Origin of the sequence: Micromonospora sp. NPDC004540 (assembly GCF_040610095.1) — a bacterium.
GTDB lineage: Bacteria > Actinomycetota > Actinomycetes > Mycobacteriales > Micromonosporaceae > Micromonospora.
Genome location: NZ_JBEXLR010000027.1, coordinates 1 through 56,799 on the forward strand (window position 1 = coordinate 1; position 56,799 = coordinate 56,799).

General features: G+C 72.9%; 49 protein-coding genes and 4 pseudogenes (1 of these 53 only partly in view). 32 read left to right on the plus strand and 21 right to left on the minus strand.

Features of this window, described 5'->3' with window-relative positions:
* Window positions 1-95, minus strand: a pseudogene (locus ABZV78_RS12125) (GNAT family N-acetyltransferase); the annotation flags it as partial.
* Between the two features lie 17 nt (window positions 96-112).
* Window positions 113-568, minus strand: a pseudogene (locus ABZV78_RS12130) (murein transglycosylase); the annotation flags it as partial.
* Window positions 569-606: 38 nt separating this feature from the next.
* Here ABZV78_RS12130 and ABZV78_RS12135 point away from each other — a divergent pair.
* Window positions 607-825, plus strand: coding sequence for a zinc ribbon domain-containing protein (locus ABZV78_RS12135; protein WP_355637892.1), 219 nt, complete (start codon window positions 607-609; stop codon window positions 823-825).
* Window positions 826-982: 157 nt separating this feature from the next.
* Complete coding sequence (locus tag ABZV78_RS12140) at window positions 983-3,781, plus strand: adenylate/guanylate cyclase domain-containing protein (protein ID WP_355637894.1); 2,799 nt, start codon at window positions 983-985, stop codon at window positions 3,779-3,781.
* A gap of 70 nt (window positions 3,782-3,851) precedes the next feature.
* Here ABZV78_RS12140 and ABZV78_RS12145 read toward each other — a convergent pair whose 3' ends face one another.
* Window positions 3,852-4,391: a phospholipase gene (locus ABZV78_RS12145; RefSeq protein WP_355637896.1), complete on the minus strand. Its 540-nt coding sequence runs from the start codon at window positions 4,389-4,391 to the stop codon at window positions 3,852-3,854.
* Window positions 4,392-4,565: 174 nt separating this feature from the next.
* Between ABZV78_RS12145 and ABZV78_RS12150 the strand changes: the two genes are divergently transcribed.
* Both ABZV78_RS12150 and ABZV78_RS12155 read left to right on the plus strand, forming a co-directional pair.
* On the plus strand, window positions 4,566-5,264 hold the full coding sequence (locus tag ABZV78_RS12150) for a PadR family transcriptional regulator (protein ID WP_355637898.1): 699 nt from the start codon (window positions 4,566-4,568) through the stop codon (window positions 5,262-5,264).
* Window positions 5,265-5,428: 164 nt separating this feature from the next.
* On the plus strand, window positions 5,429-6,115 hold the full coding sequence (locus tag ABZV78_RS12155) for a class I SAM-dependent methyltransferase (protein WP_355637900.1): 687 nt from the start codon (window positions 5,429-5,431) through the stop codon (window positions 6,113-6,115).
* A gap of 51 nt (window positions 6,116-6,166) precedes the next feature.
* Here ABZV78_RS12155 and ABZV78_RS12160 read toward each other — a convergent pair whose 3' ends face one another.
* Entirely contained in the window at window positions 6,167-7,825 is a 1,659-nt protein-coding gene (locus ABZV78_RS12160) for a family 10 glycosylhydrolase (RefSeq protein ID WP_355637902.1), read from the minus strand.
* A 298-nt stretch (window positions 7,826-8,123) separates the two neighbouring features.
* Between ABZV78_RS12160 and ABZV78_RS12165 the strand changes: the two genes are divergently transcribed.
* Window positions 8,124-9,617: an amino acid permease gene (locus tag ABZV78_RS12165; protein WP_355637904.1), complete on the plus strand. Its 1,494-nt coding sequence runs from the start codon at window positions 8,124-8,126 to the stop codon at window positions 9,615-9,617.
* Here the strand turns inward: ABZV78_RS12165 and ABZV78_RS12170 are convergent, their stop codons facing one another.
* The 5 genes from ABZV78_RS12170 to ABZV78_RS12190 all read right to left on the minus strand — a co-directional run bounded on the left by ABZV78_RS12170 (window position 9,618) and on the right by ABZV78_RS12190 (window position 15,312).
* Window positions 9,618-10,520 (minus strand): glycoside hydrolase family 43 protein, encoded by a 903-nt coding sequence (locus ABZV78_RS12170; RefSeq protein ID WP_355637905.1) that lies wholly within the window; start codon window positions 10,518-10,520, stop codon window positions 9,618-9,620.
* 107 nt (window positions 10,521-10,627) lie between these two features.
* Window positions 10,628-11,452 (minus strand): carbohydrate ABC transporter permease, encoded by an 825-nt coding sequence (locus tag ABZV78_RS12175; protein ID WP_355637907.1) that lies wholly within the window; start codon window positions 11,450-11,452, stop codon window positions 10,628-10,630.
* Between the two features lie 10 nt (window positions 11,453-11,462).
* Window positions 11,463-12,425 carry a sugar ABC transporter permease gene (locus tag ABZV78_RS12180; protein ID WP_355637909.1) on the minus strand — a complete coding sequence of 321 codons (963 nt, stop codon included), beginning with the start codon at window positions 12,423-12,425 and terminating at the stop codon, window positions 11,463-11,465.
* 6 nt (window positions 12,426-12,431) lie between these two features.
* Window positions 12,432-13,763: an ABC transporter substrate-binding protein gene (locus tag ABZV78_RS12185; RefSeq protein WP_355637911.1), complete on the minus strand. Its 1,332-nt coding sequence runs from the start codon at window positions 13,761-13,763 to the stop codon at window positions 12,432-12,434.
* Between the two features lie 37 nt (window positions 13,764-13,800).
* Window positions 13,801-15,312 carry an alpha-N-arabinofuranosidase gene (locus ABZV78_RS12190; protein WP_355637913.1) on the minus strand — a complete coding sequence of 504 codons (1,512 nt, stop codon included), beginning with the start codon at window positions 15,310-15,312 and terminating at the stop codon, window positions 13,801-13,803.
* A gap of 149 nt (window positions 15,313-15,461) precedes the next feature.
* Between ABZV78_RS12190 and ABZV78_RS12195 the strand changes: the two genes are divergently transcribed.
* Complete coding sequence (locus ABZV78_RS12195; RefSeq protein WP_355637915.1) at window positions 15,462-16,463, plus strand: LacI family DNA-binding transcriptional regulator; 1,002 nt, start codon at window positions 15,462-15,464, stop codon at window positions 16,461-16,463.
* A gap of 144 nt (window positions 16,464-16,607) precedes the next feature.
* Here ABZV78_RS12195 and ABZV78_RS12200 read toward each other — a convergent pair whose 3' ends face one another.
* From ABZV78_RS12200 to ABZV78_RS12210, 3 genes are all read right to left on the minus strand, one after another.
* Complete coding sequence (locus tag ABZV78_RS12200; protein WP_355637917.1) at window positions 16,608-17,333, minus strand: methyltransferase domain-containing protein; 726 nt, start codon at window positions 17,331-17,333, stop codon at window positions 16,608-16,610.
* Window positions 17,334-17,437: 104 nt separating this feature from the next.
* Window positions 17,438-17,755, minus strand: coding sequence for a hypothetical protein (locus tag ABZV78_RS12205; protein WP_355637919.1), 318 nt, complete (start codon window positions 17,753-17,755; stop codon window positions 17,438-17,440).
* 38 nt (window positions 17,756-17,793) lie between these two features.
* Window positions 17,794-19,431 carry an ABC-F family ATP-binding cassette domain-containing protein gene (locus ABZV78_RS12210; protein ID WP_355637921.1) on the minus strand — a complete coding sequence of 546 codons (1,638 nt, stop codon included), beginning with the start codon at window positions 19,429-19,431 and terminating at the stop codon, window positions 17,794-17,796.
* Window positions 19,432-19,520: 89 nt separating this feature from the next.
* Between ABZV78_RS12210 and ABZV78_RS12215 the strand changes: the two genes are divergently transcribed.
* From ABZV78_RS12215 to ABZV78_RS12225, 3 genes are all read left to right on the plus strand, one after another.
* Window positions 19,521-20,291 carry an ROK family protein gene (locus ABZV78_RS12215; RefSeq protein WP_355637923.1) on the plus strand — a complete coding sequence of 257 codons (771 nt, stop codon included), beginning with the start codon at window positions 19,521-19,523 and terminating at the stop codon, window positions 20,289-20,291.
* Window positions 20,292-20,381: 90 nt separating this feature from the next.
* Window positions 20,382-20,747 (plus strand): tetratricopeptide repeat protein, encoded by a 366-nt coding sequence (locus ABZV78_RS12220; protein WP_313724336.1) that lies wholly within the window; start codon window positions 20,382-20,384, stop codon window positions 20,745-20,747.
* A gap of 59 nt (window positions 20,748-20,806) precedes the next feature.
* Window positions 20,807-21,061, plus strand: a complete 255-nt coding sequence (locus ABZV78_RS12225; protein ID WP_212831464.1) for a Smr/MutS family protein — start codon at window positions 20,807-20,809, stop codon at window positions 21,059-21,061.
* 232 nt (window positions 21,062-21,293) lie between these two features.
* Here ABZV78_RS12225 and ABZV78_RS12230 read toward each other — a convergent pair whose 3' ends face one another.
* Entirely contained in the window at window positions 21,294-22,733 is a 1,440-nt protein-coding gene (locus ABZV78_RS12230; RefSeq protein WP_355637925.1) for a PKD domain-containing protein, read from the minus strand.
* Window positions 22,734-23,219: 486 nt separating this feature from the next.
* On the opposite strand from ABZV78_RS12230, the gene ABZV78_RS12235 reads away from it, so the two are divergent.
* Entirely contained in the window at window positions 23,220-24,014 is a 795-nt protein-coding gene (locus ABZV78_RS12235; protein WP_355637927.1) for an alpha/beta hydrolase, read from the plus strand.
* Between the two features lie 2 nt (window positions 24,015-24,016).
* On the opposite strand, the gene ABZV78_RS12240 is transcribed toward ABZV78_RS12235, so the two are convergent.
* On the minus strand, window positions 24,017-24,499 hold the full coding sequence (locus ABZV78_RS12240) for a hypothetical protein (protein ID WP_355637929.1): 483 nt from the start codon (window positions 24,497-24,499) through the stop codon (window positions 24,017-24,019).
* A 183-nt stretch (window positions 24,500-24,682) separates the two neighbouring features.
* On the opposite strand from ABZV78_RS12240, the gene ABZV78_RS12245 reads away from it, so the two are divergent.
* Window positions 24,683-25,858, plus strand: a complete 1,176-nt coding sequence (locus ABZV78_RS12245; RefSeq protein WP_355637931.1) for a low temperature requirement protein A — start codon at window positions 24,683-24,685, stop codon at window positions 25,856-25,858.
* A 297-nt stretch (window positions 25,859-26,155) separates the two neighbouring features.
* Window positions 26,156-26,566, plus strand: coding sequence for an FxLYD domain-containing protein (locus ABZV78_RS12250; RefSeq protein WP_355637933.1), 411 nt, complete (start codon window positions 26,156-26,158; stop codon window positions 26,564-26,566).
* A gap of 70 nt (window positions 26,567-26,636) precedes the next feature.
* Here ABZV78_RS12250 and ABZV78_RS12255 read toward each other — a convergent pair whose 3' ends face one another.
* Entirely contained in the window at window positions 26,637-29,057 is a 2,421-nt protein-coding gene (locus ABZV78_RS12255) for a M28 family peptidase (protein WP_355637935.1), read from the minus strand.
* A 314-nt stretch (window positions 29,058-29,371) separates the two neighbouring features.
* On the opposite strand from ABZV78_RS12255, the gene ABZV78_RS12260 reads away from it, so the two are divergent.
* The 7 genes and pseudogenes from ABZV78_RS12260 to ABZV78_RS12290 all read left to right on the plus strand — a co-directional run bounded on the left by ABZV78_RS12260 (window position 29,372) and on the right by ABZV78_RS12290 (window position 38,105).
* Window positions 29,372-30,565, plus strand: a complete 1,194-nt coding sequence (locus tag ABZV78_RS12260; RefSeq protein ID WP_355637976.1) for a fused response regulator/phosphatase — start codon at window positions 29,372-29,374, stop codon at window positions 30,563-30,565.
* Window positions 30,566-30,647: 82 nt separating this feature from the next.
* A pseudogene (locus tag ABZV78_RS12265) lies at window positions 30,648-32,360 on the plus strand (ATP-binding protein).
* On the plus strand, window positions 32,357-32,809 hold the full coding sequence (locus ABZV78_RS12270; RefSeq protein ID WP_148430840.1) for a response regulator: 453 nt from the start codon (window positions 32,357-32,359) through the stop codon (window positions 32,807-32,809). The pseudogene ABZV78_RS12265 and the gene ABZV78_RS12270 overlap by 4 nt, the downstream one beginning before the upstream one ends.
* Window positions 32,802-33,611: an inositol monophosphatase family protein gene (locus tag ABZV78_RS12275; protein ID WP_355637937.1), complete on the plus strand. Its 810-nt coding sequence runs from the start codon at window positions 32,802-32,804 to the stop codon at window positions 33,609-33,611. Before ABZV78_RS12270 ends, ABZV78_RS12275 begins: the two co-directional genes overlap by 8 nt.
* Window positions 33,612-33,880: 269 nt before the next feature.
* Window positions 33,881-34,846 (plus strand): hypothetical protein, encoded by a 966-nt coding sequence (locus tag ABZV78_RS12280; RefSeq protein ID WP_355637978.1) that lies wholly within the window; start codon window positions 33,881-33,883, stop codon window positions 34,844-34,846.
* Between the two features lie 35 nt (window positions 34,847-34,881).
* On the plus strand, window positions 34,882-36,435 hold the full coding sequence (locus ABZV78_RS12285) for a fused MFS/spermidine synthase (RefSeq protein WP_355637939.1): 1,554 nt from the start codon (window positions 34,882-34,884) through the stop codon (window positions 36,433-36,435).
* A gap of 71 nt (window positions 36,436-36,506) precedes the next feature.
* The gene (locus ABZV78_RS12290) at window positions 36,507-38,105 is read left to right on the plus strand and encodes a serine/threonine-protein kinase (RefSeq protein WP_355637941.1); all 1,599 of its coding nucleotides are present in this window, start codon (window positions 36,507-36,509) and stop codon (window positions 38,103-38,105) included.
* A gap of 50 nt (window positions 38,106-38,155) precedes the next feature.
* Here the strand turns inward: ABZV78_RS12290 and ABZV78_RS12295 are convergent, their stop codons facing one another.
* Window positions 38,156-38,824 carry a TrkA family potassium uptake protein gene (locus ABZV78_RS12295; RefSeq protein ID WP_355637943.1) on the minus strand — a complete coding sequence of 223 codons (669 nt, stop codon included), beginning with the start codon at window positions 38,822-38,824 and terminating at the stop codon, window positions 38,156-38,158.
* On the minus strand, window positions 38,814-40,148 hold the full coding sequence (locus ABZV78_RS12300) for a potassium transporter TrkG (RefSeq protein ID WP_355637945.1): 1,335 nt from the start codon (window positions 40,146-40,148) through the stop codon (window positions 38,814-38,816). Before ABZV78_RS12300 ends, ABZV78_RS12295 begins: the two co-directional genes overlap by 11 nt.
* Before the next feature lie 106 nt (window positions 40,149-40,254).
* Here ABZV78_RS12300 and ABZV78_RS12305 point away from each other — a divergent pair, with 106 nt between their 5' ends.
* The 8 genes and pseudogenes from ABZV78_RS12305 to ABZV78_RS12340 all read left to right on the plus strand — a co-directional run.
* Complete coding sequence (locus ABZV78_RS12305; protein ID WP_355637947.1) at window positions 40,255-41,370, plus strand: glycerophosphodiester phosphodiesterase; 1,116 nt, start codon at window positions 40,255-40,257, stop codon at window positions 41,368-41,370.
* A gap of 494 nt (window positions 41,371-41,864) precedes the next feature.
* Window positions 41,865-42,950, plus strand: coding sequence for an LPXTG cell wall anchor domain-containing protein (locus ABZV78_RS12310; RefSeq protein WP_355637949.1), 1,086 nt, complete (start codon window positions 41,865-41,867; stop codon window positions 42,948-42,950).
* 270 nt (window positions 42,951-43,220) lie between these two features.
* Window positions 43,221-44,423: a substrate-binding domain-containing protein gene (locus ABZV78_RS12315; protein ID WP_355637951.1), complete on the plus strand. Its 1,203-nt coding sequence runs from the start codon at window positions 43,221-43,223 to the stop codon at window positions 44,421-44,423.
* Window positions 44,424-44,427: 4 nt separating this feature from the next.
* Window positions 44,428-45,171 carry an ABC transporter ATP-binding protein gene (locus ABZV78_RS12320; protein ID WP_355637953.1) on the plus strand — a complete coding sequence of 248 codons (744 nt, stop codon included), beginning with the start codon at window positions 44,428-44,430 and terminating at the stop codon, window positions 45,169-45,171.
* The gene (locus ABZV78_RS12325) at window positions 45,168-45,953 is read left to right on the plus strand and encodes an ABC transporter ATP-binding protein (RefSeq protein ID WP_355637955.1); all 786 of its coding nucleotides are present in this window, start codon (window positions 45,168-45,170) and stop codon (window positions 45,951-45,953) included. Before ABZV78_RS12320 ends, ABZV78_RS12325 begins: the two co-directional genes overlap by 4 nt.
* On the plus strand, window positions 45,950-46,840 hold the full coding sequence (locus ABZV78_RS12330) for a branched-chain amino acid ABC transporter permease (RefSeq protein WP_355637957.1): 891 nt from the start codon (window positions 45,950-45,952) through the stop codon (window positions 46,838-46,840). Before ABZV78_RS12325 ends, ABZV78_RS12330 begins: the two co-directional genes overlap by 4 nt.
* Window positions 46,837-47,952 carry a branched-chain amino acid ABC transporter permease gene (locus tag ABZV78_RS12335; protein WP_355637958.1) on the plus strand — a complete coding sequence of 372 codons (1,116 nt, stop codon included), beginning with the start codon at window positions 46,837-46,839 and terminating at the stop codon, window positions 47,950-47,952. Before ABZV78_RS12330 ends, ABZV78_RS12335 begins: the two co-directional genes overlap by 4 nt.
* A 138-nt stretch (window positions 47,953-48,090) precedes the next feature.
* Window positions 48,091-48,174 (plus strand): annotated as a pseudogene (locus ABZV78_RS12340) (short-chain dehydrogenase); the annotation flags it as partial.
* A gap of 63 nt (window positions 48,175-48,237) precedes the next feature.
* On the opposite strand, the gene ABZV78_RS12345 reads toward ABZV78_RS12340, so the two are convergent.
* Entirely contained in the window at window positions 48,238-49,065 is an 828-nt protein-coding gene (locus ABZV78_RS12345) for a hypothetical protein (protein WP_355637960.1), read from the minus strand.
* Window positions 49,066-49,207: 142 nt separating this feature from the next.
* Between ABZV78_RS12345 and ABZV78_RS12350 the strand changes: the two genes are divergently transcribed.
* The 4 genes from ABZV78_RS12350 (at window position 49,208) to ABZV78_RS12365 (ending at window position 54,385) form a co-directional block, all read left to right on the plus strand.
* Entirely contained in the window at window positions 49,208-50,890 is a 1,683-nt protein-coding gene (locus tag ABZV78_RS12350) for a BTAD domain-containing putative transcriptional regulator (protein WP_355637962.1), read from the plus strand.
* 37 nt (window positions 50,891-50,927) lie between these two features.
* Window positions 50,928-53,048 (plus strand): RecQ family ATP-dependent DNA helicase, encoded by a 2,121-nt coding sequence (locus tag ABZV78_RS12355; protein ID WP_355637964.1) that lies wholly within the window; start codon window positions 50,928-50,930, stop codon window positions 53,046-53,048.
* A 109-nt stretch (window positions 53,049-53,157) separates the two neighbouring features.
* Window positions 53,158-53,388 (plus strand): heavy metal-associated domain-containing protein, encoded by a 231-nt coding sequence (locus ABZV78_RS12360; RefSeq protein ID WP_355637966.1) that lies wholly within the window; start codon window positions 53,158-53,160, stop codon window positions 53,386-53,388.
* Between the two features lie 43 nt (window positions 53,389-53,431).
* Window positions 53,432-54,385, plus strand: a complete 954-nt coding sequence (locus ABZV78_RS12365) for a hypothetical protein (RefSeq protein ID WP_355637980.1) — start codon at window positions 53,432-53,434, stop codon at window positions 54,383-54,385.
* 8 nt (window positions 54,386-54,393) lie between these two features.
* Here the strand turns inward: ABZV78_RS12365 and ABZV78_RS12370 are convergent, their stop codons facing one another.
* Entirely contained in the window at window positions 54,394-54,810 is a 417-nt protein-coding gene (locus ABZV78_RS12370; protein WP_355637967.1) for a helix-turn-helix domain-containing protein, read from the minus strand.
* 178 nt (window positions 54,811-54,988) lie between these two features.
* Here ABZV78_RS12370 and ABZV78_RS12375 point away from each other — a divergent pair, with 178 nt between their 5' ends.
* Window positions 54,989-55,435 (plus strand): hypothetical protein, encoded by a 447-nt coding sequence (locus tag ABZV78_RS12375; protein WP_355637969.1) that lies wholly within the window; start codon window positions 54,989-54,991, stop codon window positions 55,433-55,435.
* On the opposite strand, the gene ABZV78_RS12380 is transcribed toward ABZV78_RS12375, so the two are convergent.
* Both ABZV78_RS12380 and ABZV78_RS12385 read right to left on the minus strand, forming a co-directional pair.
* Window positions 55,432-56,580, minus strand: a complete 1,149-nt coding sequence (locus ABZV78_RS12380; protein WP_355637970.1) for an SAM-dependent methyltransferase — start codon at window positions 56,578-56,580, stop codon at window positions 55,432-55,434. The two genes, ABZV78_RS12375 and ABZV78_RS12380, sit on opposite strands and share 4 nt — an antisense overlap.
* 89 nt (window positions 56,581-56,669) lie before the next feature.
* Window positions 56,670-56,799 carry the 3' portion of a DEAD/DEAH box helicase gene (locus tag ABZV78_RS12385; protein WP_355637972.1) on the minus strand. Its footprint extends 1,538 nt past the window's final position, so only the last 130 of its 1,668 coding nucleotides appear in the window; its start codon lies off the right edge, out of view; it ends in the stop codon at window positions 56,670-56,672.

A 56,799-nucleotide genomic window follows, 5' to 3' on the forward strand; every position in this document is an offset into this window, starting at 1 on the left:
GGACGGTAGACGCCGAAGCCGATCGACCCGGCGAAGGCGCGCCCCACCGTGTCCCGGTCGCGCCCCAGCGCCCAGTACGCGTCGGTCGAGAGCCATCCACCGGCTGCGGCTTGCGGACCGCCGCGGGCACCAGCAGCGCGCCGGCCGCGGCGGTGGCCGCGACCAGGGCGAGCAGGAAGAGGCCGGGCAGCGTGGTGCGCCCGCTGGGACGGCGCGACCAGGCGCGGGTGGCCCGGGCCGCGCCGGCGGCCAGCCGCCGGGGCGGCATCCGGATCGCGTGCGCGAACGGCACCCGCCGCCGCCGGCCGGCTTCCGAGGCGGCCTCGGCCTTCGGGTCGGCCGGCACCGCCTCCGGGGCGCCCGGCTTCGGATCGGCCGGCTTTAGCTTCGAGTCAGCCGGCTCCGCCTTCGAGTCGGCCCGTTCGGTCTTCGGCCCGGTGGTCGGGTCGGGTGCGGCGTTGCGGCGGGGCCGGGGGACGGGGGCGCCGCCGTCGGGCGGCGCGGCCGGTCGCAGGGGTCGAACCGTCGATCGCTGCTCGCCGTCCACCACCCGTCGAGTATCACCCATGACTGCCGAGGCGTCAGGTCCGGCCGTACGCTGATGTCATGCCCCGCTACGACTTCCGCTGCCGCGCCTGCGGCGACACCTTCGAGGTCAACCGCCCGATGTCCGAGGCCGGCCAGCCGGCCTCCTGCCCGCAGGGACACGCCGACACGGTGAAGCTGCTCTCCACCGTCGCGGTCACCGGGCGGGGCGGGTCCGGCCCGGTCGGCGGGGCGTCCGCCCCGGCCGGCGGCTGCTGCGGCGGCGCCTGCGGCTGCTGAGCGGCCCGCCGGCCCTCGGCCCGCCGGTCGATCCGGCTTGCCGCCCGTGTGATCCTTCGGCACCTTGGGTCGGAATCTGCCCGGCCGTTCTCACGATGCGTGACCGCGTGACCATAGGGCAGCATGAAGCCGACGTCACGGGGCGGAGGTTCCACGCATGTCGCCACGGATCCACCTCCCAAGCGGATGGGTGACCTTCGTCTTCACCGACATCGAGGGCTCCACGCGACTGGCCCAGCTGCTCGGTCCGGGTTACCGCCCGGTGCTGCGGGAACACCGCCGGCTGCTGCGCCACACGCTGGCCGGCACCGACGGGGCCGAGCTGCTCACCGAGGGCGACTCGTTCTTCCTCGCCTTCCCGGACGCGGCCACGGCGGTGCACGCCTGCCTGACCGCGCAACGCGCGCTGGCCGGCCACGACTGGCCCGCCCCGGAGGCCGCGCCCCGGGTCCGGATGGGGCTGCACACCGGCTACGCCGAACCCCGCGACGGCGAGTACGCCAGCCCCGAGGTGCACCGGGCCGCCCGGGTGGCCGCCGCCGCCCACGGTGGACAGGTGCTCTGCTCGGCCGCGACCGCCCGGCACGCCGACCCGCTGCCCGACGGAGCGTCCCTGTTGGACCTCGGGCTGCACCGGCTGCGCGGCTTCGACGACCGGGAGCGGCTGTTCCAGCTCGTCGCGCCCGGGCTGGAGCGGAGCTTCCCGCGGCCGCGTACCGCCGACGCGGTGGCGCACAACCTGCCCACCCAGGTCACCTCGTTCGTCGGCCGGGAGGCCGAGCGGGCCGAGCTGCGGCGGCTGGTCGAGACGTACCGGCTGGTGACCGTGCTGGGCGCGGGCGGGGCCGGCAAGACCCGGCTGGCGGTGGAGCTGGCCTCCGGGGTGGTCGAGGCGTACCCGGACGGGGTGTGGTTCGTCGACGTCGCCGCGGTGACCGATCCGGGGCTGGTCGCGTTCGAGATCGCCGCCGTGCTCGGGCTCCGCCCGGAGCCGGGACGCCCCATGATGGACACCCTGGTCGAGTACGCGGCGGCCCGGCGGATGCTGGTCGTGCTGGACACCTGCGACGCCCAGCCGGCCGCCTCGGCCGAGGTGATCGCCCGGCTGCTGGCCGGTGGCCGGGGTGTGCGGGTGCTGGCCACCAGCCGCGAGTCGTTCGGGGTGCCCGGCGAGGTGGTGTGGCGGATCCCGCCGCTGTCGGTGGACCCGGGCCCGGACGGCGGGGCGAGCGACGCGGTGGCCCTGCTGCTGGACCGCACCATGGCGGCGCGGGGCGGCCGGGCGCCGGAGCCCGCCGAGCAGGCCGACCTGCGCCGGGTGGTCCGCCGGCTGGACGGGCTGCCGCTCGCCATCGAGCTGGCCGCCGCGCGGCTGCGGGTGCTCGCGGCCGGGCAGCTCGCCGAGCGCCTCGACGACATGCTGGGCACCCTGGACGCCGGGCGGGAGGAGCTGGAGCCGGTCGTGGTGGAGGCCGGCTGGACCGGCAACCAGCAGGACACCGTCGACCTCGTGGCCGCCGCGACCGGCGCCGCTCCGGCCACCCCGGCCAGCCGGGCGGGGCAGCGCTCGGCGAACGAGCGGCACCTGACCATGCAGGCCACGGTCACCTGGTCGTACCGGACGCTGGGGGCGCGTTCGGCGCGGCTGTTGCGCTGGCTGGCCGTCTTCGCCGGTCCGGTGGACCTGTCGACCGTGCAGTGGCTGCTCGACGACGACCCGCTCGACCCGCTGTCGGTGCTGGTGGACAAGTCGATGGTGCTGGCCGAGCCGCACGCCTCGGGCAGCACCTACCGGATGCTGGACCCGATCCGGGCGTACGCGGCCCGCCGGCTGCTCGAGGCCGGCGAGGAGCGGACCGCCCGGGACCGGCACGTCGCGTGGTCCCGGCACGCCCTGGAGCGCGCCCACCTGGGCCCGGACGGCCGCCCGGTCACCCTCTCCCTGTACGCGCTGGACCCGCTCGCCGGGGAGTTGCGGGCCGCGCTGCGCTGGTGCGCCACCGGCGGCAGCGCCCGCTCGGGTCTGCGGCTGGCCGGCGGGCTGGACCAGTGGTGGCGGGAGCGGGGGCTGGCCCGGGAGGGGCGGCTCTGGCTGTTCCGGCTCTACGGGCGGATCGCCGAGACCGGGGAGCCGATCCCGGAGGCGGAGCTGGCGGCGGCGTACCACATGCACTCGCTGCACGCCGGGGCGGACGGCGAGTTCGCCGAGGAGCTGCGCTACTCGCAGCGGGCCGAGGCGGCCGCCCGGCAGGCCGGCGACCTGGGGCTGCTCGCCCGGGTGCTGGCGGGCCGGGCTGCGCCGCTGGTCGACATGGGACAGTTCGTCGAGGCGGAGCGGGTCTGCCGGGAGGTGATCGACTGGGCGTACGACCAGGACGTGGTCTCCGACGCACTGCTCGCCGTCTACAACCTCGGCGAGCTGCTCTGGCGGCGGGGCGCGCTGGACGAGGCGGCCGAGGTGCTCGGCGCGGCCCGCCCGGTGGAGGCGGCCCGCCCGGTGGAGCGGGGCCGCCGCTCGGTGGACATGCTGCTCGGCCTGGTGGCGCTGGCCCGGGGTGACCTGGTCGCCGCGCACGAGCACCTGCTGGTGGCGCTCCGCTCCCGGATGAGCCACGGCTACCTGGGGCGGGCCTGCGACACGTTGAACGCGATCGCGGTGCGCTGTGCGCTGGGCGGGGAGCCGGTGACGGCGGCCCGGCTCTTCGGCGCGGCCCAGGCCACCCGGGCCAGCCTGCGCGCCACCCCGGGCATCTACGGCCCCTACTGGCTGGCCCGTCAGGCGGAGCTGCGGCGCTCCCTCGGCGACTCCGCGTTCGACGCCGCCTACGCCACCGGCGCCGTCCTCCGCCTGGAGGATGCCGCCGCCCTCGCCCTGAACCTGGATCACCCCGACCTGGCCACCCCCACCTCACCCCGCTTCACGGCTCCCGCCCCGCGCCGCTCCACGGCGAGTTGACCAAGAGGTTTGCGTCGCGATCCGGAGTTCCGGTGACGCAAACCTCTTGGTGGACGACGGTGGGCAGGGGTCAGCGGCGGGCGGCGGCGCGTTCGGCGTCGGCCTTCATACGGGCGGCGCGGTCCAGGTCGGCCTGCTGGACGGCGGCTACCGAGCCGAAGACGCTGACCGCCTGGTAGTAGGTCCAGGCCAGGCTGTAGCAGGCGGGCCGCACCACGACGTTGTAGGTGGCGCAGACCCGCTTCAGGTCCTCGTAGAAGGCGCTGTCCAGTCGGGACTTGTTGGCCGAGAACCGGCCCATCGCCTTGTAGTTGCGGTAGCCGAAGTCGTGCCGGTAGCAGGAGAGGCTGAAGTTGAACCCGAGCGGGTTGTCCGGGCTGGACGAGCAGTAGTCGGTCGACCAGTCGAAGGCGTACTCGGTCCAGGCGGACTTGTTCAGCCGGCCGGCGTTCCAGGCGTTGTAGCTGGTGGCGCTGGTCTGGGTCCAGCTGGAGAGCACGGCGAGCTTCTGTTCGGTGCTCACCGCGGCGGCGGCGGGGGTGGCCACGCCGACGGCGGTGAGCAGGGCGATCGTGCCGGCGGCGAGCAGGGTGGTGAGTCGTCGGGACATCGGTACCTCCCCGGGGGTGTGGGTCAGATGTCGATGATTTTCGATCAACGGGGGAACCGGAGGCGATGCTCCGGACGACGTGTTGGTGACATGCGTCGAAACAGACGAATGCCTTGCGCCCGCGCCCGCCGGCCATATACTCGTGTACGAGTAATCGGACACGAGGAGGCGGCGATGGCGAAGCGACGCCGGGTGGGCAACCTGCTCGCCCTCGCCGTCCTCGCGGCGCTGGTCGAGCGGCCCCGCCATCCCTACGAGATCGCCGCCGTGCTCCGCGAGCGCGGCAAGGACCAGGACATGCCGATCAAGTGGGGCTCGCTCTACACGGTGGTGGCGAACCTGGAGCGGCACGGCCTGCTGGCGGCGGTCGAGAGCGGCCGGCAGGGGCGGCGCCCGGAGCGCACCGTCTACCGGATCACCGAGGCCGGGCGCGCGGAGCTCGTCGACTGGACCCGGGAGCTGGTCGGCGTCCCGGAGCGGGAGCAGCCCCGGTTCGAGGCCGGCCTGTCGGTGCTCGGCGTCCTCGGGCCCGACGAGGCGATCGACCTGCTGCGACAGCGCCTCGACCGGCTGGATGACCAGCTTGCCGCGCAGCGGGCGGCGCTGGCCGGGCATGCCCGCGACGTGCCCCGCATCTTCCTCATCGAGGCCGAGTACGACCTGGCGGTCCGGGAGGCCGAGGCGACCTGGGTACGCGGCCTGCTCAACGAGATGACCACCGGCGCGCTGCCCGGGCTGGCCGAGTGGCGGGCCTGGCACGAGACCGGCGCGGTGCCGCCGGAGTGGGCGGACCTGGCGGACTTGGCGGACAGGGGGGCCGAGCCGCACGGAGACCCGGCGGACCTGGCGGAGAGGGGGGCCGAGCCGCACTGAGAGTGGACCCCGGCGGGGGTGCGGGAACACCACCACCGGGGCCCTGACCTGCGAACCGAGACCGCGGGAACGGCAACCCGGCCGCAAGGTGGCAACCGCAACGATAACCGGGCTCCCGTCCCCGGGTCGGTTCGTGCCCGCACGACCGGAGACCGGAGGAAGAGATGAGCACGAAGGACCTGCGCGCGCCCAAGCGCAAGCTGCTGCCCGAGATGGAGGGAAGAACCGCTCGCTGGTACGCCCGCAACCGCGGCTCCGCCGCCCAGCTGGCCGAGTACCGGCGGCAGGCCGCCCGGCTGGCCGAGGGGCTGCCCCCCGGGGCGGCGGTGCTGGAGGTGGCGCCCGGCCCGGGCTACCTGGCGATCGAGCTGGCCCGGCTGGGGGCGTACCGGATCACCGGGCTGGACGTCAGCCGGACGTTCGTGGAGCTGGCGGGGGAGGCGGCCCGGCGCGCCGGGGTCGAGGTGACCTTCCGCCAGGGCGACGTGCACGAGCTGCCCTTCCCGGCGGACTCGTTCGACCTGGCGGTCTGCCAGGCCGCGTTCAAGAACTTCGTCCGCCCGGTCCGGGCGCTGGACGAGCTGCACCGGGTGCTCCGGCCGGGCGGCCGGGCGGTGATCCACGACCTGCGGGCCGACGCCTCGCCGGCGGACATCGAGCGCGAGGTGGCCCGGATGGGGCTGGGCGGGCTGGACGCCTTCTGGACCCGCTCGGCGCTGCGGATGCTGCGCCGGCGGGCGGTCACCGCCGACGCGTTCGCCCGGCTCGCCGCGGAGAGCGCCTTCGGTGCGGCCGAGGTGGACCGGGACGGGCTGATCGGGCTGGAGGTGCGGCTGCGCAAGGCCGGCTGAGCACGGCGACGCCCGGGACCCGCGAGCGGGCCCCGGGCGTCACCGGTCGGATCAGCGCACGAAGCGCGGCGGGCTGACCGGGCCCTCGTTCCAGACCCGGTCCAGCGCGGTCACGTAGTAGGTGTGCGCGCCGTCCGTCGCCGTGGTGTCCACCCAGGACTGCACGGCGCCGTCCGTGCCGCGGACGGTGGCGATCAGGTGGGACGCGTCGGCGAAGTCGCAGCGGTCGGCCAGGCCGACGCCGTCGAACCGGTAGATCGCGTACGAGGTGGCCGCGCCGAACGGGCCCTGGCCGTCGGCCGGCTGCCGCCAGCTCAGGCGAACTCCGTCGTCCTGCCGCTCGGCGCGGGTGACCACCGGGGCGAGCAGCGGCTCGGCCGGCAGTTGCGACATGGTCGGCACCAGCGCCGGGCGGGAGTAGTGCTCGGTTGCGTAGATGTCGGTGGCGCCGAGCCGGTTCGCCCGCACCTGCACCGCGGAGAAGTGCACGTTGCCGAGCACCTCCGGGTACGACCGGTTGAGCGTCAGGTGGTTGGACAGCTCCTGCGGGTTCATCCAGAACGAGCCGTACACCGGGTCACCGCTCTTGTAGTCGGCCTGCCCGATGTAGAGCTGGACATTGGTGCCCCGCACGGTCTCCGCCCACCACGGCACGAGCCGGGCGTAGTCGGCGGCCGGGTACTGGCCGATGTACCAGTAGAGCTGCGGCACGATGTAGTCGATCCACTCCTCCTTGACCCACTTGCGGGTGTCGGCGGAGATGATGTCGTACGACTGCGAGCCGGTGGTGTCCGAGCCGTTCGGGTCGGCCGACTTGTTGCGCCAGATGCCGAACGGGCTGACGCCGAACTTCACCCAGGGCTTGACCGACTTGATCTTGGCGTTCATCTCCTGGATCAGCAGGTCGATGTTGTCCCGCCGCCAGTCGGCCTTGTTCGTGAAGCCCCGGTTGTACTGGGCGAAGGTGGCGTCGTCCGGGTACTGGTACGTGCCGCTCGGGTACGGGTAGAAGTAGTCGTCGAAGTGCACGCCGTCGACGTCGTACTTCTTGACCGCGTCCATCATCGCGGTCTGCACGAACTCGCGGACCTCGGGAATGCCGGGGTTGTAGTAGAGCCGGCTGCCGGCGACCCCGGCCGGCGGGTAGGCGAACACCCAGTCCGGGTGCTGGCGCACCGGGTGGTTCGGGGCGAGCTTCGCGATGTCGGCGCCCGCGCCGCCGGGGGCCGGCATGGAGACCCGGTACGGGTTCATCCAGGCGTGGAACTCCAGGTTCCGCTTGTGCGACTCCTCGACGAGGAAGGCCAGCGGGTCCCAGCCCGGGTCCTGGCCGCGGACGCCGGTCAGGTACTCCGACCAGGGCTCGACCTCCGAGGGCCAGAAGGCGTCCGCGGTCGGGCGGACCTGGACCACGACGGCGTTGTGGTTGAGCTTCTGGGCCAGGTCGAGCCAGGCCAGATATTCGGCCTTCTGCTTGGCGACCTGGTCGGGCGCCGTCCAGGACGCCTTGGTGGGCCAGTCGATGTTCGTCACCGAGGCGATCCACATGGCGCGGAACTGCCGCTTCGCGACGGCCGGGTCGGTGACGCAGGTGGTCGCGGTGGAATCGGTCGCCGTGTCGCTCTCCGCGGCGCTCGCGGGGGTGCCGGCGACGAGCGTGCCGAGCAGCGCCACGGCCAGCCCGGCGGCTCTGAGCCGAGTTGCCTTCATGCGGTGCGGTCCCTTCGTTGGGGCTCACGGGGGCGGTGGCGGCGGACGCGCGGCGCATCCGGCAAGATTCGCCGCACTGTAACTGTCGCCGGTAGAAAACTTTCATCAATCCGGACACGGCGCAAGACCTGCGGACGGATCGATGTGCAGGTGGGGCCGAACGTCCGAGGGTGAGTCGGACCACAGCCCGATTCGTGACCTGTCCGACACCTCCCGTATCGGATTAGCGGGTGAAGGCCCTGGGTAGCTTGGCCGGTCACCGACCGCCACCGTGGTGGTCGCACGGTGGGAGGTGATCATGTCCGTCCTGCGGACGAAACCGATCCGGGACGTGCTCGCCCAGGGTGAGGCGGACGGCGAGGACGGCCGGCCCGGGCTGCGTCGCCGCCTCGGCGCGATCGACCTGATGGGCTTCGGGATCGGCATCGTGATCGGCACGGGCATCTTCACGCTGACCGGCATCGAGGCGAAGAACCACGCCGGTCCCGGCGTGGTGGTCTCGTTCGCCGTCGCCGGCGTGGTCGCCCTGCTCGCCGCGCTCTGCTACGCCGAACTGGCGTCCAGCGTGCCGACCGCCGGCAGCGCCTACACCTACGCGTACGCGACGATGGGCGAGATCGTCGCCTGGATCATCGGCTGGGACCTGCTGCTGGAGTTCGCGCTGGGCTCGGCGGTGGTGGCCCGCGGCTGGTCCGGCTACCTCGCCGAACTCTTCGACCTGCCCAGCGCCTGGTTCGCCGAGGAGGGCAGCGTGGTCAACCTCGGCGCGATCGCCATCGTGCTGATCCTCGGCGTGGTCGGCATCGTCGGCATCCGCGAGTCCGCCCGGGTGACCAACCTGCTGGTCCTGGTCAAGGTCGCCATCTGCGTCTTCATCGTGGTCGCCGGGCTGTTCTTCGTGAAGGCCGCCAACCTCAGCCCGTTCATCCCGACCACCGAGCCGGCCGGGGGCGGCGAGGACGGCATCCGGCAGCCGGTCACCCAGGCCCTCTTCGGGCTGGAGCCGTCCGTCTTCGGCTTCGCCGGGGTGCTGACCGCCGCCGCGGTGGTGTTCTTCGCGTACACCGGCTTCGAGGCCGTGGCGAACCTCGGCGAGGAGACCCGCAAGCCCCGCCGCGACCTGCCGCTGGGCCTGCTCGGCACGCTGGGCATCTCGACGGTGCTGTACATCGGCGTCTCGCTGGTCCTGGTCGGCATGGTGCGCTACACCGACATCGACGAGGGCGCTCCCATCGCCTCGGCCTTCGAGGCGGTCGGCGCCGGCTGGGCCGCCGTCCTGGTCTCCATCGCCGCCGTCGCCGGCCTGACCAGCGTGATCCTGGTCGACCTGGTGGCCATGGGCCGGATCGGCTTCGCCATCGGCCGGGACGGGCTCATCCCGCCGTCGATCGCCAAGGTGCACCCGCGCTGGGGCACCCCGTACCGGATCTCGGCGATCATGACGGTCGGCGTGGCCCTGCTCGCCGGCTTCCTGCCGCTCTCCGCGCTGGCCGACCTGGTCAGCATCGGCGCGCTCTGCGCGTTCGTGCTGGTCTCGATCGCGGTGCCGATCCTGCGCCGGCGGCGCCCGGAGCTGGAGCGGCCGTTCAAGGTGCCGTTCTCGCCGGTGCTGCCGATCGTGTCCGCGCTGGCCTGCCTCTACCTGATGCTGAACCTGTCGGTGGAGACCTGGATCCGGTTCCTCGCCTGGATGCTGCTCGGCGTGCTCATCTACTTCGGCTACGGCCACCGGAAGAACCGCCTGGCCCGCCGCGACGAGGCGGCCGACGAGCCGTCGCCCGCCCTGCGCTGATCAGGGGCGCGGCTGGGGCTCCGCCGTCGGACCCTTGACCACGGGCCGGCCGTCGGTCCAGACCACCTCGTCGAGCCACACCTGGCGGCCCGGGTCCGTGCTGCCCTCCTGGCCGGGCGGCCAGGCGTGGTAGAGCAGCCAGGTGCGGCCGTCCCGCTCCACCATCGACGCGTGGCCGGGGCCGGAGGCGACCGCGTTCGACTTCAGGATCGGGTTCTCGGCGGCCTTCACGCACGGCCCGGTCGGGCTCTCGCAGACCGCGTAGCCCTCGGCGTAGCTGTCCTTGTCGTAGGCGTTGGCGGCGAAGAAGAGCAGCAGCTTCCCGTCGTGCCGGTGGAAGAACGGCCCCTCGACCAGCGCGCCCTCCCAGGGCTCGGTCTGCTTGAGCAGCTTCGCCGGCGTGCCGACCAGCCGCAGGCCGTCCGGCGAGAGGCGCTGCGACCAGAGCCAGGTGTCCACCCCGATCGCGTTGCCGTCGTTCTTCCAGAGCAGCCAGAGGCTCCCGTCCGCGTCCCGGTACGGGCTGGCGTCGATCGAGCCGCCCAGCTCCGCCTGGCAGACCAGCGGCCCGGCCGCGTCGTCCCGGTACGGCCCGAGCGGGGTGGCCGCCACCGCCCGGCCCACGCACTGCCGGCCGGAGGCCCGGTCGGCCACCGTGTAGTAGAGGACGAACCGGTCCGGGGCGAGTTGGATCGCCTCGGGCGCCCAGGTCTTCCCGGCGTCGGCCCAGGCCGGCAGGTCCGGCAGCGCGTCACCGGCCGGGGTCCAGTCGACCAGGTCGGGCGAGGTGAGCACCGGGACGTTCCGGCCGCCCGAGTTGGTGTGGAAGAGGTACCAGGTCTCGCCGACCCGGATCGCCTGCGGGTCGGGGGCGTCGCTGCGGACGACCGGGTTGGTGAACACGCGCGCGTCCTCCGGCGTACTCGATGGGGTTTCTCCGCTGCCGCAACCGGCGACGAGCAGCGCGGCGGTCAGGACCGCCGCGCCGCGTCGCCGGGTCCGCCGGTCGATCATCCCTTCAGGCCGCTGCGCGACACGCCCTGGATGATGTGCCGCTGGGCGAGCACGAAGAGGATCAGCACCGGCAGGCTGGCCAGCACCGCCCCCGCCATGATCACCGGATAGTCGGTGACGTAGGCGCCCTGGAGCAGACCCAGGCCGGCCGGCAGGGTCAGCCGTTCCGGGCTGAACAGCACGTAGACCGGCCACAGGAAGTCGTTCCAGTTGGCCAGGAACGACAGCACCGCCAGGGTGGCCAGCGCCGGCTTCGACAACGGCAGCAGCACGCGGGTGAAGACCTGCCAGTGGTTCGCCCCGTCGAGCACCGCCGCCTCCTCCAGTTCGGCCGGGATGGAGAGGAAGAACTGGCGCAGGAAGAAGACGCCGAACGCGCTCGCCGCGCCGGGCACGACCACCACCGTCAGGGTGTCGAGCCAGCTCAGCCGATCGGCGATGATGAAGTTCGGGATGATCAGCGAGGTGGGCGGCAGGAACAGCGTCCCCACGATCAGCGCGAAGCTCAGCTTCCGGCCGCGGAACCGCAGCCGGGCCAGCGCGTACCCGGCCATCGACGCGGTGACCAGCACCAGCAGCGTGTGCAGGCTCGCGGCGAGCATACTGTTGACGAACCAGCGCAGCACCGGGTTGGCGGTGTTGTTGACGATCTGGTCGTAGCCGTAGGTGGAGAACGGGTCCGGCAGCCAGCTCGGCGGGTCCTGCTGCGCGTCGTCGTACGTCTTCAGCGAGGTCAGGGTCATCCAGACCAGCGGGGTCACGAACACCGCGGTGATCAGGACCAGCGCGGCGTAGCGCACGGCCCGACGCACGTTCGTCATGGTCGTCCCCTCAGTCTTCCCGGTAGCGGAACAGCCGGAAGTTGACGATGCTGACCACCGCCAGCATCAGCGCGAAGAGCACGCTCATCGCGGACGCCTGACCGACGTCGTAGTTGCGCAGCCCCTCGTCGACGATCCGCCAGACCACCGTCCGGGTCTGCTCGCCCGGCGCACCCTGCGTGATCAGGAAGGACTGCCCGAAGACGTTCGCCGAGGCGAGGATCGTCGTGGTGAGCACGAAGAGCAGCACCGGGCGCAGCCCGGGGAGGGTGACGTGGCGGAACCGGTCCCACGCGCTCGCGCCGTCGACCCGCGCCGCCTCGTACAGCTCGGCCGGGATGTCCTGGAGGCCGGCCAGGTAGATCACCGCGTTGAAGCCGCAGGTCCACCAGACCGTGACGCCGACCAGGGAGACCCAGGCCCACGGCACGTCGGTCACCCAGGGGGTGTCCGCGGGCAGCCCGACCGCGCCGAGCAGGCGGTTCACCATGCCGAGGTTCGCGTCCAGCAGGAAGCGCCAGAGCAGGCCGATCACCGCGACGCCGAGCACGTACGGGGCGAAGAAGGCGGCCCGGAAGAACGTCCGGCCGGGGAACTTCTCGTTCAGCAGCAGGGCCAGGCCCAGCGGGACCACCACGAGCAGCGGCACCGACAGCACGGTGAAGATCGCCGTCGCCCGGACGCTGGACCACCAGTCCGCGTAGTCGGCCGAGTCGCTGGAGAACAGGTCCCGGTAGTTCTCCAGCCCGATGAACGGCCGGTTCGGCAGCTGGAGGTCCCACTGGTGCAGGCTGATCCAGACCCCGAACAGGATCGGCGCCAGCCCGAAGACCAGGAAGAGAACCAGGTACGGCGCGAGGAAGAGGTAGGGCGTCGCCCGGTGCCCCCGTTCCGTCACGCCCCGGCGGCGGGGGTGGCCCGCCGGGGGCGGCGCGTCATCACGCGCCGCCCCGACCTCGATCACGTCCGCCACGGCGGATCAGCTCCCGTACTTCTTGCGGTTGTCCTCGAGCTGCTTGTTGGCCTTGGTCACCCCGTCGTCGAGCGCCTGCTTCGGCGACTTCTTGCCCAGCGCCGCCTCGTTGAAGGAGTTGTAGAAGGTGGTCATCACCTCGCCGAGACCGGGCGCGGCCGGCGGGAAGGCGGCGTACTCCAGCTCCGGAGCGAGCGCGCTGATCTCCGGCAGGGCCTTGAACTCGGCGCCCTCGCGGACCGCCTTGCGGGCCGGGATCTGACCGCCCTTGGCCCAGTCCAGCGAGTGCTGGCTCAGCCAGTTGATGAAGACCTTCGACCCGGAGACCTTGTTCTCGTTCGCGGCGCGCTGCTTGACGATGGTGAAGTTGTGCGAGTTCGCCCAGGCCGCCTTCTGGCTGCCGATCTGCGGCAGCGGGGCGACGCCCCACTGCACCGAGGGGCTCTTCTTCAGGTCATTGATCTGCCAGATGCCGTTCCAGTTGAAGGCGTTCTTGCCGCTCTTGAGCGCCAGGTAGTCGGCGTCCTGGCCGACGTTGGCGGGGGAGAAGCCCTGCTTGATCATGTCGACCAGCCAGGTGCACGCCTCGACGGCCGGGTCCGAGTTGAAGGTCGCCTTCGCCACCTCGGCGTCGAAGAGCGTCCCGCCCCACTGGTGCAGCAGGCTGTAGAAGGTCATGCCGCCGGTGAACTGGAACGGGCTGACCCAGAAGCCCTGGATGCCCGACTTCTTCAGCTCGGTCAGCGCCGCGGTGTACTCGTCCTTCGTCGTCGGCGGCTTGTTCGGGTCCAGCCCGGCCTTCTGCATGACCCCCTTGTTGTAGTAGAGGCCGAGCGGGTGCATGTCCAGCGGGATGCCGTACCGCTTGTCGTGGTAGAGGCCGCCCTTCCACACCGTCGGCGCGAAGTCGCCCTCGCTCAGCTCCAGGGCTTTGGCCACGTCGTCCAGTTCGTTGATCACGCCGCGGGCGGCGAAGGTGGCGAGCTGGTCCATGTGCATGACCGCGATGTCCGGGCCGTTGCCGCTGGTTACCGCGCCGGGCAGCTTGCTGTAGTAGTCCTGCCACTCGTAGGTGATCACGCTGACCGCGATGTTCTGGTGCTCGCTGTTGAACTGCTCGACCAGCTTCTTGAAGATGTCGCCGTCGCCGCCGGTGAAGCCGTTCCACAGCTTCAGGTCGACCTTCGGGCCGGTGTAGTCCTTGCCGCCGTTGCCGGCCGCGGTGGACTTGTCGGAGCTGCTGCCACCGCCGCAGCCGGCCAGCGTCAGCGTGGCCGCCGCGCCGAGCCCGAGGCCGAGGCCCAGCAGCCGCCGCCGGCTCATCTCGTTCTGGATCATGCGTACTCCTTGGGGGACGGGATGCAGTATTGCCTGGTCACGGCTGAGGCGCGAAGCGCAGCAGGTTCCAGGAGCAGGCGGGCAGCGCCACGGAGCACCGGCCGCCGTCGGGGGTGGGGGTGGTGAGCTGCCGGGGCGTCACCCGGGTGGGCTCCGCCTCGGTGTTCGTGGCGGCCGGGTCGACCCCGGCCGCGAGGGTGGTGTGTTCGACGGCGCGCAGGCCCGGCAGCCCGCGCAGGTCCAGGTCGAGCGGGAGTTCGTTCGGGCCCCGGTTGACCGCGAACACGGCCAGCCCGCCGGTCTCCTCGTCGTGCACGGCGACGGTGTCCAGCACCGGCACCTCGCCGTACCGCTTCGTCTCGTACGTCGGGCCGACCGGCTCGGTGCGCAGCACGGTGCCGCGCGCGTGCCGGGCGGTCAGGGCGAACGGGTGGAAGATGCTCTGCCGCCAGGCCGGCCCGCCGGTCCGGGTCCGAATGGGGGCGATCACGTTGGCGAGCTGCGCCTGGCAGGCCACCCCGACCCGGTCGGCGTGCCGGAGCAGGGTGATCAGGAGGTCGCCGACCACCACCGCGTCGACGGCGTTGTAGTCGTCCTCGATCAGGGCCGGCGCCTCGACCCAGCCGCGCCGGTCCAGGTCGGCCTGGAGGCGGGACTGGTACCAGACGTTCCACTCGTCGAAGGAGATCTTCAGCCGGCGCTTCTGCCGCTGCTTGGCGGCCACGTGGTCGGCGGTGGCGACCACCTCGCGGATGAAGTTGTCCATGTCCACGGCCGAGGCCAGGATGCTGGCCCGGTCGCCGTCGGACGGGTCGTAGTAGGTGTGGGCCGAGATGTAGTCGACGTGCTCGTAGGTGTGCTCCAGCACGGTCGCCTCCCAGGAGGCGAAGGTCGGCATCCCCCGGTTGGAGCTGCCGCAGGCGACCAGGCTGATCGAGGGGTCGATCATCTTCATGGCGCGGGCCGTCTCGGCGGCGAGCCGGCCGTACTCGTCGGCGGTCTTGTGGCCGACCTGCCACGGCCCGTCCAGTTCGTTGCCGAGGCACCAGAGCCGCACCCCGTACGGGTCCTCGGCGCCGTGCTTGCGGCGCAGGTCGGACAGCTGGGTGCCGCCCGGGTGGTTGGCGTACTCCAGCAGGTCGCAGGCCTCCTGCACGCCGCGGGTGCCGAGGTTGACCGCCATCATCGGCTCGACGCCGGCCTCGGCCGCCCAGGTCATGAACTCGTCCAGCCCGAACGCGTTGGTCTCGATGGTCTTCCAGGCCAGGTCGAGCCGGCGCGGGCGGTCGCCGACCGGGCCGACGCCGTCCTCCCAGCGGTAGCCGGAGACGAAGTTGCCGCCCGGGTAGCGGACCACCGAGACGCCCAGCTCGCGGGTCAGCTCCAACACGTCGCGCCGGAAGCCGCGCGGGTCGGCGTCCGGGTGCCCGGGCTCGTAGACCCCGCCGTAGACGCAGCGCCCCATATGCTCGACGAAGGAGCCGAAGAGGCGACGGTCGGCCGCGCCGATGGTGAAGGTCGGGTCGATCGTCAGCTGCGCGTGAGGCACGGTGCCACCTTTCCTCGGTGCTGTACCGGGTGACCTCGGTCACTCCCGTCCTTGGTTTCTACAACGTTGTAAGCAACGATGTAAAGGGGTCGTTACGTCGTCGTGACGCGGTAGAGTGCGCCCAGCAGTCGCCCCCGGGAGGAAGCTCAGTGCGACACAGGCTCAAGGACGTCGCGGAACGGGCCGGCGTGTCGGTGAAGACCGTCTCCAACGTGGTCAACGGCTACCAGCACGTCCGCGCGGACACCCGGGCCCGCGTCGAGGCCGCCATCGCCGAGCTCAACTACCGGCCCAACCTCTCGGCCCGCAATCTGCGCAAGGGGCGCACCGGGGTGATCGCCCTGGCCGTGCCCGAGCTGGACATCCCCTACTTCGCCGAGCTGGCCCGGCACGTGGTCACCGCGGCCGCCGAGCACGGCTGGACGGTGCTCATCGACCAGACCGGCGGTGGCCCGGAGCAGGAACGCAAGGCCGCCAGCGGGATCGGCGACCACATGATCGACGGGCTGATCTTCAGCCCGCTCGCGCTCACCGCCGACGACCTCGCCGGCCTCGACGGCATGCCCATGGTGCTGCTCGGCGAGCGGGTCGACCACGGCCCCGCCGACCACGTGGTGGTCGACAACGTGGCCGCCGCCCGCGAGATCACCGCCCACCTGGTCGGGCTGGGCCGCCGCCGGATCGCCGCGATCGGCTCGCAGCGCACCCCCGAGGGGGCCAGCGCCCGGCTCCGCCTGGCCGGCTACACCGCCGCGCTGGCCGACGCCGGCATCGCCTACGACGAGCGGCTGGTGGCGCCCGCGCCGGCCTGGCACCGCGCCGACGGCGCGGCCGCCATGCGGCACCTGCTCTCCACCGGGGTACGCCCCGACGCCGTCTTCTGCTTCAACGACACCCTGGCCCTCGGTGCGCTGCGCGCCCTGCACGAGGCCGGCCTGCGGGTGCCCGACGACGTCGCGGTGGCCGGCTTCGACGACATCGAGGACGGCCGCTTCTCCATCCCCACCCTGAGCACGGTCGCCCCCGACAAGGAACGCATCGCCCGCCTGGCGGTCGAACTCCTGGCCAACCGCCTCACCGCCGACCCGGAAACCCCACCCCGGGAACTGGTGGCCCCCCACCGCCTGGCCCTCCGCGAATCGGCCCCCTGACCCACCCCCCCCCGGGCCTGCCCGCCGCCTCACCCCGCCCTCGCCTCGTTGATCATGGGGTTGACGGCGAAGTTGATCTCCTGAAGTGCCGCCAATCTCATGATCGACGGCAGGGCCGGTGCCGGACGGTGGGGCCGGGGCGGGTCAGTCGAAGAAGCGGGCCAGGTGGGACCTGGGTGGGGGTGGGGCGTCAGGCGGGAGGGGGGTGAGGTCGGCGAAGATGGAGGCGCCGTCGCAGCCCACGTGCAGCGGGTACCAGCGCGGGGAGCCGGGCGGGCGCTGGCCGCAGATGCCCTTGAAGGTCTGCACGTCCAGCAGGCGCACGTGGGTCGGGTCGGCCACCGCGTTCACGTGCCGCCACCAGGGGCTCATCACGTGCAGCACGCCCCCCGGGCGCAGCACCCGGTGGCACTCGTCCAGCAGCGGCAGGAAGTCGATCAGGTGCTCCAGGATGTGCACCGCGAAGAACACGTCCACCGAGTCGTCGGCCAGCGGCAGCGAGCCGGACAGGTCCGCCACCGCGTCGACCCCGGGCGCCGGGTAGATGTCCAGTCCCAGGTTGCCCGGCCACTGCTTGGTCGCTCCGCAGCCCAGGTCCACCACCACCGGTGCCCGGCCGGCGACGCCCACCCGGCACCAGACGCCGAGCACCCCGGCGAGCCGGCCCACCAGGTCCCGCACCAGCCGCAGCTCGGCCGGGTCGCCGACCGCGCCGTCGAGGTGGGCGACGCCCCGGTCGAAGCGCACCTCCACGGTCAGCCCGCGCAGCCGCTCGTCGTGCCGGGCCTGATCGGCCCACGCCTCGGCGAGGAAGCCGTCGACCTCCCGCAGCCGCTCGCCTGAGAGTGCGGATTGCCCGATCGCGACCATGCGCCCACCTCCGGGCGGCGCGATACCCGCATCCCCGCCCGATATGCCTCACCTGGCGAGTCCGAGCCCGTGTCCGAACCGGGCTCGGCGGGCCGGCGCCGGGGTCAGCCGGCGATGGTGCGGCGGGCGGCGCGGGAGCCGCGCATCCGCTGGCGGGGCTGCGGAGCGGCCGCCTTCGGCCGTTTGAGGTGATAGCGGTGCAGCTCGTTGTTGCCGGGCAGCGACGGGTCCTCGCTCATCGCGACCAGTTCCCAGCCCTGGTCACCGGCCCGGTTCAGGTGGGCCAGCGCGGTGTCGCCGTACGGCGTGATGTCGATCATGGAGCCGTCCGGGCCGTACCAGATGAAGACGACCTCCCACCCGATGTCGGTGGTGGCGGCCTGGCGGCGGCGGACCAGCAGCGCGTACTCCCACTTGAGCATGGGGTCATTCTCACCCCGCGCGACCGGGTCGGCACGGATCAATCCTCGGCGATCCGTCCGTCCGCCACCCGCAGCCGTCGGTTCACGCTCACCGCGTCCAGCATCCGCCGGTCGTGGGTCACCAGCAGCAGGGTCCCCGGGTAGCCGGCCAGGGCTGATTCGAGCTGCTCGATCGCCGGCAGGTCCAGGTGGTTGGTCGGCTCGTCGAGCACCAGCAGGTTCACGCCGCGCCCCTGGAGCAGGGCCAGCGCGGCCCGGGTGCGCTCGCCGGGGGAGAGCGTGGCCGCCGGCCGCAGCACGTGGTCGGCCCGGAGGCCGAACTTGGCCAGCAGCGTCCGCACGTCCGCCGGGTTCAGCCCGGGTACGGCGGCGCCGAACGCGTCCAGCAGGGGCTGGTCGCCGAGGAACAGTCCCCGGGCCTGGTCCACCTCGCCCACCACCACGCCCGGGCCGAGCGCGGCGTGCCCCTCGTCCAGCGGCAGTCGGCCGAGCAGCGCGGCCAGCAGGGTGCTCTTGCCGGAGCCGTTCGCCCCGGTGATGGCCACCCGGTCGGCCCAGTCGATCTGGAGGTCCACCGGGCCGAGGGTGAAGTCGCCCCGGCGTACGACGGCGCCCCGGAGCGCGGCCACGACGGCGCCGGCGCGGGGGGCGGCGGCGATCTCCATCCGCAGCTCCCACTCCTTGCGCGGCTCCTCGACCACCTCCAGCCGCTCGATCAACCGCTCGGTCTGCCGGGCCTTGGCGGCCTGCTTCTCGGAGGACTCGGAGCGGAACTTGCGGCCGATCTTGTCGTTGTCGGTGGCCTTCCGGCGGGCGTTCTTCACGCCCTTCTCCATCCAGGCCCGCTGCGTCCGGGCCCGCGCCTCCAGCTGGGCCCGGGCGCCGGCGTACTCCTCGTATTCCTCGCGGGCGTGCCGGCGGCCCACCTCGCGCTCCTCCAGGTAGGCCGCGTAGCCGCCGCCGAAGTGGTTGACCTGCCCCTGGTGCAGGTCCAGCTCCACCACCCGGGTGACCGTCCGGGTGAGGAACTCACGGTCGTGGCTGACCAGCACAGTGCCGGCGCGCAGCCCGGTGACGAAGCGTTCCAGCCGGTCCAGGCCGGCCAGGTCCAGATCGTTGGTGGGCTCGTCGAGCAGGAAGACGTCGTAGCGGCTGAGCAGCAGCGAGGCCAACCCGGCCCGGGCCGCCTGACCGCCGGAGAGGCCGGTCATCGGGTGGTCCAGGTCGACGCGGAGCCCCAGCTCGGCGGCGACCTGCTCGGCCCGCTCGTCCAGGTCCGCCCCGCCCAGGTCGAGCCAGCGCTCCAGCGCCGTGGCGTACGCGTCGTCCGCGCCCGGCGCCCCGGCGGTCAGCGCCTCGGTGGCGGCGTCCAGCGCGGCCTGCGCCGCGGTCACCCCGGTGCGCCGGGCCAGGAAGCCGCGGACCGTCTCGCCCGGCCGGCGCTCCGGCTCCTGTGGCAGGTAGCCGACGGTGGCGGTGGGCGGGTTCAACGCCACCGACCCCTGCTCCAGCGGCTGGAGCCCGGCGAGGGTGCGCAGCAGGGTGGACTTGCCGGCGCCGTTCACCCCGACCAGCCCGACCACGTCGCCCGGGGCGACCACGAGGTCGAGGTCGGCGAAGAGGAGGCGGTCGCCGTGCCCGGCGGTGAGGTCCTTGGCGATCAACGTGGCGCTCATGAGGAGATCGAGCCTACCGGCGCGGCCACCCGCGGCGAATCGGATGACCCGGGCCCGGGGCGTGATCGACGTGAGGGAGACTCACAGCCGTGGTGACCACTCTGGCGATCGACTGCGGGGGCGGCGGGATCAAGGCCTCCGTGCTGGACGCGGCGGGGACGATGCGGGCCCGACCGCTGCGGGTCCCCACGCCGTACCCGCTGCCGCCGACCCTGTTCGTCAAGACGCTGCTGGACCTCGGCGGCCGGCTGCCCGCGGCGGACCGGCTCACCGTCGGGATGCCCGGCATGATCCGGCACGGCGTCGTGGTGGCCACCCCCCACTACGTGACCCGCTCCGGCCCGCGCAGCCGGGTCGACCCCGACCTGGTCGCCGAGTGGTCCGGCTACGACGTACGCAGCGCCCTGGCCGAGGCGTTCGGCATCCCGGCGCTGGTGCTCAACGACGCCGAGGTGCACGGCGCGGGCGTCGTCGCCGGGACCGGCTGCGAGCTGGTGCTGACCCTCGGCACCGGGCTGGGCAGCGCGCTCTTCGACGGCGGGGTGCTGGCTCCGCACCTGGAGCTGTCGCACGCCCCGGTGCGCTGGAACACCACCTACGACACGTACGTCGGGGAGCCGGAACGGCGGCGGCTGGGCGACGCGTTCTGGTCCCGGCGGATCCGCCAGGTGGTGGACGGCCTGCGGCCGGTCTTCCGCTGGGACCGGCTCTACCTGGGCGGCGGCAACTCGCGGCTGATCCGGCCGGAACAACTGGCCCGCATGGGCGACGACGTCGTGGTCGTCCCGAACACGGCCGGAATCGTCGGCGGTGTCCGGGCCTGGGAGCTGGTCGGCGACCGGTACGACCCGACCTCCTGAGCCCGATCACCCCCGAAGGAACACTCGCGGTACGGCTGGTGTTGTGCCAGCGTCGGAGAAAGGGCTGGCGCGACACGAGGAGGTGGGTCAGTGGATCTTCTGGCGGAGTACCGGCGGGCGACCATGTTCTTCGAAGCGGGTGACCCGACCGGAGCGGCCCGGCTGCTCGAGCCGATCGTCGAGGCCGAGCCCGGCAACTCCTCGGTACGGCAGCTGCTGGCCCGGGCGTACTTCCAGTCGGCCCAGCTCAACCGGGCCGAGGAGCAGCTGCGCGAGCTGGTCGACCGGGACCCGAGCGACCACTACGCGCACCACGTGCTGGGCCGGACGCTGGAGCGGATGAACCGCCCCGTCGACGCGCTGCGGCACCTGCGCATCGCGGCGGCCATGTACTCGACGAACGCCGACTACACCGCGGCGCTGCGCCGCGTGGAGGGCAAGGTCGGCGGTCGCTGACGGTTGACGACGAAGGGCAGCCCTGCCGGGCTGCCCTTCTGCGTACCTACGATGGGCTGGTGAAGCTCAAGCTCGATCTCCACGACATCTACAACCGGGGCTACGAGATCGACCGCGCCCTGCGGGACATCATGAACGAGGCGGTTGCGAAGAAGGCCAGCATGGTGGAGATCATCCCCGGCAAGGGCTCCGGCCAGCTCAAGAAGAAGGTGCTGCGGTTCCTCGACCAGAAGGACGTCAAGCAGCTCTACCACCGGGTCGAGAAGGACTCGAAGAACTTCGGCCGCCTCTTCGTCCACTTCCGCTGGAAGTAGAACCGGCATGCCCCCTGAGTCTTGTCGGGGAACGACTGCGACTTCTCTTTGCCGTCCGGGGCGATGTAGCGGACGCGGTGCGGAGTTGGATCGGTTGCACGGATGACCCTGGTGCTTTGACTCAGGACCTGGCCCGTGGGTGCCTGTGCTCCCACCCACGAAGCCCCGAGCCGGCCCCGGGATGAGCCACTCGACGTCCCCCGGGCAGTCGGCCCGGGGGACGTCGAGTGGCTCAGCTGACCTTGACCGGGGTCGAGAGCAGCTCGTTGTCGGCCGGGAGCGCGTCCCGGTGTCCGACGATGTTGGCCTGCGCCCTGAAGGTGATCTTTCCGGTGGCCTGGTCCTCCGCCGTGACGGTGTAGTCGAAGGAGAAGCGGGTGGTTTGGCCGGTGGCCTTGACCGCGACCCGCTGGGTCAGCGATCCGACCGACAGGTAACCCGATGGACTGCTCTTTTCCAGGTTGACCAGGACGTCCTCCTCGTACCTGGTGTTCTGGACATTGACGTTGATGGTGATGCTCTGCCCGGCCTTCGCCGTCGCCGGCACGTTCAGCCGCACGATGGACACGTCGTGGGTACGTACGGTGACCACGTTGGTGACCGACCCGGTACGGCCGTCGTGCGTCCGGAGGGTCAGTCGGACGGTGTAGTCACCGTCGGCGGCGTACCGGTGCTTGGGGGACACGCTGGTCGACGTCGCACCGTCACCGAAGTCCCAGGTGTACGAGGCGATGCCTACCCCGCCCGGCTCGGTCACGTAGGGACTAAAGATCATGGTGTCGAAGGAGCTGGGGTCCTCCGGGTGGGAGTAGAACACGGCCGTCGGATTCTGCGCGACGTCCAACTGGAAGGTGGTCTGCTCGGCGCTGTCCGCCCCGAGCTGGAACAGGTAGGTGGTGCCGGCCTCGGCCCGGAACGTCAGCTGGGTGTTCTGGAAGAGGGAGCGGCAGGCCACCTGGGTCAGGTCACCTGGTGAGGAGCCGGTGTACACGGCGAGACCGAGGTAATCAAAGTGGCTGTTGGCCGTGACGGAACCGGTGACCGTCGGCGTGTACGAGTACCAGACCGTGCGGGCGGAACTGAAGCAGGAGGTCGGCTCGCCGGCCTCGCTGGTGGCCGAGCTGAGATCCTGGATGTTCGAGTAGGGCAGCGTGCCGACGGGGAGCGCGTCGGCGACGTCGTCGTTGACCGCCGGCTGGATCTCGGCGACGGAGAAGCGCAGCGAGCCGCCACCGGTGCGGCCGTTGCCGCAGCAGAGCGCGACCATGAAGTGGTAGGTCGTACCGGCGGTGGCCGTGAAGGTGACCTGCGACTGCAACCCGCGGGTGTCGTCGTTGCAGCCCAGCGAGGTGTACGAGCCCGGCCCACCCGACCAGGCCGAGAGCACCGTGTCGTAGTCGCTGCCGAACGTGTCGGCCTGAATCCGCATGCTCGTGGGCGGCGTGTAGCTGAACCAGACCGAGCCGTTGTTCGAGCAGGTGGTCGGGTCGGTCGGGCCCGTCGTGGCGCCGGTGGTGTCGACGGTGGTGGTGAAGGGAAGGGTCTCCACCGCGGTGGCGGCGGAGTAGTCGTCGTTCGTCGGCGCGGCGAAGGCGCCGGTCTGCCCCCCGGCGAGCAGGGCGATCACTCCTACGAGAGCGACGACGAGTCGTGCGGCATTGCGTCTGACCACTGGATGTCCTCCTAGGGCCCCGTACCCCACGTGGATATGACCGCCCGACGGTAAGGCGTCGGATCCAGCGGCTTCGCTAAAGGAACCTTTAGTTTCGGTTAAGGAGCCCGTCGGTGCCCCCGACAGAAGCGGGCCCGGCGGCCCGACCGGGTGGTCGGACCGCCGGGCCCTCGACAGAGGTACGCCAGATGGGGCGGTTCGGCTCTCTGACCGGGCCGCCCGGGTGGCGTGGTGCAGGTGTCCGGCACCACCTCGATCTGGTCGCCCGGTACTCCGGGTCGGTGGTGCCGGCGGTGCGGTCGACGCTGGTCTACGCCTCGGCCTTAGATCAATACCGCTGGAAGTAGGAGCGCCGGCTTCCCGGGCTGCTAGCGTCGCCCTGGAAGCTGCGCGGGGGGTCCGGCTGTGTTCGACGGGTTCGAGGAATTCGACATCCCCACGTCCGGTGCGACGATCCACGGACGGCGCGGCGGAAGTGGCCCTCCGGTGCTGCTCCTGCACGGCATTCCCGAGACGCACCTCATGTGGCATCGCGTGGCGCCGCGGCTCGCCGAGGACTACACGGTGGTCGCCACCGACCTGCGGGGCTGGGGCGACAGCGCCAAGCCGCCGAGCAGCGCCGACCACGAGCCGTACAGCATGCGAGCCATCGCCCGCGACCAGATCGAGGTCATGCGGAGTCTGGGCCATGAGCAGTTCCGGCTCGTCGGCCACGATCGCGGGGCCCGGTGCGCCTACCGTCTCGCCCTCGATGAACCGGACGTCGTCACTCGGCTGGCCGTCATGGACGTCGTGCCGATCGGCGACGTCTACCACCGTGCCGACCGGGCGTTCAGCCTTTCCTACTGGGTCTGGTCCTTCCTGGCGGCGCCGGCGCCGGTGCCGGAGCGGTTCATCGACGCGGCGCCCGCCGTGCTCGTCGACTTCATGCTCGACACCTGGCCCGAGGTGAAGGATGCGTTCCCGGCCGAGGTGCGCGCCGCGTACGTCAAGCAGTTCAGCGACCCCGCCACGGTCCACGCGATCTGCGAGGAGTTCCGCGCGGCCGCGACGGTGGACTACCAGCAGGACGAGGCGGACCGGGGAGAGCGGAGGATCAGGTGTCCCGTGCTGTTTCTGTGGAGTCAACGGGGTCAGGTCGCGAAGCTCTACGACGACCCGATCGCAATATGGCGGGAATGGGCGGATGACGTGCGGGGCGGGCCCGTCCCGGTCGGCCACTTCATCCCGGAAGAGGCCCCCGAGCAGACCACCGAGCAGCTCCTGGAGTTCCTGAGGTAGCGCTAGCTCGGCGAGCCCGGACGGGAGACCGGGCTCGGCGTCCTGGTTCGCAGGTGGGGCGCCAGGTAGCGGATCATCGGCCCGTCCGGATCCTGGTAGTCGAGGACGATGTCCGGCTCGGTCTCCGTCGCGGACCCGGTCAGGCGGTGCTCCTGGGCGGGGGCGGCCGCGGTGACCCGGACGCCCACGCGGAGGACGTCACGATCGGTCCCGGTGGCGAGCCCACCCGTGATCACCATGACGCCCGAATCGTGCTGTCCCCGGTCCGGAGCGCCGGCCTCTCCCGGGTTCGATCCGGCCGGCCGGCAGCGGCAGACGCGGCCCCGGGCATGCAGGGCCTGCGCCAGGTGGTCGGCCACGGCGAGGCGGGACGGGGGGCAGGCCACCTCGATCCGTAGGCCCTTGTCGACCGACGCCGCGACGATTCCGTCGGCGATCATCGCCAGCGCTGCCCGCTCGCGGGCGATCGCGGAAAGGTCAGGCACGGGAGTGCCGTTCGCCAAGGCTTGACTTCACCTTCCTACAGGCGCGAGCGACCCGGCTGCCCGTTACATCGTGGGCGGCACAGGAACGCCGATCCGGGGACGGGCCGCCCCGGCGCGGCCGATAATCCTCGGGGACGCAGCGTCGCCCGCGACCTGTCGTCGACGGGCGGCGGGAGGCCGGGCATGACGACCGGAGGCAGCGGCGAGCTGGTGCGCCGGCCGAACGGGTCGACCCGGGCCACCCTGCTTGAGCTGCTCTTCGACGTCGTCTTCGTGGCCGCGCTGGCGCTGGTCTCGATGCTGATCGCGGAACGGGGCTCGTGGAACGGCCTCGCGCCGGTCGTGATCATGCTGATGGCGGTGTGGTGGACCTGGTCGATCACCTCGACCACCACCGACTTCTACGACCCGGACCAGCGGCCGATCCAGGCCATCCTGATGGTGACCATGCTCGGTGCCGTGGTGACGGCGGCGGCGCTGGCCGTCGACTCGCACGCGCTGGTCTTCGCGATCGGCTACGTGATCCCGCACCTGGTGCGGGGGGTGGTGCTGGTGACGGTGCTGCACCAGCACCGGCACCTGGCCGAGCAGCGGGCCGCCCGCTTCCTCTTCTGGTTCCTCGTCTCCGGCGTCTTCTGGATCGGCGGGGCGCTGCTGCCGGACGGGTGGCCGTGGACGCTGTGGGTCGTCGCGGTGACGATCGACTACGTGTCGGCCGCGGCGCGCTACCCGACGCCCGGTCTCGGCCGGGTGCCGTTCGGGCAGTACGAGAAGACGACCGAGCACCTGGGCGAGCGCTACCAGCAGTTCGTCATCCTGGCGCTCGGCGACGTCATCCTGGTGCCGACCCTGGAGATCAGCACCGCCGAGTTCACCGTGGCCCGGTCGGCCGCCTTCCTGGCGGCCTTCGCCACCATGCTGCTGCTCTGGCAGGTCTACGTCCTGGGGGCCGGCGCCATCGTGCGGACCTCCGCCCCGCGGGTGCTGCGGCGGGCGACCCGGCTGGCGCCGTACACCCACCTCGTCATGCTGGCCGGCGTGGTCTGCACCGCCGCCGCGTTCGACCTGGTCGTCGAGCGGCCCACCGGCGACACGCCGAGGCGGTGGATCGCGCTGATCCTCGGCGGGCCCGCGCTCTTTCTGCTCGGGCGCACCCTGTTCACCTACCGGATCGTCGGCACGGTCCCGTGGCACCGGGTGTTCTGGCTGCTGGTCCTGGTGGTCGCGATGCCGTGGGTGGGCGGCTGGCCGCCGGTGCTGGTCACTGCCCTCGTCGTGCTGATGCTGGCGGGGGTGGTGACCGGGGACGCCATGGGTGGCCGGTTCACCCGCCCCCTGCTGCGGGGACGGCCCGGCTGATCTTGCTCAGCCGAGCGGCCGGTTCCATCCCCCAAATAGTTGCCCGGGATAACTGATTGTCTCGCGGCAAGCACCGGGCTGGTTGATCTTGTAAAGGCGTTCGCTGTGGCACTCTCTGCCCGGGTCGCTCCCGCCCGGGAGCCCAGCTATGACCTGCGGAAATCAGCACAGGTGTGCCTCCGGCCCCGGACGGGTGCCCGGAGGTTTCACGATCGTTCATGAAAGGCACAACGAATGTCGCAGCCGACCCCGACCCCTCAGCCGGGGTACGCCCCCGCGCCCCCGCCGAAGAAGGGGATGTCGACGGGCCTGAAGATCTTCCTCATCATCGCCGGTCTCGCCGTCCTGCTCTGCGGCGGCGGCCTCGTGGCGTGCACCACCCTGGTCGGCAAGGCGGCCGACGACATCAGCAAGGGTCAGGCGGCGAAGGCCGGGCACGTCGAGCTCAAGTCGTGCGAGGCCGAGTCGGCCGGTGACGAGTTCCTGGCGAACGTGAAGTTCGACGTCGAGGTGAACAACACCAGCAAGGACCAGAACACCTACTTCGTCGACGTGTTCGTGCTCGACGCCAAGGGCACCCGGGTGGGTAACTCCACCGCCATCGTCTCCGACGTGCGGCCCGGCCAGAAGGCCGTCGAGGAGGGCATGGTCGTGCTGAGCCAGAAGGTGACCGGCGAGGTCACCTGCAAGATCGACAAGGTCTCCTGACCCGCTGACCGTGGCCCCCGGGCGATCCCCCGGGGGCCACCAGCGACATGGTGGCTCCGGTCGTCGCCGGCTACAGGGGATAGGTCCGGGCCACCGCCAGCATCTCGGAGCTGTGCGAGCCGACGACGCCCACGTCCGCGGGCCGGGCCCGGAACCCGGGCAGCCCGCTCAGCCCGTCGCTGGCGTCCATGGCCCGCAGGTTCACCTGTCCCGCCTTCGGCGCCAGGGTCAGGGTGACCTCGACGCCCTCCGGCGGCGGGGCGTGGAAGACGACGCCGAAGCCCCACCGGCCGTCGCGGGCCTTGACCGGCACGTCCCGCCCGGCCACGGTCGCCGACTTCACCTCGGCGGTGGCCGTGTCCACGTGCAGGGTCAGCAGGCGGACCGTTCGCTGGGGCACCACCCGGACCCGCAGCACCCGCTGGTCGCCCGAGCGAGTGTCGGAGAGCGCCTCCAGCTTCGGGGCGGGGAGGTTCGCTGCCTGCGCCGGCCCGGCCCGCAGTTCCCCGTCACCCAGCCCCGGGAAGTCGTCGGAAACGTCGACCTGCCCGTCCACGTAGCCGTCGGTCCAGGGCTGCGGGTCGCCCTCGTGGCTGAGCCACCGGGCCTTGCCGGTGCCGGCGTCGAGGGCGTACATCAGGTGGGTCGGCACGGGGTGCGCGGCGTCGAAGCGGTCCACGGCCAGGCCGACCCCAGCGAGCACCACGGCGGCGAGCGCGGCGGCGCCGGCCGGCAGCGCGCCGAGCCGGCGGGCCCGCAGCGCACCCAGGCCACGCTGGCCGCCGGCCTGCGGGTGCAGCAGGTCCACCACGGGCAGCGCGGCCAGCCCGAGCAGCACGGCGAAGAGCGCCGCCACGCCACCCATGCCCATGCCGAGCGCCGGGAAGAGCAGCACCACGGTGGGCAGCAGGATCACCACGGCCACCGCGCCGGCCAGGGTCACCGCGACCACGGGCCAGGGGCCGTCCCGCCGGGTGGCCAGCGCCGCGACGCCGGCCACCGCGCCGGCCAGGGCGGGCAGGGTGGTCAGGTACGCGCCGCCGGGCACCAGCACGGCGAGCAGCACCCCGAACAGGGCCAGCCAGACCAGCCCGCCGAAGGCCAGGGCGGCCGGGCCGGCCCAGCGGCGGGTCAGCGCGTACCAGGTGAACAGGATCGCGGCGGCGAGCGCCACCACGGCGAGCCGGTACCAGACCGGGCGGTACGGGTCGAGCAGCTCGGCGTAGCCGGGGCGGATGGTGGTGATCGCGGTCCAGAGCAGCCACGCCCCCAGCGGGGCGGCGACGACCGGCACCAGGGCCAGCCCGGCGCCGGCCGCGAGCCGCCCGGCGGTGGCCCGGCCGCGCCGACGCAGCAGCCAGCCGAGCGCGCCGACCGCGAGCAGGGCGGCGAGCGCCAGCGGCAGGGTCAGCCAGCCGGGGTAGCGGACCAGCCCGCCGGGCACCGGGAAGTAGGTGTCGTCGTGGCCGGAGCGCAGGTCGCGCAGGTCGGTCCGGCCGAACTCGCGGGCCAGGCCGAGGGCGTTGTCGCCGTGCATCTGGAGGCTGCCCCGGTTCATGGCCGCCGGCACGTCGAGCGGGGTGTGGTAGACCGCGCCCCCGTCGATGTACGCCGAGTTCAGCCCGACGAACCGCTGGTCGAGGAAGGCCGTGAAGTCGGTGTCGTTGGGCAGCGCCCGGTAGATCTCCACCGCGAACGAGGTGCCCACCGGGTGCGGGGCGGCCCGGCCGAAGGCCTCCACCAGCTTCGCGTTGTTCCGGGACGTCTCGAACATGATCACCGGGCCGGTGGAGCCGCGCGCCTCCAGGTTGAGCACCACGCCGCCGTCGGCGGCCAGCGGGTGGTCGGCGGCGAAGCCGGCGGCTCCGCACAGGCACGCCTCCTCCGCGTCGGTGAGCACGAGGACCACGTCGTTGCGGGGGCGCGGGCCGGCGGCCAGCGCCCGGGCCACCTCCAGGATCGTGGACGTGCCGGCGGCGTCGTCGTTGCCGCCCGGCCCGGACTGCACCGAGTCGTAGTGGGCCACCAGGAAGACCCGCCCGGTCGGGTCGGTTCCGGGCAGCCGGGCCACCACGTTGCGCACCCGGGCCAGGGTCGCGCCGCCGGCCGCCCCGCTGAGCTGCCCGGCCTCCGGGGCCACGGCGTCCTGCACCTCGGTCTCCAGGCCCAGCCCGCGCAGCACGCCCACGACGTGCTCGCGGACCTGGTCGTTGGCGGCGCTGCCGGCCACGTGCGGCCGCGCCGCGATGACCTTGACGTTCTGGTACGCCCGCTCGGCGCTGAACGCGTCCGCGGGCGCGTCGGCGGGACGGGGTGCCGGGGTGGCCAGGTCGACCAGGACGCCGGCGCCCACGGCGAGCAGCGCGGCGAGCGCGGCGAGCGCGGCGGGCAGCCGCCGGCGCGGCCGGGCCAGCGCCCGGTCGGCCGGTCGGGCGGGAGGAACCGGCCGGGCCGGCGCGCGGTCGGCGGGGCGGGTGGGGGGTACGCCCACGGGTGACTCCTCGGGGTGCTTCGGGGGTGGCCATCATCCTGCACCCCCGCGGCCTGCGGCGGCACTCCCACCGGCCGGTGTGATCCCGGCCGGACACCGGTCGCGGCGTAACATCGGGCGTCGGCCGTGCCGCTGTCCGTTGGGCGGGTTTGCCCGCTCCGCCCGCGCCGACTTCGCTCGTGTTGTGTGCGACCGTCGTCTGATAAAGGATCAGCGGGCCACTCGGAAGGAGCCCCGACATCACCAGCGAACTCCCGCGACTCGCGGCGGTGACCCGGCCGCACCGGGGGACCGGCCTGCCCGGCGCCCCCGTCGTGCCGCAGGCCGGGCTCGGGCGACACGTCGGCGTGCCGCCCGGCGAGCGGCTGCGGGTCCTGCTGGTCGAGGACGACGAGGGTGACGCCTTCCTGGTCGGCGAGCTGCTCGCCGAGACCAACTCGATGATCGACCTGCTGGTCGCCACCAGTCTCAGCGAGGCCCGGCAGCGGGTGATGGGGGTCGACTGCGTCCTGCTCGACCTGGGCCTGCCCGACGCGCAGGGCCTGGACGGGCTGCGCCAGGTGCTGGAGATGGCCAGCGGGGCGGCGGTCTGCGTGCTCACCGGCCGCTCCGACGAGCACCTGGGCATCGTCGCGGTCGCCGAGGGCGCGCAGGACTACCTGGTCAAGGGGCAGGTCGACGGGGTCCTGCTGACGCGGGCGCTGCGCTACGCGGTGGAGCGCAAGCGGGCCGACGAGAACGCCCGCCGGCTGCGCGAGGTGGAGCTGCGCCAGGCCGAGTCGGCGCGCCTGGAGCGCGGCCTGCTGCCGCAGCCGCTGATGACCACCGACCAGGTGTCGGTGCACACCTTCTACCGCCCCGGCCGGCACGCCGCGCTGATCGGCGGCGACTTCTACGACGTGGTGCAGACCCGGCCGGACCGGATCGACCTGATCGTCGGCGACGTCTGTGGCCATGGCGTGGACGAGGCCGCCCTGGGCGTCGAGCTGCGGGTCGCCTGGCGGGCCCTGGTCCTGGCCGGGGTGCCGGACGACGAGGTGCTGCCCGCGCTGGAGCAGGTGCTGATGAGCGAGCGCCGGCTCCAGGAGATCTTCGCCACGGTGGCCACCGTCCGGCTCGACCTGGCGGCCAACCGGGCCACCGTGCGACTCGCCGGTCATCCGCCGCCGCTGCTGCTCAGCGGGGGTAAGGTCGCCCCGGTGCCGGCCCGGGGCGGTCTGCTGCTCGGCGTACGGCCCCGCCGGCCTGTTGCCTTCGACCTGGAGTTCGACACCGATGACTGGTCCCTGCTGATGTACACCGACGGCCTCATCGAGGGTCGGGTGGGCAGCGGAGACGACCGGCTGGACGTGCCGGGGCTGACCGACCTGCTCGCCGACCCCGCCAACCGCGCGGTGCCCCTGGCCGAGCTGCCCGCCTGGCTGGTCGGCCGGGCCGAGCAGCTCAACGGCGGCCCGCTCGCCGACGACGTGGCCATGCTGCTGCTCACCCGCGGGGGTGGCCGGTGAGCGCGAGGAGTGAGCCGATTTTGCGAGCACCGCAGTCGCGAACGGAGACTGTGCTGTGAGGGCGTACCAGCAGGGGTGGACTTTGCGGCGGCGGGTCGGCGCGCTGCTCGGCGTGGTGCTGGTGCTGCTGCTCGGGCTGGCCGCGGCCGAGGCGACCCTCGCCGCCAAGAACCAGCAGAACATCGACGCGGTGCTGCTCAAGACCGGCCCGCTGCGGGTCCAGGCGCAGGAGCTGATGAGCGCCCTGCTCGACCAGGAGACCGCCGTCCGCGGGTACGCGGTGAACGCCGACCGCAACGACCTGGAGCCCTACCAGGACGGCCAGCAACGCGAGCGGGACACCGTCGCCGAGATGAGGAAGCTCGCCGTCGACTACCCCGACGTGCTGCGCGAGGTGGGTGTCGTCGAGCAGCGGGCGGCGCAGTGGCGGGTCGACGTCGCCGAGCCGGTGATCACCACCACCGAGCGCAGCGGCCCGTCCGCCGGCCAGGCGCTGATCACCGACCAGACCCGGCAGCAGTTCGACGGCATCCGGTCCGCGGTGGACACCCTCCAGGGCGAGATCCTGGAGGTCCGGCAGAAGACCGCCGACAAGGTCAACGCGACCAGCAACGTGCTGGTGGTGCTCCTGATCATCGCGGCCCTGGTGGTGGCGGTGGCCGGCGCGGTCCTGCTGCTCTCGCTGGACCGGATGCTGATCCGGCCGCTGGCCGGCCTGGTCGGCCAGGTGCGCGAGGTCGCCTCGGGTGACTACCGGCACCACATCGAGGGGTCCGGCCCGCCGGAGTTCCGCCTGCTCGCCGACGACATTGACCTCATGCGGCAGAAGATCGCCCGAGAGCTGGACGAGGTACGCGAGGCGCGGGAGCGCATCGAGTGGGTCAACAGCCAACTCCAGAAGCAGGCCGAGGAGCTCACCCGCTCCAACCGTGACCTGGAGCAGTTCGCGTACGTCGCCTCGCACGACCTCCAGGAGCCGCTGCGCAAGGTGGCCAGCTTCTGTCAGCTCCTCCAGCGGCGCTACTCTGGCCAGCTCGACGAGCGGGCCGACCAGTACATCGCGTTCGCGGTGGACGGCGCGCAGCGGATGCAGCGGCTGATCAACGACCTGCTCGCGTTCTCCCGGATCGGCCGGCTCACCACGGGCTTCACCGAGGTCGACATGAACAAGGTGATGGGCGACGTGGCCGGGCAGACCGAGGCGGCCCGGCAGTACGCCGACGCCGAGCTGACCTGGGACCGGCTGCCGGTGATCCGCGGCGAGGAGCCGCTGCTGACCAACCTGCTGGCCAACCTGGTCAGCAATTCGATCAAGTTCCGCCGCCCCGACGTGCCGCCGAGGGTGCACGTCTCGGCCCGACTGGTCGACGACGAGTGGGAGATCAGCTGCCGGGACAACGGCATCGGGATCGAACCGGAGTTCGCCGACAAGATCTTCGTGATCTTCCAGCGGCTGCACTCCAAGGACGCCTACCCGGGCACCGGCATCGGGCTGGCCATCGTCAAGAAGATCGTGGAGTACCACGGCGGCCGGGTCTGGGTGGACACCGACACCCCGGAGGGCACCACGATCCGGTTCACCCTTCCCGCCCTGCCCGAGGACGTCGAGGCGGCGCGGGCGGCGGAGCCGGCCGGGGATGAGGAGTCGACCGGGGACGGGGCGGCGACCGGGGACGGCGCCGAGGACGCCGCGGTGAGCGCGGCCCGGCAGCCGGACGGCGCGGCACGGGAAGAGGCGCCCGAGGGGGCGGCCCGAGACGGTACAACGGGTGGCATGAAGGAGACGGTGGGATGACCGCGCCGGCGGACGGCAAGAGCCCGATCGAGGTCCTGCTCGTCGAGGACGACCCGGGCGACGTGCTGATGACCCAGGAGGCGTTCGAGGAGCACAAGCTCCGCAACCGCCTCACGGTCGTCTCGGACGGCGCCGAGGCGCTGGCCTACCTGCGCCGGGAGGGCCAGTACGCGGACGCGGTGACCCCCGACCTGGTCCTGCTCGACCTGAACCTGCCCCGGCGGGACGGCCGTGAGGTGCTGGCGGAGATCAAGAACGACGAGCAGCTCTGCCGGATCCCGGTCGTGGTGCTCACCACCTCCCAGGCCGACGAGGACATCCTGCGCAGCTACCAGCTGCACGCCAACGCCTACGTGACCAAGCCGGTGGACTTCGAGCGCTTCATCTCGGTGGTCCGCCAGATCGACGAGTTCTTCGTCAGCGTGGTCAAGCTGCCGCCGCGTGGCTGACCCGCTGCTGGACGAGGTCGGCGCGCTGCTGCGGGAGGCCGCGGCCGACGTCGTGGTGCCGCTGTTCCGCCGCCTCGACGACGCCGACATCTCCGAGAAGGCGCCCGGCGAGGTGGTCACCGTCGCGGACCGGAAGGCCGAGGCGCTGATCTCCGCCGGGCTGCGGCGGCTGCGCCCCGACTCCGTGGTGGTCGGCGAGGAGGCGGTCGCCGAGGACCCGTCCCTGCTGCGGCACCTGCGCGGCGAAGGGGACGTCTGGCTGGTCGACCCGGTGGACGGCACCTCCAACTTCGCCGCCGGCCGGCGCCCGTTCGCCCTGATGGTGGCGCTGCTGACCGACGGGGCGCCGGTCGCCTCGTGGGTCTACGACCCGCTGGACGGCACGATGGCCACCTGCCGGGTCGGCGACGGCACCCGGCTGGACGGCACGCCGGTGCGCACGGCCGGGCGCGACCCGGCGGTGGGCGCGCTGCGCGGCACCGCCATGACCCGCTTCCTGCCCCCGGACTTCCGGCGCAGCGTGGAGGCGGGCGGCGAGCGGCTCGGCGAGCTGCTGCCCGGCCAGCACTGCGCGGGCCGGGAATACCTGGACGTACTCACCGGCGCGCAGCAGTTCGTGCTCTTCTGGCGCACCCTGCCCTGGGACCATGCCCCCGGCACGCTGCTGGTCCGGGAGGCCGGCGGCGTGGCCCGCCGGTTCGACGGCACCGACTACCACCCGGCCGACGAGGGCCGGGGCCTGCTGGTCGCGGCCAGCGAGGAGATCTGGGACGAGGTCCGGGCCGCCCTGCTGGGCGGCTGAGCGTGCGGTCCGCGACGGCTCCGGCACGGTCCGTGGACGATCGGCGTCCGCCGAGGTCGGGGGCATGGCGCGGAGCGCGCGGTCCGGTATCGTGACCGGCGGTCTCCGCCAGCAGGCCGCCGCCCGGCGCCGGTGGAGCCGCCGCCGCGCAAGGTCGAATCGGGGGGGCCGGCGGTCGACGGAAGGACCTCTACGTGCCCAGGACCAGGCTCACCAGCCGGCCCGTCCGCCGGTCACTGCTCGCCCTGCTCGCCGCGACGGCCGTGCTGCTGGGCGCCGGTCTCGCCCCGGCCGGGGCGGCCGCCGCCGCGCCCACCCCGAGCGCCCCGAACGAGGGTGGCAGCAAGCAGCTCCGGGCGGCCCTGGAGGCGGCGGCGAAGGGCCACATCGAGGCCAAGAACCGGCTCGACAATTCCAAGCGCCGCCAGGCGGCGCTGACCGGCCAGCTCAAGCAGCTCGAGGTGCGCCTGGTCGAGCTGTCCGCGCAGGTCGGCGAGGTGGCCTCGCAGTCCTATCGGTTCGGCCGGCTGACCCCGACGTCGATGCTGCTGGCCAGCTCCGACCCGGACGCGTTCCTCCAGCGGGCGGCCGAGCTCGACATGATGGCCCAGCGGGACAGCAGGCGCCTGCACGATCTCACCGAGGCGAAGGCCCAGGCCGCCGAGGCCAAGGTGGCCATCGACACCGAGGTCCGGGAGCAGCAGAAGCAGCTCGCCGTGCTGGCCAAGAAGAAGCGGGACGCCGAGGTGGCGCTCGCCAAGGTCAGCTCCGGCTCCGGCTCCGGTTTCAGCGGCAGCTCGTCGTCGGCCAAGCCGGCGCCGCGCAACCCGGACGGCTCGTGGCCGTCGGAGTCCTGCTCGGTGAACGACCCGACGCCGGCCGACGGCTGCATCACCCCGCGCACCCTGCACATGCTCCAGCAGGCCCAGGCGGCCGGCTACAAGCGCTACGCCTCCTGCCACCGCAGCGGCGGGGACGGCGAGCACCCCAAGGGCCGGGCCTGCGACTTCGCCGCCGCCACCGGCGGCTTCGAGGACGTCTCCGCCACGGGCGGCGACAAGGCGTACGGGGACAGCCTGGCCAGCTGGGCCAAGAACAACGCGAGCCGGCTCGGCATCATGTACGTCATCTGGTACCGGCAGATCTGGATGCCGAACACCGGCTGGCGGTCGTACAGCGGGGGTGGCAGTCCCGCCGCGGACCACACAAACCATGTTCACATCTCGATGTATTGACGCGTCCGCCGGGAACGCTGCGTAGCATCGCCACGGTGAGCAGCACATCGTCCGACGTCGTCGCGGAGCCGGCGCCGAACGCGCCGGTCCCGCCTCGGGCTCTGCCGAACGGGCTCGCCGCGTTCCTGGTCTTCCTCTCCAGCGGGGCGGTGCTGGTGCTGGAGACGGTCTCGCTCCGCCTGGTCGGCCCGTACGTCGGGGTGACCCTCCAGGTGACCAGCTCGGTGATCGGCATGGCGCTGGGCGCCATCGCATACGGGGCGTGGATGGGCGGCTGGCTGGCGGACCGGCGGGATCCGCGTTCCCTGCTCGCCCCGGCCCTGGTGCTGGCCGGCATCGCCACCGCGGTCACCCTGCCCGTGGTCCGCTACGCCGGTGAGGCGCTGCGCGGCGGCGCGGCGAGCGCGGTGCTCCTGCTGACCGCGCTGGCGGTGCTGCTGCCGGCGGCGCTGCTTGCCGGGGTCACCCCGCTGGTGGTGAAGCTCCAGCTCGCCGACCTGCGCCGCACCGGGCAGGTGGTCGGCCGGCTCTCCGGTATCGGCACGCTGGGCGGCATCACGGCCACCCTGGCCACCGGCTTCGTGCTGGTGGCGGCGCTGCCCAGCACGGTGATCGTGCTGGCGCTGGCCGGCGTGCTGGGGGTGACCGGGCTGGTGCTCGGGGCGTACCTGCGCCGGGGGGCGGGGACGGCGCTGCCCGGTCCGACCCGGGCCAAGGCCGCCCTGGCGGTGCTCGGCCTGGCCGGGGCCGGTCTCTCCGCGGTCGCCCCGAACCCGTGCGACGTGGAGACCGCGTACCACTGCGCCCGGGTCGAGGTGGACGGGCAGTGGACCCAGGGCCGGACGCTCTATCTCAACTCGGCCGAGCACTCGTACGTGGACCTGGCCGACCCCACCCGCCTGAAGTACGCGTACACCCAGTGGATCGGCCTGGTCGCGGACCTGGCCCGGCCGGCGAAGCAGCGGATGGACGCGCTGCACCTGGGCGGCGGCGGCTTCACCATGCCGCGCTACCTGGCGGCGACCCGACCGGGCAGCGACAACCTGGTCTTCGAGATCGACGGCGGCCTGGTCGAGCTGGACCGGCGTGAGCTGGGCGTGCGCACCGGGCCGCAGCTGCGCGCCCGGGTGGGGGACGCCCGGGTGCTGCTCGGGGCCGAGCCCAGCGACAGCCGCGACTTCGTCGTCGGCGACGCCTTCGGTCACCTGGTGGTGCCCTGGCACCTGGCCACCCGGGAGATGGCCGCCGACATCCGCCGGGTGCTCCGCCCGGACGGCATCTACGTGCAGAACGTCATCGACTACCCGCCGGGCCGGTTCATCCGGGCCGAGCTGGCCACCGTGGCCGCCGAGTTCCGCCACGTCGCGCTGATCGCCCCGCCCGGTGCGATCGCCGGGCAGCACGGCGCGAACTTCCTCATCGTGGCCTCCGACGCGCCGCTGCCGCTGGCCGGGATTCCGGCGCAGCTGCGGCTGCTCCCGGAGCCGGCGCAGTTGCTCGACGGTGCGAAGGTGGCCGCGTTCGTCGGGGACGCGAAGGCGCTCACCGACGACTACGCGCCGGTGGACCAGCTCCTGGCGACCGCCTGAACGGGTGATTTCGTTGACCGATTTCGACCCACCAGGTGTACGGGGGCCAACCCCGGGCAACTGGACCGACCATGGGTGCAGCGGTCAGGAACGGCGCGCAGCTGCTCGGTGAGCGGTATCGGCTGGTCGAGCAGCTCGGCGCGGGGGGCATGTCGGTCGTCTGGCGCGGCTACGACGAGGTGCTCGGCCGGCAGGTGGCGATCAAGGTGCTCGCCTCGCGGCTGGCGAGCGACAAGGCGTTCCGGCATCGGATCCGGATCGAGGCGCAGGCCGCCGCGCGGCTCTGCCACCCCAACATCACCAATGTGTACGACTACGGCGAGTCCGAGCAGGTCGGGCTGACCGTCCCGTACGTGGTGATGGAGCTGGTCGACGGCGGGCCGCTGAGCAGCCGGCTCGGGCGGGGCGGGCAGCTGCCCTGGCGGGAGGCCGTGACGATCGGCGCCGAGGTGGCGTCGGCGCTGGCCACCGCGCACGCCCGGGGCGTGGTGCACCGGGACGTGACCCCCGGCAACGTCATGCTCACCCCGACCGGGGTGAAGGTCGTCGACTTCGGCATCTCGGCGCTGGTGGGGGAGAGCGAGAAGGGCCCGGACGGCGCGCTGCTCGGCACCCCGGCCTACCTGGCGCCGGAGCGGCTGGACAACGGCCAGGTCTCCCCGGCCACCGACGTCTACGCGGTCGGCCTGCTGCTCTACCGGATGCTCACCGGCCGGCTGCCCTGGCAGGCCAGCACCACCACCCAGATGCTCCGCGCCCACATGTACAACGATCCGGACCCGATGCCCCCGGTGGTGGGCCTCCCCGACGAGGTGGCCGAGCTGGTCCGGCGCTGCCTGGCCAAGCGCCCGGAGGACCGCCCGGCCACCGCCGAGGTGGCCCGTACGCTCGCCGAGGCGGCGGGGATCGCGGCGATCGTGCCGGTCTCCCCGGCGCTCGGCCAGTTCGACCCGGCGCTGATGGAGAACGCGGGCACCACCATCCTGCCCTGGTCCACGGCCACCGACGCGCTGCCCTTCTCGGCCGTCCGCACCCGCACCCGGCGGGCCGCGGCCCGCCGGCGGAAGGTGGAGGCCGGGGTGGCCGCCGCCGGTCTGATCGCGGTCACCGCGACCCTGTGGGGAGTGACCTCGAAGAGCCCGGCCAGCGGCGGGGTGGAGCCGACCGAGGCGCGGATGGGGCTGCCCGAGCCGATCCCGTGCGCCGTCGACTACGTGCTCCGCCGGGACTCCGGCAAGGACTTCACCGCGGACCTGACCCTCACCAACATCGGCACCCGCGAGCTGCGCGACTGGACCATGAGCTTCACCTTCCCCGGCAAGCAGACGGTCCGCGCGGCCCAGCCGGCGGTACGCCAGCAGGGGAGCACGGTGCTGCTCCAGCCGCCGGCCACCGACGCCGCGCTGGCCCCGGGCGCCTCGAAGAAGGTCTCGTTGACCGGCAGCTACACCGGGGGCAACCCGCTGCCGGTGGAGTTCAAGATCGGGGAGAGCACCTGCGGCGTGCAGGTGTCCGGTGTCGCCGGGTCGGCGCCGACCACCGCGCCACCCACCAAGGCACCCCCGAAGGCGCCCGCCAAGGCGCCGGCGAAGACCGCCCCGAAGACCGCCAAGGCCATACCCGACAAGTCCGGCAAGGGCCGGGAGAGTGGCAAGGGAAAAGGCAGGTAGACCGGTCGAAGGGGGGTGGGCACGGCGACAAGGGCAGGAAGAAGTGACGGTCAGCCCAGCGCGGCGAACTGCTGCACCCGGCCGATCGGTCCCTCCACGATGAGCACGCTGTCCGGCTGGATGACGGTGTCCGGGCCGGCGTAGCGGAACGGCTCGCCGGGCAGCTTGGCGCCGACCACCATCACCCCGTACCGCTCGGTCGGGGTCAGCTCGCGCAGCGACCGGCCGACCAGCGAGGCGGGCACGCGGACCTTGGCGATGGCGAAGTCGTCGCCGAACTCGATGAAGTCGAGCATCCGGCTGACGATCAGGTGCGCGACCCGTTCGCCGGTCTCCGCCTCCGGGAAGATCACGTGGTGCGCGCCCACCGAGTGCAGGATCTTCGCGTGCTTCTCCGAGGTGGCCCGCGCCCAGATCTGCGGGATCTTCAACTCGGTCAGGGCCAGCACGGTCAGCACGCTCGCCTCGACCGAGGCGCCGATCGCCACCACCACCCGCCCGAAGTCCGCGACGCCCAGTTGGCGCAGCACGCTCTCCTCGGTGGTGTCCGCCTGCACCACCCGGTCCAGCCGGGACGCCCAGCGCTGCACCCGTTCCTGCTCGTGGTCGATGGCGAGCACGTCCTGGTCGAGTTGCAGCAGTGAGCCGGCGAGCCGGGAGCCGAACCGGCCCAGGCCGATCACCACGACGCTGTTGTCGTCCGTCCTCCTAGCCGACAATGGGTTGCTCCTCCGGGTAGCGGTACAGGTGTCGCCGGGTGTTCAACGCGATCGCGGACCCGAGGGTGAGCGGGCCGACCCGGCCGATGAACATGAGCACGATGAGCACGTACTGGCCGGGTTGGGAGAGCTGCGGGGCGAGGCCGGTGGAGAGACCCGTGGTGCTGAACGCGGAGGTCACCTCGAAGAGCGCGGCGAAGTTGCGCACGTCGTCGGTGAACAGGATCAGCAGGATGGTGCCGAGGCCGACCAGCGCCACGCTGAGCAGTGACACCGTGATCGCCTGGCGCTGGCTGGCCGTGGCCACCCGGCGGCCGCCCACGTTCACGTCCGGCTCGCCGCGCAGCTCGGCCCAGATCACGAAGGCGAGCAGGAAGAACGTGGACACCTTGATGCCGCCCGCGGTGCTGGCGCTGCCGCCGCCGATGAACATCAACACGATGAGCAGCGGGTAGCTCTCCTCGGCCAGCCGGTCCGTGTTGATCACGTCGAAACCGCCGGTGCGGCTCAGCGCGATCTGGGTGAACGACGCCAGCACCTTGCCGCCCGCGTCGTAGGTGCCGATGGTGGCCGAGTTGGTCCACTCGGCGAGCAGCAGGAACCCGAAGCCCAGCCCGATCAGCACGACGCTGCCCCAGATGGTCAGCTTGGTGGCGATCGCCCAGCGACTCGGCTTGCGCCACTCCCGGACCGCCTCGAACAGCGCCGGGAAGCCGAGACCGCCGACGATCGCGCCCAGGCCGAGCGGCAGTGCCACCCAGGGGTCGCGCGAGAAGGCGACCAGGCCGTCCGAGTAGAGGGTGAAGCCGCCGTTGTTGAACGCCTGGATCGCGTGAAAGCCGGAGAACCAGAGCGCCTGCCCCGGTGGATAGTCGTAGACCAGCCAGAGCCGGCCGGTGATCAGCGCGGTCATCACCGCCTCGGTGGCGAAGACCGTCGCGACGATCCGGACCAGCAGCCAGCGGACGTCCCCGAGGCCGAACTCGGCGGTCTCGGCCTGCACCAGCAGCCGGTTGCGCAGGCCGAGCTGCCGGGAGACCACCAGGATCACCAGCGCCGCGACAGTCAGGATGCCCAGGCCGCCCAGCTGGGTGAGCACGGTGATCATGACCAGGCCGAAGTCGTTCCAGTAGTTCGGCGTGTCATTAACGGCGAGGCCGGTGACCGAGACCGCCGAGGTCGAGGTGAACAGCGCCGTGACGAACGGGGTGTAGCGGCTCTCGCTGGTGGCCCAGGGCAGCATCAGCAGGCCGGTGCCGAGCAGGATCACCGCCAGGAACCCGAACGGCACCAGCCGTACGGGGTTCCGGAGCAGGCGGCGCACCAGGTCATCTTCCGTCCGGAGATTCACCGGCAGGTCAGGAACCGACCAACTGCCCGTCAACCGCACCCGGTCTGCTGTGGGCATCCCTCGACGACAGGAGACGGCGTTGCGACGTACCCTTTCCGCCCTCGGTGTGGCCGGCGCGCTGCTCGCGGCGGCCGTGGTGGCCCCGGCGGTGGCCGCCCAGGCCGACCCGGAGCCCGGCGCCGAGCGGGCCCGCGCGGTCCAGCGGCCCATCGTGATCGGCCACCGCGGTGCCAGCGGCTACCGTCCGGAGCACACCCTGGAGGCCTACCGGCTCGCCATCCGCCAGGGCGCCGACTTCATCGAGCCGGACCTGGTCTCGACGAAGGACGGCGTGCTGGTCGCCCGGCACGAGAACGAGATCTCGGGCACCACCGACGTGGCCGCCCACCCGGAATTCGCCGCCCGGAAGGCGACGAAGACCATCGACGGGGTCAAGGTCACCGGCTGGTTCACCGAGGACTTCACGCTGGCCGAGCTGAGGACGCTGCGCGCCAAGGAGCGGCTGCCCCAGGTACGGGTGGCCAACACCGCCTTCGACGGGAAGTTCCAGGTGCCGACCTTCCAGGAGGTCATCGACCTGGCCCGCGCCGAGTCGAAGGCCCGGGGCCGGACCATCGGCGTCTACCCGGAGACCAAGCACCCCAGCTACTTCGCCGCCATCGGGCTGGCGCTGGAGGAGCCGCTGGTCGCCACGCTCAAGGCCAACAAGCTGACCCACCGCGACGACCCGGTCTTCGTGCAGAGCTTCGAGACGGCCAACCTGCGCAAGCTCGACGGGATGATCGACGTGCGGCTGGTGCAGCTCATGGACGCGGCCGGCGCGCCCTACGACTTCACCGCCGCCGGTGACCCACGCGGCTACGCGGACCTGGCCACTGCGGCCGGCCTGGCCTGGGTGGCGACCTACGCCGACGGCGTCGGCCTCAACAAGAACCTGATCGTGCCCCGGGACGCCGCCGGCAAGCTGCTCGCGCCGACCTCGGTGATCCGCGATGCGCACCGGGTGAAGCTGCTGGTGCACGCCTGGACCTTCCGCGCCGAGAACCAGTTCCTGCCGGTCGACTTCCGGATCGGCGCCGACCCGAACGCCCGCGGCGACATCACCGCCGAGTACGAGCTCTTCTACGGCCTGGGCCTGGACGGCGCTTTCGCCGACCAGCCGGACACGGCTGTGGCGGCGCGCGCGGGGCTCTGACCGGCGTCCGCGCCGGGGCGGCTCGGGGCCCCGGCGCGGCGCCTCTCCCGACGTGGGGTGACCGGCTGCGGCCGGCCACCCCACGCGCCTTTCCGGTTCGCGGGGCCTTCGTGGGGTGGCCGTGGGGGGTGTCGGCGGTCGCGGCGGTGGCCGGGCGTGGTCCTGCCGCGCGCTACGAACTTGATGACGTGGATGGATCGGGCGAGGTCGGGGTGTCCTCGCGGGAGCCTTTCGAGCTGATGTCGGGAGCGACTCAGGACCGATCGGCTGAGTCAGCGCGCGGCAGGTGAGTGGTTGAGTCGTCCACGACATCAAGTTTGTAGGCGTCGGCGAGTCACTTGCGGCGGTGGGGGACGTTCCACCGTCCGAGGGAATCGTGTCTGCTTTGCGTTACATGTCCGGTTCATGCTCGTTTCGACCCGTGTCAAGGATCCACGACACGGGGGATGTACATGAGAAAGACCTCTGCGCCGAGCAGGCGAGCAAGCATCGGCGTGCGCTTGGGAGCTTTCGGGTTGCTGGCCGGCGCCCTGCTGCTGGGTGGCACGCCGGCCCTGGCCGCCCAGGCCATCAGCATCGATCCGGACGACGTGCCGACGAGGGCGGCGGACGCTCCCCAGTTCTGCTATCCGGGCGGCGGGCCCTTCCCGGACGAGGAGACCTGGGTGTTCGACCTCTCCGGCGACCCGCAGACCAGCGGCGTCTTCCAGTCGCTGTCGACGACCTTCACCACACCGGGCGGCACCGTCACGCGGCGGATCCCCGGCTCGCCGAACAGCGAGATCGTCGACTTCGAGGGCGTGAGCCGGGCCTTCATCCGGCTGCCGGCCGACTGGACGCTCACCGGCGCCACCGCGATGATCTCGGGGACCGCCGAGAACTTCGTGCTCGCCCACACCTGCGCCGCCTCCGACGCCCCCGGGGATCCCGGGGATCCGGGCGACCCAGGGGATCCGGGCGACCCAGGGGACCCGGGATATCCGGGGGACCGGCAGGTCAGCCTGTCGATCGACAAGAAGGCGCGGGTCGAGTCGGACTGCCACAAGAAGTGTGCGAACGACGGCTTCGCAGCGAAGGGCGACAAGATCTTCTACACCTACCGGGTGGCGAACACCGGAACCGTGAAGATCACCAAGGTCGGGGTGCACGACCCGACCGCCGGCTACGTGCACTGCAACAGCACCACGCTGGCGCGAGGCACCAGCACCGACTGCCACGCCGTCAAGCCGTACGTGGTGAGCTGGGCCGACGTCAAGAAGGGCAAGGTGGTCAACACCGCTCGGGCGACCGGCAAGTACGGCGACCGGAAGGTCGTCTCCGACCCGGCCACCGTCACGATCTGCATTCGGGACGGCAAGTTCGACCACCGCAAGCACGGCAAGGACGACAAGGACCACGAGGACGGCTGGGACGGTAAGGACGACAAGGGTGGCTGGGACGGCAAGGGCGGTAAGCCCGAGCTGCCGGTCACCGGCGACAGCATGGCCCAGACCCTCTCCCTGGGTGGCGGCCTGCTGGCGGCCGGCGGGCTCCTGATCGGGCTCAGCCGGATGCGCCGGAAGGCACGCCTCGAGCTCTGACCCGTAGCCCATGGCAGCGGCCCGGCGGAACGCTCCGCCGGGCCGCCGCGCGTCCCGGGATCGATGGCGGGACGCGACACAGCGGCGTGCCGCCCGGTGGTGCCGGCGGCCACCGGGCACGGGGCGTCGATCCACCGGCCGGGGATGGTTGTAACGGTCGGCCACCCTACCCTGGTTACTTGTGTGTTTCGGCCACATAGCCCGTGCGTGACGTCACTTCTAGCGTGAGCCGACAACTGACACTTCCCCCTGTCCCCACCTGGAGTCGCAATGACGATCCGGCACACGCGACGGGTGTTCCTTTCCGCCGCCACGGTGATGGCGGCCGCGCTCGCGGCCACGGCCTGTGGCAGCCCGCAGGACACCGCCTCCGGCGGCGGCGACGCCGCACCGGTCAAGGTCGGCCTCGTGTATTCCCAGTCCGGTCCGCTGGCCAGCTACGGCAAGCAGTACATCGAGGGTTTCAAGGCCGGCCTCGATTTCGCCACCAAGGGCACCGGCAAGGTCGGTGACCGGAAGATCGAGCTGACCGAGGTCGACGACGCGGGCGACCCGGCGAAGGCGGTCTCCGCGGCCAAGGACCTGATCGGCAAGGGCACGAAGATCATCGCCGGCTCCACCTCGTCCGGCGTCGCCCTCCAGGTCGCCCCGATCGCGGCGCAGAACAAGGTGCTGTTCATCTCCGGTCCGGCCGCCACCGACGCGGTGACCGGCGCGAACAAGTACACCTTCCGCTCGGGCCGGCAGTCGTACCAGGACGTGGTGACCGCCAAGTCGTTCATCGGCGACGCCGCCGGCAAGAAGGTGGTCGTCTTCGCCCAGGACGGCGCGTTCGGTGACGCGAACGAGGCCGCCGTCAAGGCCGTGATCGGCGGCGCCGGCGCGACCGTGAGCAGCGTCCGGGCTCCGGCCAGCGCGACCGAGTTCACCCCGTTCGCCAGCCAGATCAAGGCCGCCAAGCCGGACCTGCTCTTCGTCGCCTGGGCCGGCACCACCGCCCCGGCCATGTGGCAGACCCTCGACCAGCAGGGCGTGCTCACGTCCACCACGGTCGTCACCGGCCTGGACATCCGCGCCTCCTGGCCCACCTTCGGCGCGGCCGGCAGCAAGATCTCCTTCCTGTCGCACTACTTCGACGGGGCCAGCGACACCGAGGCCGCCAAGGCCGCCAAGGCCAAGATTCCGGGCGGCACGCTCGACCTGTTCCACCCGGACGGCTTCGCCGCCGCCCAGATGGTCGTCCGCGCCGTGCAGGAGGGCGGCGACGACGTGGACAAGATGATCAAGGCGCTGGAGGGCTGGCAGTTCGACGGCGTCAAGGGCAAGATGACCATCCGCGCCGAGGACCACGCGCTGCTCCAGCCGATGTACCAGGCGAAGCTCTCCGGCAGCGGCACCGCCTTCACGGCGGCCGCGCAGAAGACCCTGACCGGTGACGAAAGCGCGCCGCCGGTCGCGCAGATGAAGGGCTGACCTAGTGCTCGCCACCCGCGGTCTGACCTGGCGGATCGGTGAGGTCGCCATCGTCGACTCCGTCTACCTCGATCTCGCGCCCGGGGAGTTCCTCGGCGTGATCGGGCCGAACGGCGCCGGCAAGACCTCCCTGTTCAACCTGATCACCGGCCTGCGCCGGCCCACCGAGGGACGGATCCTGCTGGACGGGGCGGACGTCACCGACCTCCCCCCGCACCGCCGGGCCCGGCTCGGCCTGGGGCGTACCTTCCAGGCGTCCTCGGTCTTCGGTTCGCTGACGGTGCGGGAGAACGTCCGGCTCGCCGTACAGGCGCACCGGGGTGGCTCGATGAAGCTGTGGCGGCGGGCGGCGGCCGACCGGGAGGTGGCCGCCGCCGCCGACGCGGCGCTCGACCGGGTCGGCCTGCAGCACCGGGGTACGGCGCTGGCCGGCACCCTGGCCCACGGCGAGAAGCGCAAGCTGGAGATCGCCCTGCTGCTCGCCGGGGAGCCCCGGGTGATGCTGCTGGACGAGCCGATGGCCGGGGTGAGCGCCGAGGACGTGCCCGAGCTGGTCAGTGTGATCAAGTCGCTGACCGGAGACAGCGGCCGGTCGGTGCTCATGGTGGAGCACCACATGGACGTGATCCTGGAGCTGGCCGACCGGATCGCCGTGATGCACCACGGCGCGCTGCTGGCCTGCGACACCCCGGACACGGTGATGGCCAACGCCACCGTGCAGGAGGCGTACCTGGGGGAGGCGCTGTGACCGAACCTGTCCTGAGCGTCGAGAACCTGTCGGTGCGGATCGCCGGGCTGCACATCCTCCAGGGGGTGTCGTTCGAAGTCGCGCCGACCGGGGTGACCGTGCTGCTCGGCCGCAACGGCGTCGGCAAGACCACCACGCTGCGCGCGATCGTCGGGCTGACCCCCCGCAACGGCGAGGTCCGGGGCACCGTCCGGATGGGCGCGCGCAGCCTGCTGGCCCGCCCCACCCACCGGCTGGTCCGCGACGGCCTCGGCTACGTGCCGGAGGACCGCTGCGTCTTCGCCGCGCTCACCGTCGCCGAGAACCTGCGGCTGGCCGAGCGGCGGGGGACCACCCCGGCGTACGACAAGGTCTATGCCCTCTTCCCGGAGCTGGACCGGCGCGGACGGCAACGGGCCGGCTCGCTCTCCGGCGGGCAGCAGCAGATGCTCGCGATCGGCCGGGTGCTGCTCAACGACAACCGGCTGCTGCTGGTGGACGAGCCGACCAAGGGGTTGGCGCCGAAGGTGGTGACCGAGGTGGCCGAGGTGCTGGAACGGGTCGCGGAATCCGTGCCGGTGCTGCTGGTCGAGCAGAACCTGGCCGTGGTGCGACGGCTGGCGAAGGATGCCGTGGTGCTCTCCGCCGGCCGGGTCGCCTGGACCGGAAACGCGCAGGATCTGCTGCTGGAGACCGCGCTGACCAAGTCGCTGCTGGGTGTCGGTTCGGAGGTGCCGGTGAGCGCGAGGAGTGAGCCGGGTTTGCGAGCCCCGCAGTCGCGAACGAAGGGTGGCTCGGCGTGAGCACGGTGATCCTGCTGACGCTGACCGGGCTGGGCCTGGCGGCGCTCTACTTCCTGGTCGCCTCCGGCCTCTCCCTGGTCTTCGGCCTAGCCGACGTGCTCAACTTCGCGCACGGCCTCTTCCTCGGCGTCGGGGCGTACGCGACCTGGTGGGCGGCGGGCAACCTGCCCGGGGCGGGCTCGGACGGGTTCGGGTTCGTGGTGGCCGTCGCCTTCGGCGTGCTCGCCGGCGCGGCCGTGGCGGTGCTGGTCGAGCTGGTGCTGATCCGGCCGCTCTACTCCCGCACCATCGAGCAGGTGCTGGTCACCGTCGGCCTGTCGCTGGCCGGGGTGGCGCTGCTCCAGGCCACCTGGGGCGCCGACGCCCGGCCGTTCCCGCGCCCCGGCTGGACCCGCGACGTGACCTCGGTGCTCGGCGCCCAGGTGCCGAACGCCGGGCTCCTGCTGATCGTCGCCGCCGCGGTGGTGCTCGGCGCGTTGCTCGCCTTCCTCCGGTTCACCCGGTACGGCCTGATCATCCGGGCCGGCGTGGAGAACCGGGAGATGGTGACCGCGCTCGGTATCGACGTGCGCAAGGCGTTCACCCTGGTCTTCGCGATCGGCGGGGCGGCCGCCGCGCTGGCCGGCGCGCTCGGCTCGGTCTACTTCGGCACCGTCTCGCCCGGCCAGGGCGGCTCGCTGCTGATCTTCGCGTTCATCGTGGTGGTGATCGGCGGCATGGGCTCGGTGGTCGGGTCCGCGTACGCGGCGGTCGCGGTGGGGCTGCTGCAACAGTTCGTCAACTACTACGGCACGTCCGGGCTGGGCGACCTCTGCGTGGTCGGCCTGCTCGCCGTGGTGCTGCTGCTGCGTCCGCAGGGCCTGGCCGGAAAGGTGGCTCACGCATGACCGAGGTCAAGAGCGCCGAGGTGGCGGCCCCGCCCGCGGCAGTGCCCGACGAGCTGACCCCCGGCCACGCCCGCTGGCACGGCCTGCGCCCGTACGCGCCGCTGGTCGCCCTGGTGGTGGCGGCGATCCTGCCGTACTCCACGGTCAACCTGCCGGGCGTCTTCGAGGGCCCGCTGAACTCGCCGGGCACCCTGCAACTGCTCGCCATCTGCCTGGTCTTCGGCGGCCTGGCGGCCGGCTACGACCTGCTGTTCGGGCGGACCGGGATGCTCTCCTTCGGGCACGCCCTCTACTTCGCCGCCGGGGTCTACGGCACCGACGTGCTGGTCACCCGGGCCGGTCTGCCGCTCTGGCAGGCCGCGCTGCTGACCGTGACCGGCGGGACGATCCTCGCCGCGCTGCTCGGCGCGGTCGCGCTGCGCACGGTCGGCATCGCGTTCGCCATGGTGACGCTCGCCTTCGCCCAGGTCGGGGCGATCCTGGTGGCCCGGGACTTCGGCGGGCTCACCGGCGGCGAGGAGGGGCTGCCGCTGGACGTCTCGGGGCTGCCCGCCGCCCTGGTCGGGGTCACCAACACCGTGAACCTCTACTGGCTGGCACTGGCCTACCTGGCCCTCGTGGTCCTCGTGGTGCACCGGGTGAGCGGCTCGCCGACCGGGCGGGTGCTGGCCGGTCTGCGCGACGACGAGCGGCGGATCGGGGTGCTCGGGCTCGACCCGTACCGGTTCAAGCTGGTCGCGTTCACCCTGGCCGGCGGCCTGGCCACGGCCGGCGGGGTGGTCTACTGCCTGATCGTCGGCGGCGCCAGCCCGCACGTCACGTCCAGCGAGCTGACCCTGTCGCTGCTGGTCATGGTGGTGCTCGGCGGCCCCGGCACCCGTTGGGGCCCGGTGCTCGGCGGCATCCTCTACATGTACCTGGACCACCGCCTCACCGCCTTCGGCACCAGCGACGCCGTCAACAACCTCCCGGCGTTCCTGAGCCACCCCCTGAGCCAGCCGTTGTTCGTCCTCGGCACCGTCTTCATCCTGGCCGTGTACTTCTTCCCCGGCGGCCTGGCCAGCCTCCGCACCCGCCTGACCCCCGTCCTCACGGCCCTCCGCCGCCGCTGAGCCCCCGGCGGGGGGACGTGCTCGCGGAGGCCGCCGCGCGGATCTCGGAGTCGACGGGGCGGGCGGGCGCCGTCACCGCGGTGGCCGCCGACCTGACCGATCCGGCCCAGGTGCCGGCGGTGGTCGAGGCGGTGGGGGGTCCGCTACCTGGTCGGCCCGTCCGCCGGCTACGTCACCGGTCAGGTGCTCGGCGTCAACGGCGGCTCCGTCCTCGGCCGCTGAGCCGCTGAGACGCGGAAGGGGCGGCGGCCCCCCGTGCGGCCGCCGCCCCTCTTCACGTCACGGTCAGCCGTTCAGCACCTCGTAAGCCGACGCGGGCGCCTTCTGCACCTGGTCACCGGCGGGCGCGGTGAGCTTCGGCGCCTTGCCGAAGTCGTAGTACCGGGTGACCAGCTTCATGGCCTTCTGCTTGCCGGCGGCCGGGATGTCCAGCGTCAGCGAGGCGAGGTTGCCGTCCGGCCCGACCACCGCGGTGAACGGCACCTTCTTCGCCGCCTCGCCCAGCGCCGCCACGTCCACCCCGTCGAAGGCGCTCTGCACGTCGGCGTTGGCAGTCAGGTCGGCGACGCCGGTGTACGTCCCGTTGCCCTTGTCCGCCACCGTGTCCGCCGTCCGGATGATCGCGGCGGTGTTCGCCGGGTCGGCGTTCTGGTAGACCGGCGCCTCCGACGCGTCGTCGAGCTTGGTCCGGTCCAGCGCCATCCAGCGCTTCGGCAGCTTCAGCATGTCGTGCAGGCCGGGGATGCCGGTCAGCTTGACCTTCATCCAGAGGTCCTCGTCGATCACCCGGAACGTCATGGCCATGGTGAACTCGGGGTCCTCGTTCTTCTGCGTCATCCCCAGCTCCATGGCGTGCGCGGCCGGGTCCACCACGCCGACGAACTTGTCGGTGCCGTCCAGCGTGGAGAAGCGGAAGGCCGGGTCCTTCTCGTCCGGCACGGCGGCCAGGAGCGCGGCCTTCGGGTCGGCCGACGGGGACGCGGTGGGGCTGGATCCGGATCCGGTGCTTCCGCCGGTGCCGCATCCCGCGGACAGGGCGGTGGCGGCCAGCACGGCGGTCGCGAGGGCCGCGACCCGCCGGAACGTCGCGGCGGTGCCGGTACGCTGCGTCATCTCGTTTGACTCACTTTCCCAGGTGGCTGTTGCACGGGCATCCTCGCAGGCCGCCACGGCCGTCCCGCTGCCGTTATGCTGCCGTCCGACTGCCGTGGGCCGCCGCGGCGGGCGACCGGGGGGTACAGGAGCGGAAACTCGCATGTCAGAGGCATTGCGCTTCGAGGTCCTGGGCCCGCAACGGGCCTGGTACGCGGACCGCCCGCTCGACCTCGGCCCCGGCAAGCAGCGGGCCGTGCTGGCCGTGCTGCTGCTCGCCGCGGGCCGTCCCGTACCCACCGGGCAGATCGTCGACGCGGTGTGGCCCGAGGAGCCCCCGGCGAACGGCCCGAACGTGGTGCAGAAGTACGTGGCCGGGCTGCGCCGGGTGCTCGAACCCGACCGGTCGCCGCGGACGCCGGCCCAGGTGCTCACCCTCACCGACGCCGGATACCTGCTGCGGGTCCCGCCGGAGGCCGTCGACGCGGTCCACTTCGAGCGGGGGGTGCGGTTGGCCCGGCAGTGGCACGAGGCGGGGCGTACCGAGGATGCGCTGGCCGAGGTGACCGCCGCCCTGGAGCGGTGGCAGGGGGAGCCGTTCACCGGGTTCACCGGCCCGTACTTCGACGCCGCCCGGCACCGGCTGGTCGAGCTGCGGGCCGTCGCGCTGGAGACGCGTACCGAGCTGGAGCTGGCCGGCGGCCGGCACGGCGAGCTGGTCGGCCGGCTGGTCGAGCTGGTGGCCGAGTTCCCGGTCCGGGAACGGCTGCGCCACCAGCTCATGTTGGCGCTGCACCGCGGCGGGCGGCAGGCCGAGGCGCTGGCCGCCTACCGGGACTTCGCCGACCTGCTCCGCGAGGAGTACGGCATCGAGCCTGGCGAGGCGCTCCAGGACCTGCACCGGCGCATCCTCCGCTCCGACCCGACCCTGCTCCCGCCCGCCCCGGAGGCGGTGCCGGCGCCCCGGTCCGGCGACGCCGCCGCGCCGGAAGCGGCCGCCGTCCGGCCGGCGCCCGTCCCGACGGTGGACACCGACGGGCCGGCTCCCGCTCCGGCGCCGCTCCCGCCGGCCTCGCCGGGCTGGGGCGCCGCGCCGATGGCCCCGATTCCGCACGCCCTCCTGGCCGCCATGAACCGGCCGGCCGGGGCCTCGACGGAACGCCGGGCGCCCGGGTGGGTCCGGCTCGCCGCGACCGTCGTCGGCACGGCCACCGCCCTGGTGTCGTTCGGCTCGCTCACCTGGGCGGTGGTCCTCGGGTACGCGCTGTGGCGGCGTAGCTGGCGGCTGGCCCTGGCCGGCATCGGCTACTTCCTGCTCGTCCTCAGCATGTTGGTCCTCGCGATCAACAGCCCGGAGAACGAGGAGATGAGCGACGGGGAGGCCCTGTACCTCATCGTCGTGATGGGCATCTGCTGGCTGCTCGGCTCGGCGCACGTGGTGCTGCTCAACCCCACCCTCTGGGGGGCCATCGGCGGGCTGTTCTGGACCGGCCGTCAGCGCACCGACGAGCAGCGGCGGCTGCGCCGGGAGCAGGCCCGCTACCTGCTGCACCACTACCCGGCCGCCCGGGTCGAGCTGCGCATCGGCCGCCCGGACCTGCTGCGCGGCTACGACGACGGCGGCCTGGTCGACGTCAACGCGGTGCCCGAGCCGGTGCTCGCGACGCTGCCGGGGCTGACCGCCGACCAGTGCCGCCAGATCGCGGTCGACCGCTGGCTGCGTGGCCCGTACGGGTCGCTGGAGGAGCTGGCCGGGCGGTGCCACCTGCCGCCCCCGGCGGCCGAACTGCTGCGGGACGTGCTGCTCTTCCTGCCGCCCGAGCCGCCACCCGCCCGGCCCGCGTGACTCGGACCGCCGGCGGGTCGCCTGGTAGAAATGCCGGATGAGTCAGGATCGGATGGCCGTCCGGGAGCGTGCCGAGGCGGTGCTGCGGCGGCTGGCGGGTGAGCACGCCCGGCTCCGCGAGGACCAGTGGCGGGCCATCGAGGCGCTGGTGGTCGACCGGCGGCGGGTGCTCTGCGTGCAGCGCACCGGCTGGGGCAAGTCGGCCGTCTACTTCGTGGCCACCGCGCTGCTCCGCGAGGGCGGCGAGCACGGCCCCACGGTGATCGTCTCGCCGCTGCTGGCGCTCATGCGCAACCAGGTCGAGTCGGCGGCCCGGGCCGGCATCCGGGCCCGCACCATCAACTCGGCCAACCTGGACGAGTGGGACGAGATCACCGCCGAGGTCCACGCCGGGGCGGTGGACGTGCTGCTGATCAGCCCGGAACGCCTCAACAACCCCGACTTCCGCGACGGCGTGCTGCCGAAGCTGGCCGCCACCACGGGGCTTCTGGTGGTGGACGAGGCGCACTGCGTCTCCGACTGGGGGCACGACTTCCGCCCCGACTACCGGCGGCTGCGCACCTTCCTCGCCAACCTGCCCGAGCGCACCCCGGTGCTCGCCACCACGGCCACCGCCAACGCCCGGGTCACGCAGGACGTCGCCGAGCAACTCGGCGACGCCCTCGTGCTGCGCGGCACCCTCGACCGGGAGTCGCTGCGGCTCGGCGTGCTGGACCTGCCGAGCCCGGCGCACCGGCTGGGCTGGCTCGCCGACCACCTGGACCAGCTTCCCGGCTCCGGGATCATCTACACGCTGACCGTGGCGGCGGCCGGCGAGACCGCGGAGTTCCTCCGCGCCCGGGGCTGGTCGGTGGCCGCCTACACCGGGCAGGCCGAGGACGCCGACCGGCGGGCCGCCGAGCAGGACCTGCTGGACAACAAGATCAAGGCGCTCGTGGCCACCAGCGCGCTCGGCATGGGCTTCGACAAGCCCGACCTCGGCTTCGTGGTGCACCTGGGCGCGCCGCCCTCGCCGATCGCCTACTACCAGCAGGTCGGCCGCGCCGGCCGGGCCGTCGAGCACGCCGAGGTGCTGCTGCTGCCCGGCGTCGAGGACGCGGCGATCTGGCGCTACTTCGCCTCGCTCGCCTTCCCGCCCGAGGAGCAGGTCCGGGCCGTGCTCGCCGCCCTGGACACCGCGCGGCCGATCTCCACCCAGGCCCTCGAACCGGTGGTCGACCTGCGCCGGGCCCGGCTGGAGTTGATGCTCAAGGTGCTCGACGTGGACGGCGCGGTCCGCCGGGTGCGCGGCGGCTGGCTCGCCACCGGCGAGCCCTGGGTCTACGACGAGGCCCGGTTGCGCCGCGTCGCCCAGGCGCGCACCGCCGAGCAGCAGGCCATGCGGGAGTACGCGGCCACGCCCGGCTGCCGGATGCGCTACCTGCGGGAGTGCCTGGACGACACCGGGGCGGGGGACTGCGGCCGGTGCGACAACTGCGCCGCCCCGCTGTTCGCCCCCGAGGTCTCCGATGCCGCGCTCACCGCCGCGCAGACCTTCCTCGGCCGCCCCGGCGTGGAGGTCGCGCCGAAGAAGCTCTGGCCGACCGGGCTGGAGGCGGTCGGCGTACCTCTGAAGGGGCGCATTTCCCCGGCGGAGCAGGCGCTGCCCGGGCGGGCCGTGGGACGGCTGTCCGACCTGGGCTGGGGCGGGCGGCTGCGCGGCCTGGTCGGGCCCGACGCGGCGGACGGCCCGGTCCCCGACGACGTGGCGGCGGCGGTGGTCGAGGTGCTGAAGGCGTGGGCGCACGGCGACGACCCGTGGCCGCGCCGCCCGGTCGGCGTGGTCGCGGTCGGCTCCCGCAGCCGGCCGCTGCTGGTCGACTCGCTCGCCGAGCGGATCGCCGCGGTGGGCCGGCTGCCGCTGCTCGGCCGGGTCGTCCCGACCGGCCCGGCCGGGGCCGGCGGGCCGCGTGGCAACAGCGCCCAGCGGGTACGCGCGCTGCACGACGCGTTCGCGGTGCCCGGCGACCTCGCCGACGCGCTGGCCGGGCTGGACGGGCCGGTGCTGCTCGTCGACGACCTGGTCGACTCGGGGTGGACCATGAGCATGGTGGCCCGGCTGCTGCGCCGGGCCGGCGCGCCCGACGTGCTGCCGCTGGCCCTCGCGGTGGCCGGCTGAACCGTCGCTCCGCAGGCCCGGAAAGTTCCGGCCGCTCCGGGAATGCGAGCGTCGCCACCGTCGGTGGACCGTCGGTCGGCCGGCCCCCTGCCGGCGGTACCGTGGGCCCATGACCGAGCAGCGACCCGTGGTCCAGACGTACGCCGTCACCGGCATGACCTGCGAACACTGCGTCCGGGCGGTCACCGAGGAGCTGTCCGCCCTGCCGGGCGTCGACGAGGTCCGGATCGACCTCGCCGCGGGCACGGCCACGGTCACGAGCGCCGCCCCGCTGCCCGTCGAGACCGTCCGCGCCGCCGTCGACGAGGCGGGCTACGAGTTGGCCTCCGGCGTTGCCTGAGTCACCGCCCCTCGCCGGCCCCGACGCGCCGCCCGGCCCCGACCTGACGGAGCCGCGGCCGGACGCGCCGCCGTCCGGGCCCGTCGAGGTGGACCGGGCGACGCTGCGGCTCGCCCTGACGGTGGGCGGGCTGGTGCTGGCCGTGCTGCTGGGCTTCGGTCTCGGCCGGCTGAACCCACCGCCGAACCCGGCCCGCACCGGGGCCCTCCCGGTGACCGGCGAGCACACCCACGCCCCCGGCACCGGGGCGCACGCGCACGGCGGGGCCACCGTCACCCAGGGCGGCGACACGGACGCGGCCGGCCTGTCGATCAGCTCGGCCGGCTACACGCTCGCCCCGTCGGCCGTGGAGTTCGCCCCCGGCCGGGCCGGTGAGCTGCGGTTCCAGATCAGGGACGAGCGGCGGCGGGCAGTCACCCGGTTCGCCGTCGTGCACGACAAGCCGATGCACCTCATCGTGGTGCGGCGCGACCTCACCGGCTACCAGCACCTGCACCCGACCATGGCCGCCGACGGCACCTGGTCGGTGCCGCTGACCCTGGCCGAGCCGGGCGCCTGGCGGGCGTACGCGGACTTCACCGCGGTCGCCGACGACGGCCGGCAGACCGCGGTGATCCTCGGCGCCGACCTGGCCGCGCCCGGCCGGTACGCGCCCCGGCCGCTGCCCGCCCCCGCCACCTCGACCACGGTCGACGGGTTCACCGCCGGCTACACGGGCACCCCGGCCGTCGGGCAGTCGGTGCCGTTGCGGTTCCGGGTCACCGGCCCCGACGGCGCGGCCGCGCCGCTGGAGCCCTACCTCGGCGCGTACGGCCACCTGGTCGCGCTCCGCGAGGGCGACCTCGGCTACCTGCACGTGCATCCCGAGCCGGTGCGCGACGGCGACGAGGTGACCTTCTGGCTGACCGCGCCCGGGCCGGGCCGCTACCGGATGTTCCTGGACTTCCAGGTGGGCGGCGTGGTGCGCACGGCCGCGTTCACCGTGTCGGTGGCCTGAGCCGCTGGTCAGCCCGCCCGGCGGACCGGGCGGCGGGCCAGGTAGCGGAGCAGATCGCGGATGTGGTGCTTCTCCTCGGCGGGGACGTTCGGGTCGGCCAGCCGCTCCAGGATCACCCGCACGTCGGCCTCCACCGGCCCGTCCTCGGCGCGGCGGCGTGGCACCGGGCCGGCGTCGGGCAGGCCCAGCGCGCGGAAGGCGGCCGCCACCGGCAGGTCGAGGGCGGCGCAGAAGCCGCGCACCTTGGCCAGCTCGGGGTAGTCCTGCCAGTCGCCGGCCAGCCACCGGAACACGGTCGACCGCCCCACGCCGGTGTGCGTGGCGAGATCGGTCACCGTCCAGCCGCGCTCCTCGCGGGCGTCATCGATGGCGCGACGCACGAAACGCGCGAAGGCCATCTGCGGCGAAACCTCTGCGGAAGCCATCCCCCGGGGTCTGTCCCTTTCCGCCGGAGCACCCGACTCTGGGCACCGAGCCTAGTACGCCGGTAGGGATAAGTAACTGACTGATCGGTCGGAAGGTCCCGTGGGCGGGACCACCTCGGGGCATCGACAGTTGTTAACTGTCAACTAAACTCGACGGACCGCCGGGAGCAGCGATCAGATGTCGAGGAGCAGCATGGCCGAGCCGGACCGTCCCGTGCCCCACCGCCCCGGAGCGGTGAGCCTCTTCTTCGTGGCCAAGGCCGGCGTCTTCGCCCTCGGCTTCTGGATCTGGCTGCTGGTGCTGGCCGTGCACGGCGATCCGGCGACCGGCGTGCACCTGATCGCCGCGGCCGGCGCCGTCAGCACGACGCTCGTCGGCGTGGTGCTGGGCGCCCGGATGGCGCTCCAGCGCAGCGCCGCCGCCCGGCACGCCGAACTCAAGCGGCTGCTGGTCGACATCTCGTGGAACGCGTTCGCCGCCGTCGGCAACGCCGACGAGTCGGCGAAGGTGGTGCCGTTCCCGACCGCGTCGCAGGAGACCGACCGCGCCACTAACCGGGGGCCCGGCGAGCGGGTGGCCGCGTTCGAACGGGGCGAGCGCAACCGGGGCGACCGCCGCCGCTAGGGGCGGTCGGCGAGCAGCGTCGCCAGCCGGGGCGTGACGCCCCACTGGTCGACCAGCTCGCGATACTCGGCGCGCTGGTCGTCGGTCGGCGCGCTGCCGGTGCGCCGGGCCCGGATCAGCAGGTTGCGCGGGGTGTGCCGGGAGTCGACGAACTCCACCACCTCGGTGCGGTAGCCGTGCAGCCGGAGCAGGCCGGCGCGCAGCGCGTCGGTGAGCACGTCGGCGAACCGCTCGCGCAGGATGCCCTGCCGGGTGAGCAGCTCGTACGGCGCCGGCGCGGGGCGGGCCCGGAGCTGGGCGGCCACGTCGTGGTGGCAGCACGGTGCGGCGAGCACCCAGCGGGCGCCCCAACGCAGCGCGCGGGCCAGCGCCTCGTCGGTCGCGGTGTCGCAGGCGTGCAGCGCGAGCACCAGGTCCGGGGCAGGGTCGACCCGCGCCTCGGCGATGCTGCCGGCTACGAAGCTCACCCGGTCGGCCCAGCCCAGCCGCTCGGCCAGCTCGGTGTTGCGCCGACGCTGGTCCTCGCGGACGTCCACCCCGACCAGCGTCACGTCCAGCCCGCGCTGGGAGAGATAGCGGTGGGCCGCGAACGTCAGGTAGGCGTTGCCGCAGCCCAGGTCCACCACGCGCAGCGGCCCGGTGAGGTCGTCGGGAAGGGTGGCGGCCAGCGCGCGGAGGAACGCGTCCACCTGGCGGCGCTTGGCCGCCGAGCCGCCGATCTCGGCGAAGATCGGGTCGCCGGGGTCGAGCAGCCAGTCCTTGGCCCGGTCGTGGCCGCCCGGCTCCGGCGCCGGCCGGCTCGCCGAGGCCCGGTGCACCTGCGCCTCGCCCGACTTGGTCACCCGGAGCTGGAGCGTGCTGTCGGCGGTCTCCACGTGCCAGTTGCCGAAGGGCTCGGCGAGCAGCGCGTCGACCGCCGTGCCGGCCTCCGCGCCCGGGGCCACGTTCCGGGTGTACGGCCGGGCCCCGTCGGAGGTGGAGATCTGGAGTCGGGTGCCGCCCTTGAGGGTGACCGGACGCAGCTCGGCGCGGACCACCGAGGGGCGCTGGCCGCGCCGACGCCCGGCGGCGACCGCCCGGGTCAGGGCGGGGTCGAGCAGCAGCGCCCGCACCTCGCTCAGCGCGGCGTCCAGCGGTTCCGGCATGGCTTCCTCTTCCTCGGGCTGGGGCGGGTGGAACGGGGACGTCCCCCGCACCGGGTGACCGGTACGGGGGACGTCGGATGTCTCGCGGGTCAGTCGGCGGTCGCCTCGGCCGGCGTGCCGGTGCCCCCACCACCGCCACCACGGCGGCGCCGGCGGCGGCGCGGCTTGGCGGCGGACTCGCCCTCGGCGGCCGGCACGGCCGGCTCGGCGCCACCCTCG

What these genes read in the sequence shown, in the direction of transcription:
- ABZV78_RS12135 (WP_355637892.1), top strand. Translation starts at nt 607, where the DNA reads ATGCCCCGCTACGACTTCCGCTGCCGCGCCTGCGGCGACACCTTCGAG.
- ABZV78_RS12140 (WP_355637894.1), top strand. Translation starts at nt 983, where the DNA reads ATGTCGCCACGGATCCACCTCCCAAGCGGATGGGTGACCTTCGTCTTC.
- ABZV78_RS12145 (WP_355637896.1), bottom strand. Translation starts at nt 4,391, where the DNA reads ATGTCCCGACGACTCACCACCCTGCTCGCCGCCGGCACGATCGCCCTG.
- ABZV78_RS12150 (WP_355637898.1), top strand. Translation starts at nt 4,566, where the DNA reads ATGGCGAAGCGACGCCGGGTGGGCAACCTGCTCGCCCTCGCCGTCCTC.
- ABZV78_RS12155 (WP_355637900.1), top strand. Translation starts at nt 5,429, where the DNA reads ATGAGCACGAAGGACCTGCGCGCGCCCAAGCGCAAGCTGCTGCCCGAG.
- ABZV78_RS12160 (WP_355637902.1), bottom strand. Translation starts at nt 7,825, where the DNA reads ATGAAGGCAACTCGGCTCAGAGCCGCCGGGCTGGCCGTGGCGCTGCTC.
- ABZV78_RS12165 (WP_355637904.1), top strand. Translation starts at nt 8,124, where the DNA reads ATGTCCGTCCTGCGGACGAAACCGATCCGGGACGTGCTCGCCCAGGGT.
- ABZV78_RS12175 (WP_355637907.1), bottom strand. Translation starts at nt 11,452, where the DNA reads ATGACGAACGTGCGTCGGGCCGTGCGCTACGCCGCGCTGGTCCTGATC.
- ABZV78_RS12185 (WP_355637911.1), bottom strand. Translation starts at nt 13,763, where the DNA reads ATGATCCAGAACGAGATGAGCCGGCGGCGGCTGCTGGGCCTCGGCCTC.
- ABZV78_RS12200 (WP_355637917.1), bottom strand. Translation starts at nt 17,333, where the DNA reads ATGGTCGCGATCGGGCAATCCGCACTCTCAGGCGAGCGGCTGCGGGAG.
- ABZV78_RS12205 (WP_355637919.1), bottom strand. Translation starts at nt 17,755, where the DNA reads ATGCTCAAGTGGGAGTACGCGCTGCTGGTCCGCCGCCGCCAGGCCGCC.
- ABZV78_RS12210 (WP_355637921.1), bottom strand. Translation starts at nt 19,431, where the DNA reads ATGAGCGCCACGTTGATCGCCAAGGACCTCACCGCCGGGCACGGCGAC.
- ABZV78_RS12245 (WP_355637931.1), top strand. Translation starts at nt 24,683, where the DNA reads ATGACGACCGGAGGCAGCGGCGAGCTGGTGCGCCGGCCGAACGGGTCG.
- ABZV78_RS12250 (WP_355637933.1), top strand. Translation starts at nt 26,156, where the DNA reads ATGTCGACGGGCCTGAAGATCTTCCTCATCATCGCCGGTCTCGCCGTC.
- ABZV78_RS12270 (WP_148430840.1), top strand. Translation starts at nt 32,357, where the DNA reads ATGACCGCGCCGGCGGACGGCAAGAGCCCGATCGAGGTCCTGCTCGTC.
- ABZV78_RS12290 (WP_355637941.1), top strand. Translation starts at nt 36,507, where the DNA reads ATGGGTGCAGCGGTCAGGAACGGCGCGCAGCTGCTCGGTGAGCGGTAT.
- ABZV78_RS12315 (WP_355637951.1), top strand. Translation starts at nt 43,221, where the DNA reads ATGACGATCCGGCACACGCGACGGGTGTTCCTTTCCGCCGCCACGGTG.
- ABZV78_RS12335 (WP_355637958.1), top strand. Translation starts at nt 46,837, where the DNA reads ATGACCGAGGTCAAGAGCGCCGAGGTGGCGGCCCCGCCCGCGGCAGTG.
- ABZV78_RS12345 (WP_355637960.1), bottom strand. Translation starts at nt 49,065, where the DNA reads ATGACGCAGCGTACCGGCACCGCCGCGACGTTCCGGCGGGTCGCGGCC.
- ABZV78_RS12350 (WP_355637962.1), top strand. Translation starts at nt 49,208, where the DNA reads ATGTCAGAGGCATTGCGCTTCGAGGTCCTGGGCCCGCAACGGGCCTGG.
- ABZV78_RS12355 (WP_355637964.1), top strand. Translation starts at nt 50,928, where the DNA reads ATGAGTCAGGATCGGATGGCCGTCCGGGAGCGTGCCGAGGCGGTGCTG.
- ABZV78_RS12360 (WP_355637966.1), top strand. Translation starts at nt 53,158, where the DNA reads ATGACCGAGCAGCGACCCGTGGTCCAGACGTACGCCGTCACCGGCATG.
- ABZV78_RS12370 (WP_355637967.1), bottom strand. Translation starts at nt 54,810, where the DNA reads ATGGCTTCCGCAGAGGTTTCGCCGCAGATGGCCTTCGCGCGTTTCGTG.
- ABZV78_RS12375 (WP_355637969.1), top strand. Translation starts at nt 54,989, where the DNA reads ATGTCGAGGAGCAGCATGGCCGAGCCGGACCGTCCCGTGCCCCACCGC.
- ABZV78_RS12380 (WP_355637970.1), bottom strand. Translation starts at nt 56,580, where the DNA reads ATGCCGGAACCGCTGGACGCCGCGCTGAGCGAGGTGCGGGCGCTGCTG.